Genomic DNA, 57,671 nt, shown 5'->3' with positions numbered 1-57,671 from the left:
CCTACACCTTGTCGCTGGGCGTCTATGCCAGTGCCTGGGCGTTCTACGGAACAGTCGGTCTGGCCTATCAGTACGGCTATGGATTCCTTTCCAGTTACCTCGGCGTTTCCGGGGCGTTTCTGCTGGCACCGGTGTTGCTGTATCCGATCCTGAAAATCACTCGCACCTATCAGCTTTCATCGCTGGCCGATCTGTTCGCGTTCCGCTTCCGCAGTACGTGGGCGGGCGCGCTGACCACTATTTTCATGCTGATCGGCGTACTGCCCCTGCTGGCGCTGCAAATCCAGGCGGTGGCCGACTCCATTGGCATTCTCACCCGCGAGCCGGTGCAGAACCGCGTTGCCCTCGCCTTCTGCGCGCTGATTACCCTGTTCACGATTTTCTTTGGCTCGCGCCACATCGCCACTCGGGAAAAACACGAAGGCCTGGTGTTCGCCATCGCCTTTGAGTCAGTGATCAAGCTCATCGCCATTGGCGGCATCGGCCTGTACGCGTTGTATGGCGTTTTTGATGGCCCGCAAGCGCTGGAACAATGGCTGTTGCAGAACCAGAGCGCTTTGGCGGCGCTGCATACGCCGCTGCAAGAAGGCCCATGGCGCACCTTGCTGCTGGTGTTCTTCGCCTCGGCCATCGTCATGCCGCACATGTATCACATGACATTTACCGAAAACCTCAGCCCGCGCTCGCTGGTCAGCGCCAGCTGGGGCCTGCCGCTGTTCCTGCTGTTGATGAGCCTGGCGGTGCCGTTGATTCTCTGGGCCGGGCTCAAGCTCGGCGCGACCACCAGCCCGGAATACTTCACGCTGGGCATCGGCATTGCGGTCAACAGCAAGGCGCTGGCCCTGCTCGCGTATGTGGGTGGGCTGTCGGCGGCCAGCGGCTTGATCATCGTCACCACGCTGGCGCTGTCGGGCATGGCCTTGAATCACCTGGTCCTGCCGCTTTATCAGCCGCCCGCCGAAGGCAATATCTACCGTTGGCTGAAATGGACCCGGCGCGGCCTGATCGTCGCGATCATCATGGCCGGCTACGGTTTCTATCTATTGCTCGGCGCGCAGCAGGATCTGGCCAATCTGGGCATCGTCGCGTTCGTGGCGACCCTGCAATTCCTGCCGGGCGTGCTGTCGGTCCTGTACTGGCCGGCCGCCAATCGTCGCGGCTTCATCGCCGGATTGCTGGCGGGCATCTCGGTGTGGATGGTCAGCATGCTGTTGCCGTTGATCGGCAACTTCCAGGGTTTTTATATCCCGCTGCTGAACATGATCTACGTGCTGGACGATACCAGCTGGCACATGGCGGCAATCGCCTCGCTGGCAGCCAACGTGTTGCTCTTCACCCTGATTTCCCTGTTCAGCAATCCCAGCCCGGAAGAAGCCAGCGCCGCCGAAGCCTGCGCGGTGGACAACGTGCGCCGCCCGCAACGTCGCGAATTGCACGCCGCTTCGCCGCAGGAATTCGCCACGCAACTGGCCAAGCCGCTGGGAGCCAAGGCCGCGCAGAAGGAAGTCGAACAGGCGTTGCGCGATCTTTACCTGCCGTTTGACGAGCGTCGTCCGTACGCGCTGCGACGTCTGCGCGACCGCATCGAAGCCAACCTGTCGGGATTGATGGGCCCCAGCGTGGCTCAGGACATGGTCGAGACGTTCCTGCCGTACAAATCCGGTGGCGAAAACTATGTCACCGAAGATATCCACTTTATTGAAAGCCGCCTTGAGGACTACCACTCGCGCCTGACCGGGCTGGCGGCGGAACTCGATGCCCTGCGCCGCTATCACCGGCAGACGTTGCAAGAGCTGCCCATGGGCGTGTGCTCGCTGGCCAAGGATCAAGAGATCCTGATGTGGAACAAGGCCATGGAAGAACTGACCGGCATCGGCGCCCAACGTGTAGTCGGCTCGCGACTTGAGACCATCACCGAACCCTGGAAAGAGTTGCTGCTCGGTTTTATCAATCTTCCCGACGAGCATCTGCACAAGCAGCGCTTGGCACTGGATGGCCAGACGCGCTGGCTGAACCTGCATAAAGCCGCCATCGACGAGCCCCTGGCCCCCGGCAACAGCGGCCTGGTATTGCTGGTCGAGGATTTGACCGAGACGCAGATGCTTGAAGACAAACTGGTCCACTCCGAGCGGCTGGCCAGCATCGGTCGTCTGGCGGCTGGCGTGGCCCACGAGATCGGCAACCCGATTACCGGCATCGCCTGCCTGGCGCAGAACCTGCGCGAAGAGCGCGAGGACGATGGCGAACTGACCGAAATCAGCAGCCAGATTCTGGAGCAGACCAAACGCGTTTCACGCATTGTGCAGTCGTTGATGAGCTTCGCCCATGCCGGCGGCCATCAACATACCGACGAAGCGGTGTGCCTGGCCGAGGTCGCACAGGATGCCATTGGTCTGCTGGCCCTGAACCGGCGCAACTTCGAAGTGCATTTCTATAACCTGTGCGATCCCGATCACTGGGTCGATGGCGACCCGCAACGGCTGGCCCAGGTGCTCATCAATCTGCTTTCCAATGCCCGCGACGCCTCGCCTGCGGGCAGTGCGGTGCGGGTGCGCAGCGAAGTTTCCGAACACACTGTCGACCTGATTGTGGAAGACGAAGGCAGTGGTATTCCGAAAGCAATCATGGATCGATTGTTCGAACCCTTCTTCACCACCAAGGATCCAGGTGAAGGTACCGGACTGGGCCTCGCACTGGTCTATTCCATCGTTGAAGAGCATTATGGACAGATCACCATCGACAGCCCGGCCGACCCCGAGCACCAGCGCGGTACCCGTATTCGGGTGACATTGCCGCGACATGTCGAAGCGACGTCCGCTGTGAACTGAGACCGTCGAGAGAACCGAATCAATGCCGCATATTCTGATCGTCGAAGACGAAACCATCATCCGCTCGGCCCTGCGTCGCCTGCTGGAACGTAACCAGTACCAGGTCAGCGAAGCGGGTTCGGTGCAGGAAGCCCAGGAACGATTCAGCATCCCGTCGTTTGATCTGATCGTCAGTGATTTGCGTTTGCCCGGTGCGCCCGGCACCGAGCTGATCAAGCTGGGTGAAGGCAAGCCCGTGCTGATCATGACCAGCTACGCCAGCCTGCGCTCGGCCGTGGACTCCATGAAAATGGGCGCCGTCGATTACATCGCCAAACCGTTCGACCACGATGAAATGCTCCAGGCCGTGGCGCGGATTCTGCGTGACCGTCAAACCGTGCAAAGCATGCAGGCCGACCGCAGTCTGGCCAAGGCCAACGCTTCGGACAAAGGCGTGGTCGACAACAGCAATGGCGAGATCGGCATCATCGGCTCTTGCGCGCCGATGCAGGACCTTTACAGCAAGATTCGCAAGGTCGCGCCGACCGATTCCAATGTCTTGATCCAGGGCGAATCGGGAACCGGTAAGGAATTGGTGGCGCGTGCGCTGCATAATCTTTCCCGCCGCGCCAAGGCGCCGATGATTTCGGTGAACTGCGCAGCGATCCCGGAAACCTTGATCGAGTCCGAACTGTTCGGCCACGAGAAAGGCGCCTTTACCGGAGCCAGCGCAGGCCGTGCCGGTCTGGTCGAAGCGGCCGACGGCGGCACCTTGTTCCTCGATGAGATTGGCGAGTTGCCCCTCGAAGCCCAGGCGCGATTGCTGCGCGTGCTTCAGGAAGGCGAAATTCGCCGGGTAGGTTCGGTCCAGTCGCAGAAAGTCGATGTGCGCCTGATTGCCGCGACGCACCGCGACCTGAAAAGCCTGGCCAAGGTCGGCCAGTTCCGCGAAGACCTTTATTACCGCCTGCACGTGATCGCGCTGAAGCTACCGGCCCTGCGTGAACGTGGCGCCGATGTGATCGACATCGCCCGCTCCTTTCTTGCCAGGCAAAGCGCCAAGGTCGGTCGCACCGACCTGAAGTTTGCCCCGGACGCCGAACAAGCGATTCGCCATTACACTTGGCCAGGCAATGTGCGCGAGCTGGAAAATGCCGTGGAACGCGCGGTCATTCTGTGCGAAAGCCCGGAAATTTCCGCCGAACTGCTGGGCATCGACATCGAACTGAGCGACCTGGACGACGAGGACTTCATCGGCCTGCCCGCGCAACATAATGCATCCAGTTCCACCAGCCACGAGCCCACCGAAGACTTGTCCCTTGAGGATTACTTCCAGCATTTCGTCCTGGAACATCAGGATCACATGACCGAAACCGAGCTGGCACGCAAACTGGGCGTCAGCCGCAAGTGTCTGTGGGAACGTCGTCAGCGCCTGGGCATCCCGCGCCGCAAAGGTGTGGCCAGCGAAACCTGATCGAGAAAGGCCGCGCAAGGCTCTAAACCCGAGCGTGCGCGCCTTGTGTCGAAGGTGTTACCTCAGCAATCCCAACGTAACAAAAGCCGGGTCTTACGGTAACGAAGTCCCGGCTTTTTTATGCCACCAGAAAGCCACCCCAACGCCAGAGCGCCCGGTTTTAAAGGGTTTCTAAAAGTTGGCACAGGTTCTGCAATATCTCTGGCACAAGAACAACAAAAACGCGCAGTAGCAAAACCCACAATAAAAACAATACGTATCGACTCACGCATAACAAGAACAAAACGGCGGAGGCGCAGCTAACTGATTCTTTTGGAGAGGAGTTGTATTTGGGGCTTGCCCCACGACCAGGCTGAGAACAATAAAAACTACCCCAAGGTAGCGCCTGAACTGGTTGGATCGAATGATCATTGCAACGCAGCGACCAAAGCAATCCGTTTGCTCTTGACTCCCGATTGGGAGGGTTCACAGACCAAAAGTCTCGTGAATGGGCACTTAACAAAAACAAAAAGCCCGAACAGACAATAAAAATAAAGAGCATAGACTTTGGGGGAGCTTCGGCTCCCCCAGTAGCTTGCGTAACAAAACCGTTCACCCCCTTCTTGCAAGCCTGTCGCGCAGCTTCCTACACCATCCCCCGACTAAATGCTAGAATCCCCGCCCATCGTGCGGTCACTCTTCGTATTTGGCCGAATATTCCTTCAAACAGTGCATCCCATGCTGAAGAAGCTGTTCCAGTCTCTCCGTTCCCCACTGCGTAAACCGCAGCAACACATCCGCAGCACACCTGAAGTGCTCAACAGCAGCCAACACTCGCTGCAACGCAGCCAGTTCAGCCGCTACGCGGTGAGCATTGTCGAGCGCCTGCAAAACGCTGGCTACCAGGCTTATCTGGTCGGTGGCTGCGTGCGGGACCTGATGCTGCATATCGAACCCAAGGATTTCGACGTCGCCACCAGCGCCACGCCGGAACAGGTTCGCGCTGAATTTCGTAACGCCCGAATCATCGGCCGGCGCTTCAAGCTGGTTCATATTCACTTCGGTCGTGAAATCATCGAAGTCGCCACCTTCCGCGCCAATCATCCGGTGGATGATGAGGACGAAGACAGCAACCAGTCGTCGCGCAACGAGAGCGGCCGGATTCTGCGCGACAACGTTTATGGCACGCTTGAAGAAGACGCCCAGCGTCGCGACTTCACGATCAATGCCCTGTATTACGACCCGGTTTCCGAGCGCGTGCTCGATTACGCCAATGGCGTACACGACATCCGCAATCGCCTGATCCGTCTGATCGGCGATCCGCAGCAGCGCTATAAAGAAGACCCGGTGCGCATGCTGCGCGCCGTGCGTTTCGCGGCCAAGCTGGATTTCGGCATCGAAAAACACAGCGCGACGCCGATCCGGCCGTTGGCACCGATGCTGCGCGATATTCCGTCGGCGCGTCTGTTCGAAGAAGTGCTCAAGTTGTTCATGTCCGGCTACGCCGCGTCGACCTTCGAAATGCTGGTCGATCTGGAACTGTTCGATCCGCTGTTCCCGGCCAGCTCCAAGGCCCTGGAATACAATCCGACCTACACCCATACGCTGATCAGCGAAGCCCTGACCAATACCGATCTGCGCATCAAACAGAACAAGCCGGTTACGCCGGCATTTCTGTTTGCGGCCCTGCTCTGGCCAGCCTTGCCCGCCAAAGTCCTGCGTCTGCAGGAACGCGGCATGCCGCCGATTCCGGCGATGAACGAAGCGGCGCAAGAGTTGATCATCGAGCAGTGCCAGCGCATCGCTATTCCGAAGCGCTTCACCATGCCGATCCGTGAAATCTGGGACATGCAGGAACGTCTGCCGCGTCGCTCCGGCAAGCGTGCCGACATGCTGCTCGACAACCCACGGTTCCGCGCCGGTTACGATTTCCTGCTGCTGCGCGAAAGCGCTGGCGAAGAAACCGATGGCCTGGGCGAATGGTGGACCGATTATCAGGAATGCAACGACAGCGAACGTCGCGAGATGATTCGCGACCTGAGCAGCAAGCCAGACGCCACAGGCGCACCGCCGCGCAAACGCCGCCGCACCAGCGGTGCCAAGCGCAAACGCGCTGCTGGCGACGCGCCGAATGCTTCCGGCGAATGATCCAGGGTTGCTGACATGGAACGCGTCTATATAGGCATGGGCAGCAACCTGGCCGATCCCGCCGAGCAATTGCGCAGTGCGATCAACGCCTTGACGCTGCTGCCGAACAGCCGGTTGATCGGCGTTTCAGCCTTGTACATCAGCGATTCCTTGCTGCCGGGCCAACCCCGTTTTACCAATGCGGTTGCCGCGCTGAATACCGGGTTGACGCCGCTGGAGCTGCTCGACAGGCTGCAAGCCATCGAGCTTGACCAGGGCCGCGAGCGTCACGAGCGCTGGGGGCCACGCACCCTGGACCTCGACATCCTGCTGTTCGGTGAGCGCCTCATCGACGAAGCGCGTCTCAAAGTGCCGCACTATCAGATGCACGCCAGGGCCTTCGTGCTCTATCCGCTGGCCGAGCTTGCCGCCGATTTGCAGCTGCCGGATGGCCGTTCCCTGAGTCAAATGCTCGCCGATTGTCCCTTCGAAGGACTTGAGCGCCTGCCGGCCCAAGCCTGACCCGGTAACAGGTCCGCTGTTACGGGTCGGCACGCGGTAACACCCGCAATTGACTTCACGTCCCCTCCTCACGAAGATAGGCGTCCCCGCCAGCCTGTTCGCTGGCCCATGGGCGCAAGCAGGACTCGGTAAACACCGCAAAAACGACGGTGTACCTGCTTTTCCAGGATGAATCTCACGCGTTGCTCGCCGTAGTGTTCACAGCGCCTGATCGAGGACTTTTTCCATGCCAGATATCACTGTTACGTCGTTGCTGGGCCTGAAACAAAAGGGTGAGAAAATCACCATGCTGACCTGCTACGACGCGACCTTTGCCCATGCTGCAAGCCAGGCCGGCGTCGAGGTGCTGCTGGTCGGCGATTCGCTGGGCATGGTCCTGCAAGGTCATGACAGCACGTTGCCGGTTACCACCGCCGAGATGGCCTATCACGTGGCCTGCGTCAAACGCGGCAATCAGGGCGCGCTGATCATGGCCGACCTGCCGTTCATGTCCTACGCAACCCTCGATCAGACCTTCGCCAACAGCGCCGCGCTGATGCAGGCCGGTGCGCACATGCTCAAGATCGAAGGCGCGGCCTGGCTGGCGGAATCGATTCGCCTGCTGGCCGACCGTGGCGTCCCGGTGTGCGCGCACATGGGCCTCACCCCGCAAGCGGTGAACGTGCTGGGCGGTTACAAGGTGCAAGGCCGAGTGGAAACCCAGGCGCGGCAAATGCGTGCCGATGCCATCACGCTTGAGCAGGCTGGCGCGGCGATGCTGCTGCTCGAATGCGTGCCCAGTGAGCTGGCGGAAGAAATCAGCCATGCCGTGAAGATTCCGGTCATCGGCATCGGCGCAGGCAGCGCGACTGATGGCCAGGTGCTGGTCCTGCACGACATGCTCGGGCTGGCCATCACCGGTCGCGTACCCAAGTTCGTGAAGAATTTCATGGTCGGTCAGCCCGACATTCAATCGGCATTGCAAGCCTATGTTGCGGCAGTCAAAGACGTCAGCTTCCCGGCAACTGAACACGGATTTTCAGCATGAACACAGTTAAAACCGTGCGCGAATTACGCGCGGCAGTCGCACGTGCGCGCAGTGAAGGCAAGCGGATCGGCCTGGCGCCCACCATGGGCAACCTGCACAGCGGTCATGCGGCGCTGATTACCAAGGCTGCGCAGCGCGCGGACTTCGTGGTTGCCACCATCTTCGTCAATCCGCTGCAGTTCGGGCCCAACGAAGACCTGGCCACTTACCCGCGCACTCTGGCCGCGGATCAGGAAAAACTGCTCCAGGCCGGCTGCCATCTGCTGTTCACGCCGACGGTCGAAGAAATGTATCCCCACGGCATGGCCGACCAGACCATCGTCAGCGTACCGAGCCTGTCCGAAGGACTGTGCGGCGCCAGTCGTCCGGGCCACTTCGATGGCGTCGCCACAGTAGTCAGCAAGCTGTTCAACATGGTCCAGCCGGATCTGGCCGTGTTCGGCGAGAAAGACTTTCAGCAACTGGCGGTGATCCGTGCGCTGGTGCGCGACCTGAACATGCCGATCCAGATCATCGGCGAGCCGACGGTTCGGGCGGCGGACGGTCTGGCGTTGTCCTCGCGCAATGGCTACCTCAGCGAAGAACAACGCGCCGTTGCGCCTGAGTTGTACCGCGTCATCTGCCAGATCGGCGACGCCATCAGCAAAGGCGAACAGGATTTCAACGCGCTGCTCGACCAGGGCAAGCAGCAGCTCGAAGCGGCCGGTTTGCGCATCGACTATCTTGAAGTTCGCGAAGCAACCAGCCTGCGCCCGGCGACTGCCGAAAACCGTGACCTGGTCATTCTGGCGGCGGTTTTCCTGGGCAAGACGCGCCTGATCGATAACCTGCACCTGAACCGGGAACCTGCATAACCATGCAAAGCATCATGTTGAAGGCCAAGCTGCACCGTGCCGAAGTCACTCACGCCGTGCTCGACTACGAAGGCTCGTGTGCGATTGATGGCGAGTGGCTGGATCTGTCCGGGATTCGCGAGTACGAACAAATCCAGATCTACAACCTGGACAATGGTGAACGTTTCACGACCTATGCCATTCGCGGCGAAGCCGGCTCGCGGATGATTTCGGTCAACGGCGCGGCCGCTCATAAGGCGAAAGTCGGTGATCGCGTGATCATCTGCGCCTATGCTCAGTACTCCGAAGCCGAGCTTGAGCATTTCAAGCCGCGAATGCTGTACATGGCTCCCGGTAATGAACTTAGCCACACCAGCAATGCCATACCGGTACAGGTGGTCTGACGAACCAGCACCGAACATGTTTAATGCCCGGACGATGTTGTGTGAAAAAGTACCGAGCCCAGGTAAAGCGAAGCGCAGACAAACAGGCGCACAGGTATTAGTCTCCAAGACCGTAAACCCTGTCTGATCCCGCTCGCTTTTAAGGTCCAAAGCCAGTTCCAAGTACAAGGAAACCCGCAGCGATGGCGTACTACCGCACCCCTTCCGACGTGACCAGCCTGCCCGCTTGGCAGGCACTCAATCAACACCGCGAAGCCATGCAGGATTTCAGCATGCGTGAAGCGTTCAACGAAAACCCGCAGCGTTTCAGCGAGTTCACCCTGAGCAGTTGTGGTCTGTTTCTCGATTACTCGAAAAACCTGATCACCAATGAAACCCGCGATTTGCTGGTGAGCCTGGCCAACGAAGTCGGCCTCAAGGAAGCCATCAAGGCGCAATACGACGGCGAGCTGGTCAATTCGTCAGAAGGCCGTCCGGCGCTGCATACCGCGCTGCGTCGTCCGGTTGGCGACAAGCTGCAGGTCAACGGCGTCAACGTGATGCCTGACGTTCACAAAGTCCTCAACCAGATGACTGATCTGGTCGGCCGCATTCACGACGGTCTGTGGCGCGGCTACACCGAGAAGCCCATCACCGACGTGGTGAACATCGGCATCGGTGGTTCGTTCCTCGGCCCTGAACTGGTGTCCGAGGCGCTGCTGTCCTACGCGCAGAAAGGCGTTCGCTGTCATTACCTGGCGAACATCGACGGCAGTGAGTTCCACGAGCTGACCTTGAAGCTGCGGGCTGAAACCACGCTGTTCATCGTCTCGTCGAAGACCTTCACCACCCTGGAAACCCTCAAGAACGCGACCGCTGCCCGTGCCTGGTATCTGGCGCAAGGCGGTTCCGAGGCCGAGCTGTATCGTCACTTCATCGCCGTGTCGAGCAACAATGCCGCTGCCGTGGCGTTCGGCATCCGCGAAGAAAACATTTTCCCGATGTGGGACTGGGTCGGCGGTCGTTATTCGCTGTGGTCGGCCATCGGCCTGCCCATCGCGCTGGCCATCGGCATGTCCAACTTCAAGGAATTGTTGTCCGGCGCATATTCGATGGATCAACACTTCCTGACCTCGTCCTTCGAACAGAACATGCCGGTGCTGCTGGCGTTGCTGGGGGTCTGGTACGGCAATTTCTGGGGCGCGCAAAGCCACGCGATCCTGCCGTACGACCATTACCTGCGCAACATCACCAAGCACTTGCAACAACTGGACATGGAATCCAATGGCAAGAGCGTACGCCAGGACGGCACGCCGGTTTCCACCGACACCGGCCCGGTCATCTGGGGCGGCGTAGGCGCCAACGGTCAGCATGCTTATCACCAGTTGCTGCACCAGGGCACGCAGATGATCCCGGCTGACTTCATCGTGCCGATTGTCAGCTTCAACCCGGTCGCCGATCACCACCAATGGCTGTACGCCAACTGCCTGTCGCAAAGCCAGGCCTTGATGATGGGCAAGACCCGCAGCGAAGCCGAAGCGGAACTGCGCGACAAGGGCATGGCCGAAGGCGACGTGCAAAAGCTTGCGCCGCACAAGGTCATCCCCGGCAACCGTCCGAGCAACACCCTTGTGCTCGAACGCATCAGCCCCCGTCGCCTCGGCGCACTGGTGGCGATGTACGAACACAAAGTCTTCGTGCAAAGCGTGATCTGGGGCACCAACGCCTTCGATCAGTGGGGCGTGGAGCTGGGCAAGGAAATGGGCAAGGCGGTTTACCAGCGCCTGACCGGCGGCACCGACGAGCCGGCTGACGACGCGTCGACCCAAGGCTTGATCAATTATTTCCGTGGTCGTCACCGCGGCTGATCAAGCGCTCAACGCAACATCCGAACCCGCCGTTCTCGCAAGAGACGGCGGGTTCTGCGTTTCTGGGCCTGGATTAAACCCACTCAGGCTCGACGCACTACACTGCCCTGTGACCTCCACAAGAATAAGGAACCGTCATGTTCGATATCAGCAGATATCCCCAAGCCGATGCCGTGCGCCAGGCGGCGCAGCTGAACGCCGCCGACTATCAGCGCATGTACCGCGAATCAGTGGAACAACCCGACCTGTTCTGGGCCGAACAGGCGAAAATCTTCCTCGACTGGTCAGCGCCGTGGAACGAAGTGCAGCGCACCGATCTCAATACCGGCGAAGCCCAGTGGTTTGCAGGCGGCAAACTCAATGTCAGCTACAACTGCATCGACCGTCATCTCCAGCAACGAGGCGAGCAGATAGCCATTATCTGGGAGGGTGACAATCCTTCTGAATCCGCTGAAATAACCTACAAAAAACTCCATCACAACGTCGCCCGCCTCGCCAACGTACTGAAAAGCCGTGGCGTTAAAAAAGGTGATCGGGTGTGCATCTACATGCCGATGATTCCTGAAGCCGCCTACGCCATGCTTGCCTGCACGCGGATCGGTGCGGTGCATTCGGTGGTCTTCGGTGGTTTTTCGCCGGATGCCCTGCGTGACCGGATTCTCGATGCCGACTGCCGCACGGTGATTACCGCTGACGAAGGCGTGCGCGGCGGCAAATATGTGGCGCTCAAACAGAATGTCGACAAGGCACTGCAAAGTTGCCCGAACGTCAGCACGGTGCTGGTGGTGCAACGCACGGAAGGCGATGTGGATTGGGTGCCGGACCGCGATATCTGGTATCACGAAGCCGTGCGCGGCATCAGCGATGACTGTCCGCCAGAACCGATGGACGCTGAAGACCCGCTGTTCATCCTCTACACCTCGGGCAGCACCGGTAAACCCAAGGGCGTCCTGCACACCACCGGTGGCTATTTGCTGCAGGTGGCGATGACCCACAAATACGTGTTCGATTACCGCGACGGCGAAGTCTTCTGGTGTACCGCGGATGTCGGCTGGGTGACCGGCCACAGTTACATCGTCTATGGCCCGCTGGCGAATGGCGCGACGACCCTGATGTTCGAAGGCGTGCCCAGCTACCCGGACAGCTCGCGTTTCTGGCAAGTGATCGACAAGCATCAGGTGAATATTTTCTACACGGCGCCCACTGCGTTGCGCGCTTTGATGCGTGAAGGGCTCGCCCCCTTGCAGGACTCCTCACGGGAAAGCCTGCGTTTACTTGGCAGCGTCGGTGAGCCGATCAACCCGGAAGCGTGGGAATGGTATTTCCATCACGTAGGCAAAGAGCGCTGCCCGATTGTCGATACCTGGTGGCAGACCGAAACCGGCGGCATTCTGCTAACCCCGCTGATCAGCGCCAGCCGGATCAAACCGGGCTGCGCCACGCAGCCGATGTTCGGCGTGCAACCGGTATTGCTCGACGACAAGGGTCAGGAAATCCACGGCGCGGCCAGCGGCCTGTTGGCGATCAAGGCCAGTTGGCCGGGCCAGATCCGCAGCGTCTATGGCGACAGGCAGCGCATGATCGATACCTATTTCAAGCCGTATCCCGGCTATTACTTCACCGGCGACGGCGCGCGTCGCGACGAGGACGGCGATTACTGGATCACCGGGCGCGTGGATGACGTCATCAATGTTTCCGGCCATCGGATCGGAACCGCCGAAATAGAAAGCGCCCTGGTGCTGCACGACAGTATTGCCGAGGCTGCCGTGGTGGGTTACCCACACGACGTCAAAGGCATGGGCATCTACGCCTTTGTCACGCCAATGAATGGCGTCGAACCCAGCGAGGAGTTGCGCAAGGAACTGCTGGCCCACGTCAGCTCGGAAATCGGCAGTTTCGCCAAACCCGAGCTGATCCAATGGGCGCCCGCACTGCCCAAGACCCGCTCGGGCAAAATCATGCGGCGCATTCTGCGCAAGATCGCCTGCAATGAACTGGACACCTTGGGCGACACTTCCACCCTCGCTGACCCGAGCGTGGTGGAAGGGCTGATCGACAAACGCTTGAATCGTTGAGCGAAGCGGGGCATGGTCCCGCACAGGTTCCGTAGGAGCGGCTTCAGCCGGGAGAGCAACCTCGCGGCGGAAGCCGCGCCTACGGGATTACGCGTCAATTCAAGTGGTTATGTTTTGTTCGATGAGAGCCCATGGAATTCATCAGAAGTCGTATCGAAACCCAAGTCATGAGCCTCACCGGGCTGTCACTCGGCCAGCTGGACCTGGAAAACCCCAAGGGCGATCCCGGTTTGTTCGGGCCGCAGGCCATCTGCTGGCAAGTTCACGGTGACTTTCCCAGCATGTTGATCGGCGGTATCAGCGCCCTGATGTTGCAGGCGCTGCATCCGCTCGCCCTGGCCGGTGTCTGGGATCACTCCAACTTTCGTCAGGACATGCTCGGCCGCTTGCGGCGCACCGGGCAGTTCATTTCCGGCACCACTTTTGGTTCCACTCAGGACGCCAACTGGCTGATCGACAAGGTGCGCACGATTCACCTGCAAGTGACCGGAACTGCGCCTGACGGCCGACCTTACGCCGCCAGCGACCCTGATTTGCTGACCTGGGTCCATGTCGCCGAAGTCAGCAATTTCCTCGCCGCGCATTTGCGCTACCTGAACCCGAACCTTTCTCTTGCGGATCAGGACAAGTACTACAACGAAACGGCGCTCATCGCTGAACGGCTCGGCGCGCGGAATGTGCCGCGTTCGTCGCAGGAAATCGCCGATTATCTGGCAGCCATACGTCCGCAGTTGCTGTGCGACGAGCGCAGTCGGGAAGTCTTGCGCCTGCTGCTGGCGGCCCCCGCGCCAAGCTGGATGGCCAAACCCATGGGTTCGCTGATGATGCAGGCGGGTATCGAATTGCTGCCTGACTGGGCCAGCGCAATGCTCGATCTGCATCAGTCCGCCTTGCAGCGCAAGATGATTCGCGCCGCCGTCAAACGCAGCGCTCCGGTACTGCGCTGGGCGGTGCGCAATGGCTCGATTCATCGTGCCCGGCGGCGCATGGGCCAGTCAGCGTAATCACAAGCCAAAACGGATACTGGTCGGTTCTGGAATGGAAGCGCCCGCCATTTGTGTGACAACATGGGCCTCTTCATCACAACGACTCGGGACCGCTGCATCAGTCCCGACGTAAAACCCTAACAAAAATGAGGATCCGCGCCATGCAAGACGTCGTTATCGTTGCCGCCACTCGTACCGCTGTCGGAAGTTTCCAGGGTTCCCTGGCAAATGTTTCCGCTGTCGATCTGGGCGCGGCCGTCATCCGCCAGTTGTTGGCGCAGACCGGCCTTGATGGCGCGCAAGTCGATGAGGTGATCATGGGCCAGGTTCTCACCGCCGGCGCCGGGCAAAACCCCGCGCGGCAGTCGGCAATCAAGGCGGGCCTGCCGTTTGCGGTTCCGGCCATGACCCTCAATAAAGTCTGCGGCTCGGGCCTCAAAGCGCTGCATCTGGCAACCCAGGCGATTCGTTGCGGCGATGCCGACGTGATCATCGCCGGCGGCCAGGAGAACATGAGCCTGTCCAACTACGTCATGCCGGGCGCACGCACCGGATTGCGCATGGGCCACAGCACGCTGGTGGACACCATGATCAGCGACGGCTTGTGGGATGCCTTCAACGATTACCACATGGGCATCACTGCCGAGAACCTCGCCGACCAATACGAAATCAGCCGCGAAGCGCAGGATGCCTTCGCTGCGCAATCCCAGCAGAAAGCCGTGGCCGCTATCGAAGGCGGGCGCTTCGTCGAGGAAATCACGCCGATCCTGATCCCTCAGCGCAAAGGCGACCCGATTGCGTTTGCCACTGACGAGCAGCCGCGCGCTGGAACGACCGCCGAGTCGCTGGGCAAGCTCAAGCCTGCCTTCAAGAAAGACGGCAGCGTCACAGCGGGCAACGCCTCGTCCCTCAATGACGGCGCCGCAGCCGTGATCCTGATGAGCGCCGCCAAGGCCGAACAGCTCGGCTTGCCGGTGCTGGCGCGGATCGCGGCCTATGCCAACGCGGGCGTCGACCCGGCGATCATGGGCATCGGCCCGGTCAGCGCCACCCGCCGCTGCCTGGACAAAGCCGGTTGGTCCATCGAGCAACTGGACCTGATCGAAGCCAACGAAGCCTTCGCGGCACAGTCTTTGTCGGTCGGCAAGGAACTGGGCTGGGACATGGCCAAGGTCAACGTCAACGGCGGCGCAATCGCCCTGGGCCACCCGATCGGCGCATCGGGCTGCCGCGTGCTGGTGACCCTGCTGCATGAAATGATCAAGCGCGACGCCAAAAAAGGTCTGGCGACCTTGTGCATTGGCGGCGGGCAAGGGGTTGCACTGGCGTTGGCGCGGTAAACATTAGCGCCAGTGCTCTTCCCGTAGGACCGGCTTTAGCCGGGAGAACGCTCTCCCGGCTAAACCGGTCCTACGGGATTGCGCCTTGTTCAGCGATCTCTCCCCACATCACTTACCTGATAAACTGCCGCGCCCATTCCAGCCCAAGGCGCTTTGCATGTCTTCCTTGATTCAGGCGCTAAGCGTCGCCCTCGATAACCGCCAATCCTTGCTGGCCCAACTGCATCAACAGAGCACGGACTGTTATCGGCTGTTCCACGGCAGCCAGGAAGGCGCCAGCGGCCTGACCATCGACCGCTACGGCCCGCAATTGCTGGTGCAAAGCTTTCACACCCGCCTTGAGCGTGACGCGCTGCTGGAACTGCACGCCACGATCAATACGCGCCTGAACCTCGACACACTGCTGGTCTACAACGACCGGTCACAAGGCAATTCCCGAATCGACCGGGACGACGCTGTCTACCAGGCTGAAGACGCAGCGCTGCAAGACCTGATCGGTCACGAATGGGGTCTGAATTACCGCGTACGCGGGCGTCATGCCGGGCAAGATCCGCTGCTGTTCCTCGACCTGCGCAACACGCGCGGCTGGGTCAAGCAGCACAGCGCAGGCAAAAGCGTGCTCAATCTGTTCGCCTATACCTGCGGCGTCGGTTTGAGCGCTGCAGCGGGCGGTGCAAGGGAAGTCTGCAATCTGGATTTTGCCGAGGGCAATCTTGCCGTCGGCCGTGAAAACGGCGCGCTCAACCCGCAGTTGCCGAAGATGGAATTCATCCAGTCCGATTATTTCCCCGCAATCCGGCAAATGGCCGGGCTGCCTATCGCTCAGCGCCGTGGGCACAAGCTGCCGGACTACGTGAAGCTGGATCAGCGCCAGTACGATCTGGTGTTGCTCGACCCGCCCGCCTGGGCGAAAAGCGCTTTCGGCACGGTCGATCTGCTGCGCGATTATCAAAGCCTGCTCAAGCCCGCGCTGCTGACCACGGCAGACAATGGCGTGCTGATCTGCTGCAACAATCTGGCAAAAGTCAGCATGGAAGACTGGCGTGAACAGGTGCTGCGCTGCGCGACCAAGACCGGTCGCCCGGTGCGTGAGTGGCAGATCATGCCGCCGGCCGAGGACTTCCCGTCCATGGACAATCAGCCGCCGCTCAAGACGTTGATCCTCCAGCTTTAAGCCACACAGCGTTCAGAGACTTCCTACAAGTACAAAAGGCGTCACCTTCGGAACCAGATTGGCGTGCCATACTCAAAGGACCTCCGATATAGAAAGACGACGCCTCACATGTACAAAGGATTGAAACGCGCGATTGGCGCCCTACTGGTGGTCTTCGGCCTCTATACCGTACTGGGCTTTCTCATTCTCCCCGGCGTTGCTTTGCGTATCGCCAACCAGCAACTGGCGAATTACGCCACTGTTCCGGCCCGCATTGAACGCCTGGAGCTGAATCCGTTCAGCCTGGAAGTGACGCTGTGGGGCCTGAATATCGGCGCGCCCGGTAAAGAACAGGTCGGTTTCGAAAAGCTGTATGCCAACCTGCAGATCGACAGCCTCTGGACCCGCGCCCTGCATTTGCAGGCCGTGGAGCTGCTCAAACCCAAGACCGAGCTGTTGTTCGACAAGCAGGGCAAGCTGAATCTGGCCCAGCTGTTCAAGCTGCCGCCCAGCGAACCGGTGCAAGATGAACCGCCCGGCAAGCCCTTCCCGCTGCGTATTGACCAGATCAAACTGGCGGACGGCTTTGTCCATTTCCAGGACCTGCGCCCCAGCGAACCCATCGAATTCCTCTACGACAAGCTCAACTTCGAGCTGAAGAACCTCAGCACCCTCCCGGAAGACAACGCCGACATGACCCTCGTCGCGGCGGGTCCCGAAGGCGGCCAGATCGATTGGGTCGGGCGGATCAGCCTGGTGCCGATCACGTCCGAAGGCACACTGAAAATCACCGACGGCAAGATGAAAGTCTGGTGGCCGTATGTGCGCGACGCCTTGCCGCTGGCGTTGCAGGACGGCGTGCTGAATTTCAGCACTGCCTACACACTGAATCTGTCCAAGGACACCGAGCTCAAGCTGACCGACCTGGCGCTGAGCGTGGCGCCGTTTGCGATCAATGCGCCTGACGGCCGCCCGCTGGTGCGCCTGCAGCGCCTGGATGTGAGCGAGACATCGGTGGATCTGGCCAAACAATTGGTCAGCGTCGGCAAAATCCGCAGCAGCAAGCTCGAAACCTGGGCCGCTCGCGAAGCCGACGGCCAGCTGGATTGGCAGAAACTGTTCGCCAGCCAGCCAGGCAAAGCGGCGCCACAGCCCGCCAAGGCCCCGGCGGTGGATGAAAAGGCCCCGGAACCGGGCGCGCCAGCCGTTGCGCAAGCGCAAGCCGAAGCCCAACCGGCAACGGCCTCCAAGCCATGGCAGGTGCTGCTCAAGGATGTGCAGTTGCGCGATTATCAAATCCACCTGGCCGACCGCGTGCCGAAAGAGCCGGTGGCCATTGATGTCGGCCCGCTGAATCTGGACGTGCAGAACTTCGACAGCCTGAATAAATCGCCCTTCACCCTCAAGCTGGATACCGGCGTCGGCAAGCAAGGCAATCTCACCGCGGCGGGCGACGTGAACCTGAACCCGGTCAGCGCGCGACTGCAAGTGACCACCAAGGACATCGACCTGCGCGTCGCCCAGGCTTACATCAGCCCGTTCATCCGCCTTGAATTGCGCAGCGGCATGCTCGGCAGCGACCTGGCGGTCAACCTGAAAAACACCGAGCCGCTGGCGTTCAGCATCGACGGCAAGGCGCAGGTGGACCAACTGCATACACTCGATACGCTGAAACAGCGGGACTTCCTCAAGTGGCAGCAGCTGACGCTTGAAGGGCTGAACTATGAGCACGGCGACAGCCTGAACATTGCCAAAGTGAACCTGGCGCAACCCTACGCGCGCTTCATGATCAACGATGACCGCACCACCAACGTTGATGATTTGCTGATCCCGCAGCCGGCGGATAAAACCCCGACAGCCAAGACCACGGCGAGTGCGAGCAAAGAAAAACCCCTGGGGATTCGTGTTGGCGAGGTCAACATCAATGACGGCTCGGCCAACTTTGCCGACTTCAGCCTGACCCCCAACTTCGCCACCGCCATCCAGCAGCTCAATGGCCAGATCGGCACGCTGGACAATCGCCAGTCCAAACCCGCCACGGTCAACATCAACGGCAAAGTGGATCGCTACGCGCCGGTGACCATCAAGGGCAGCCTCAATCCTTTCGACCCGATGGCCGCGCTGGATATCGCGACCAGTTTCAAGCGCGTCGAACTCACCACGCTGACGCCCTACTCCGGGAAATTTGCCGGCTATCGCATTCGCAAGGGTCGACTCAATCTTGACCTGCATTACAAGATCACCAAAGGCCAGCTGCAGGCGGAGAACAAGGTAGTGGTCGAGCAATTGCAGCTGGGGGAAAAGGTCGACAGCCCGGACGCGATGGACCTACCAATTCGCCTGGCGATCGCGCTGCTCAAGGATACCGAGGGCAAGATCTCCATTGAGCTGCCGGTTTCCGGTGACTTGAACAACCCGCAATTCAGCGTCATGCCGATTGTCTGGCAGACCCTGCGCAATCTGGTAGTGCGCGCCGCGACCGCGCCGTTCAAGTTCATTGGCGGGCTGGTCAGCGGCGGAGGCTCCGAGGACCTCGGTAGCGTGTCGTTCGCGCCAGGCGTCAGCGAGTTAAGTGGCGATGCACAAAAGGCCCTGGACAAGCTCTCAGCGGCGCTCAAGGAGCGTCCGGCCTTGCGTCTTGAGATCGAAGGCACCGCTGCGGCCAGCGCTGACGGTCCTTTGATTGCCCAGGCGCGCCTGGAACGCGAATATCAGTACACCTATTACAAGATCCTCCAGCGTCGGGGCGATAAAGTCCCCGCCCAGGCTTCGCTTGTGGAGGTGCCGGAAAGCGAAAAAGCCCCGATGCTCGAAGGCATCTACCGCGCCCGCCTGAAGAAACAGCCATTGGCGCAGTGGGTCGACCTGGGCAAGGAAGAGCGCTCCAAGGTCATGCGTGACGAGATTCTCAAGTTCTGGAGCGGCAGTGACACCTTGCTGCGCGAACTGGGCCAGGAACGGGCGAGCAGCATCAAGGATTATCTGGTCGACAAAGGCAAGCTGGCCGATGAGCGCGTGTATTTCGTCGACGCCTCCTTGGGCGAAGCGCAGAAGAATGGCACCGTGATCAGCCCACTGCATCTGGATAGCGAGTAAACCTTGACCACTTCTTTCACTCTACGCGTTCTACTCGGCGTGGGCCTGCTGTCGCTGACCTGCGCGGCGCAGGCTTCGTCGCTGCGTTGCGGCAGCCAGTTGATCAGTGTTGGCGACCGGGCGTTCGAGGGGCAGCAGAAGTGCGGCGTTCCGGTCAGTCAGGACGTCATCGGCAGCAAGGAAACCTTCAACAGCACGTACCGCAGATCTGAAGAGGTGCGAGTCGAAGAATGGATCTACGGCCCTGACCACGGCATGTACCAGTATTTACGCTTTGAAGGGGGTCGGCTGGTGAGGATCGAGAGTCAGCGGCAGCGGTGAACAAACACACCGCTGGAGGCTTTGTGGGACCGGCTTTGGCCGGGAGGGCAATTGAGTGGCTCGCGACTGAAGTCGCTCCTACGGTCGCTCCTACGGTCGCTTCTACAGTCGTTCCATGGTCGAATCGCGGGCAAGGCTCGCTCCAACGGGCTGTATTCCACAATAGAAAAGGCCCCGACGTAAACGCCGGGGCCTTTAATGACCACATCCTTGTGGTCGTCGCATGAACCTTCAATCAGTCAGTCATCGCCCTTGCGGACGGCGACTGCTTGTATAACGTTCAGCGCATGTCTGTTGCTTACTCAGCTTTCAGGCCGGCAGCCGAGACGTCTTTAACGCCTTTGATTTTCTTGGTGATCGCGACAGCAGTAGCTTTCTGAGCGTCGGTCACTTTAACCATGGAGGACAGGGAAACCACGCCTTTGTTGGTTTCAACCTTGATGTCCGAACCTGGGATGCCTTTTTCAGTCAGCAGGTCTGCTTTGACTTTGGTGGTGATCCAGGTATCAGAAGTGTCTTCTTTGACTTCTTGAGTCGTGGTGTTGGCTGCCAGGACCATCGGAGCTTGAGTCGTGGTCTGTGCGAAAGCAGCGTTAGCCATGGTCAGAGTCAGGGCAGTGGCGGTAGCAGCAGCGATAGCAAACTTCTTCATACGAGTAACTCCTGTTTTTCTCTAAATCTGCGCCAGCAAGTGGCAGCAGGGTTACGGTATATATCGCAATCGCTGTGCCAACCCTCGGCCAACCATAAACCCTATATAAATCAATACTTTATAAAAACGTCGATTTTCTGGAATCGTGCAGATTGCCCGTTCGTCATCTACAGCGCGTGCAAGTTGCATGTTTCCGACGGTCGCGGGCACGAATTCTCTAAGTCTTTAATTGCGTTCATAAAAAAAGGACCCCGAAGGGTCCCTCTTTCATCGTTCAGCTAATCCGCAGATTAGACGCCCGATGCTTTTGCTGCGGCAACGTCTTTGATCGACAGCTTGATACGGCCGCGGTTGTCCACGTCCAGCACCAGTACTTCGACTTCCTGACCTTCCTGCAACACGTCGGTGACTTTCTCTACGCGAGCGTCGCTCAGCATGGAGATGTGCACCAGGCCGTCTTTGCCCGGCAGGATGTTGACGAATGCGCCGAAATCGACGATGCGCTCAACCTTGCCGACGTAGATCTTGCCGATTTCCGCTTCTGCGGTGATACCCAGAACGCGCTGACGTGCTGCCTCAGCGGCTTCCTTGGTTTCGCCGAAGATCTTGATCGAGCCGTCGTCTTCGATGTCGATCGAAGCCTTGGTCTCTTCACAGATCGCACGGATGGTCGCGCCACCTTTACCGATAACGTCACGGATTTTGTCGGTGTCGATTTTCATCGCGATCATGGTCGGAGCATTTTCCGACAGCTCGGTACGCGACTGACCAATGATCTGGTTCATCTGGCCAAGGATATTCAGGCGCGCTTCCAGGGCTTGGCCCAGAGCGATCTCCATGATTTCTTCGGTGATGCCTTTGATCTTGATGTCCATCTGCAGCGCGGTAACACCTTTGGCGGTACCGGCTACCTTGAAGTCCATGTCGCCCAGGTGATCTTCGTCACCCAGGATGTCGGTCAGGATGGCGAATTTCTCGCCTTCTTTAACCAGGCCCATGGCGATACCGGCAACCGGCGCCTTCATCGGCACACCAGCGTCCATCAGTGCCAGGGAAGCACCGCAGACCGAAGCCATGGAGCTGGAACCGTTGGACTCGGTGATTTCCGAAACAATACGGATGGTGTACGGGAACACGTCGGCGGCAGGCAGCATCGCCTGAACCGAACGACGCGCCAGACGGCCGTGACCGATTTCACGACGACCAGCGCCGCCCATACGACCACACTCGCCCACCGAGAACGGCGGGAAGTTGTAGTGCAGCATGAACGGGTCTTTTTTCTCGCCTTCCAGGGTATCGAGCAGCTGTGCATCACGGGCAGTGCCCAGTGTTGCAACGACCAGAGCCTGGGTTTCGCCACGGGTGAACAAAGCCGAACCGTGGGTCTTTGGCAGAACGCCGACTTCGATGTTCAGCGGACGTACAGTGCGGGTGTCGCGACCGTCGATACGCGGCTTGCCGTTCACGATGTTCTCGCGCACGGTGCGGTATTCGATTTCGCCGAAAGCAGCTTTGACTTCGCTGGAAGTCGGCTGGCCTTCTTCGCCGGACAGCTTGGCAACGATCTGGTCTTTCAGTTCACCCAGGCGCGCATAACGGTCGGCCTTGACGGTGATGGTGTAAGCCTGGGAAATCGCGTCGCCGAACTCGGAACGGATAGCGGCCAGCAGCGCAGTGGCTTCAGGCTTGGCGACCCAGGCCCAGGTAGGCTTGGCAGCTTCGGCAGCCAGTTCCTTGATGGCGTTGATCACGACCTGGAACTCGTCATGAGCAAACAGCACGGCGCCCAGCATCTGGTCTTCGGTCAGCTCTTTGGCTTCGGATTCAACCATCAGCACCGCTTCGGAAGTACCGGCAACGACCATGTCCAGGCTCGACGCCTTGAGTTGCTCGTAAGTCGGGTTCAGCAGGTAGCCGGTGCTTTCGTGGAAAGCAACGCGCGCGGCACCGATAGGGCCGTCGAACGGGATACCGGAAATAGCCAGCGCAGCCGAAGTACCGATCATCGCAGCGACGTCCGGATCGGTTTTCTTGCTGGTCGAAACGACGGTGCAGACAACCTGCACTTCGTTCATGAAACCTTCTGGGAACAGCGGACGGATCGGACGGTCGATCAGTCGCGAAGTGAGGGTTTCTTTCTCGGAAGGACGGCCTTCACGCTTGAAGAAACCACCAGGGATTTTACCTGCAGCGTAGGTTTTTTCCTGGTAGTGCACGGAAAGTGGGAAGAAGCCTTTGCTTGGGTCTGCTGTCTTGGCGCCGACCACAGTCACGAGAACGGTGACGTCGTCGTCAACGGTGACCAATACAGCGCCCGAAGCTTGACGGGCAATACGGCCAGTCTCGAGGGTTACGGTCGATTGACCGAATTGAAATTTCTTGATTACCGGGTTCACGGTTTCCTACCTTCTTTGTGGCTCTTGGGGAACTGGTTTCTTGCGAATTCTTGGGCGGTGCGGGGAATCGGCCCCACGACAGTCCAGATACAACTAGAGGCTGGGAGCCTGCCCGACTCGCCGAAACAACCGACGAGCCCACGACAGACAACCAACCTCTATCCGAGTCGTTATTAGCGACGCAGACCCAGACGACCGATCAGGGCGCTGTAACGGCTAACGTCCTTACCTTTCAGGTAATCCAGCAGCTTGCGACGCTGGTTTACCATACGGATCAGACCACGACGCGAGTGGTGGTCCTTACCGTTGGCCTTGAAGTGGCCTTGCAGTTTGTTGATGTTGGCGGTCAGCAGTGCAACTTGCACTTCTGGCGAACCAGTATCACCAACAGCTTGCTGGTAGTCGGTTACGATCTGAGCTTTTTCTTCAACGCTGAGTGCCATGTGGGCAATCCTTTTATCAGGAAACCGTACCAGAGGTGCGGTTTCAACAGGCCGAGAGCAAACTCTCGTATTAAAAAGTGAGGACTGACCATGCCTGTTAACAGCCATCCTCATACCGTTGAAGCAGGAAACCCCGCTTCACCGGGTTCGGTCATTCTGACCGAATCAATCGACGCGGCGCGATCCGCCCGTCTTCGCTTACTTCACCGATACCGATGAAGCGACCTTCGTGATCTTGTACCCGAACCATGCCGAACTGCGGCGCGTCCGGTGCTCTTACCGGCTGACCATGCAACCAGTAAAACGAACTGTGCTCCGAGAATTGCAGCAGCGGCCAGTGTTGCAGACCGCTGTCCGATGGCATCAGGAAGCGATCAACCGCTTCATTGCCGCCATCGGCGTGCACTTGCTCCAACTCTTCCAGAGTGACCGTCTGGGCCAGGCTGAAAGGTCCGGCTTGTGTACGACGCAACTGCGCAACGTAGGCGCCACACCCGAGTGCTTCACCAATATCTTCAACCAGTGTGCGGATATAGGTGCCCTTGGTGCAGTCCACCGACAAGCGTGCAGTCTCGCCTTCGCTTTCCAGCAATTCCAGGCGCGCAATAGTAACAGAACGCGCCTCGCGCTCCACTACTTCCCCGGCCCGAGCCAGTTTGTAAAGGGGTTGGCCATCACGCTTGAGCGCTGAGTACATCGGCGGTATCTGACTGATTTGCCCACGAAAAGCAGGTAAAACAGCTTCGATATCCGCACGACCAACGGTCACCGGACGGGTCTGTAAAACGTCGCCTTCGGCGTCGGCCGTCGTCGTCGTCTTGCCCAGTTGCATGACTGTCTCGTAGGACTTGTCCGAATCGAGCAGGTATTGCGAGAACTTGGTAGCCTCGCCAAAGCACAAAGGCAGTACACCCGTGGCCAGAGGATCGAGACTGCCGGTGTGCCCGGCCTTTTCGGCGTTGAGCAACCAGCGCACTTTCTGCAAAGCCGCGTTGGAAGTGAAGCCCAGTGGTTTGTCGAGCAGGATGATCCCGCTGACGTTCCGGCGTATACGCTTGACCTGAGCCACTCTTTATTCCTCGGTGCTTTCTGGCTTCGCGTTCTGCGCCGCGCTTTCCGGATGCTGACCGTCTTCAGCCACTGCGCGCTCGATCAAAGCCGAGAGGTGCGCGCCACGCACGACGCTTTCGTCGTAGTGGAAGTGCAACTGGGGAACGCTGCGCAGCTTCATTTCGCGGGCCAATTGCATGCGCAGGAAACCTGCGGCGGAATTGAGCACCTTGATGGTCTGGGCGATTTCTTCAGCACTGTCCTGACCCATCACGGTCATGAAAATCTTCGCGTGACCCACATCACGGCTGACATCAACAGCCGTAATGGTGACCAGACCCACGCGCGGGTCTTTGATTTCGCGGCGGATCAGCTGGGCCAGCTCGCGCTGCATCTGATCGCCAATACGTTGGGTACGGCTATATTCTTTTGCCATGTTTTGCTACCTGGTACTGACCGGGGACTAAACCCTTGCGGTCTGAAAGCGGCAAACGCCCGGCCTGACGGAAGTCGGACCGGGCGTTGCGTTTAGAGCCCATGACCGGACGCGGGGCATTTGCATGCGGCGACCTGTCATGGCTCCGATAGCTCGCGACTTAGAGGCTGCGAGCCACTTGGACCTTCTCGAAGACTTCGATCTTGTCACCGACCTTGACGTCGTTGTAGCTCTTGACGCCAATACCGCATTCCATGCCGGCACGAACTTCGGCAGCGTCGTCCTTGAAGCGGCGCAGGGATTCCAGCTCGCCTTCAAAGATAACGATGTCTTCACGCAGTACACGGATTGGACGGTTACGGTGAACAACACCTTCAAGAACCATACAACCGGCGATTGCGCCGAATTTCGGAGAACGGAACACGTCACGCACTTCGGCGATACCCAGGATATTTTCCCGGACGTCGCTGCCAAGCATACCGGTGAGGGCTTTCTTGACGTCTTCGATGATGTCGTAGATCACGTTGTAGTAACGCATATCCAGACCTTCCTGCTCGACGATCTTGCGCGCACCAGCATCGGCACGCACGTTGAAGCCGAACAGAACAGCGTTGGAGGCCAGTGCCAGGTTGGCGTCGCTCTCGGTGATACCACCGACACCGCCACCGACTACGCGCACTTGCACTTCATCGTTACCCAGGCCGCCCAAGGCGCCCTGCAATGCTTCCAGCGAGCCACGGACATCGGATTTGAGGACGATGTTAAGCGTCTTCTTCTCTTCCTGACCCATGTTCTCGAAGATGTTTTCAAGCTTGCCAGCGTGAGCACGGGCCAGTTTGACTTCGCGGAACTTGCCCTGACGGAACATCGCGACTTCGCGCGCTTTCTTCTCGTCAGTCATCACGCTCATCTCGTCGCCAGCGTCCGGCGTGCCATCAAGACCCAGGATTTCGACCGGAATCGATGGACCTGCTTCCTTGATTGACTTGCCGTTCTCGTCGAGCATTGCACGGATGCGGCCGAAGTTCGAACCGACCAGAACCATGTCGCCTTGACGCAGCGTACCGTCCTGAACCAGAACAGTCGCGACAGGACCACGGCCCTTGTCCAGACGGGACTCGACCACAACACCACGGCCAGGAGCCGAAGGCGTTGCCTTGAGTTCCAGGACTTCGGCTTGCAGCAGAACAGCTTCCAGCAGCTCGTCTACACCAGTACCCACTTTCGCGGAGACCGAAACGAACGGCGTATCACCGCCCCACTCTTCGGAAGTCACGCCGTGAACCGACAACTCGCTACGGATGCGATCGAGATCAGCGCCCGGCTTGTCAATCTTGTTCACTGCAACGACCAATGGAACACCGGCAGCCTTGGCGTGCTGGACAGCTTCAATGGTCTGCGGCATCACGCCGTCGTCCGCTGCAACGACCAGAATCACGATATCCGTCGCCTTGGCACCACGAGCACGCATTGCGGTAAACGCGGCGTGACCCGGGGTGTCGAGGAAGGTAACCATGCCGCGTTCGGTTTCAACGTGGTAGGCACCGATGTGCTGGGTGATACCGCCGGCTTCGCCTGCAGCTACCTTGGCACGACGGATATAGTCGAGCAGGGAAGTCTTACCATGGTCGACGTGGCCCATTACGGTCACAACCGGAGCACGGGAGAACGACTCGCCTTCGAACTTCAGGGACTCGGCCAGGGAATCTTCCAGGGCGTTGTCGCTGACCAGGGTCACTTTGTGGCCCAGTTCTTCAGCAACCAGTTGGGCAGTTTCCTGATCCAGTACCTGGTTGATGGTGGCTGGAGTACCCAGCTTGAACATGAACTTGATGATTTCAGCAGCCTTGACCGACATCTGCTGGGCAAGATCGCCAACAGTGATGGTCTCGCCGATCTTCACTTCGCGCACGACAGGGCCGGTTGGGCTCTGGAAACCGTGGGCGTTGCGTTTCTTCAGCTTGGCCTTGCCGCGACCACCGCGACGGAAGCTGTCGCTTTCTTCGTCGGTCGTACGTGGCGCAACACGTGGCGCTGGCGCTTTCTCTTTAACAGAGGCGCGATGCGGAGCGTTCTTGCGATCGCCGTCGCCGCCACGAGCATTTCTGTCGTCGCTGCGTGGTTTGTCCGGACGACGCTGTTCGTCACGCTTGCGCGCATCGGCAGCAGGTGCCGGAGCAGGCGCGGCAGAAACAACCGGCGCTTGTGGCGCAGGCTCGGCAACCGGAGCTGGAGCCGAAGGCGCTGCAACAGCGTCGCTGGCTGCAGCAGACCCGGCAGGCTGGTTGCGTGCGTCTTCTTCGGCGCGGCGCTTGGCTTCTTCTTCAGTCTTTTGACGAGCAGCATTTTCTACTGCACGACGTTCGTCCATTTCGCGTTTGCGCTCGGCTTCGATTTCTTCCGGGCTGCGCTGAACGAATACTTTTTTCTTGCGAACTTCAACGCTGATGCTCTTGCTGCCAGCAACGCGCAGGGTGCTCGTGGTTTTGCGCTGCAAAGTGATCTTGCGCGGCTCTTCCACTTTAGCCTTGTGACCGCTTTTCAAATGCGTCAACAGGGCTTGCTTCTCGTTATCGGTCACAACTTGCTCGGCGGCGGTGTGCGGCAGACCTGCCTCACGCATCTGCTGTAACAGGCGCTCTACCGGTGTGTCGACCACTTTAGCCAGTTCTTTCACCGTGACTTGCGTCATGCACTTCTCTCCTCAGGCCGCGCCTACTTACTCGAACCAATGGGCTCGGGCGGCCATGATCAACTTGCCGGCACGAATATCGTCAATGCCGTCGATGTCGAGCAGGTCGTCAATAGACTGCTCGGCCAGGTCTTCGCGGGTAACAACGCCGCGCACCGCCAGTTCCATCGCCAAATCCTTGTCCATACCCTCAAGCGAGAGCAGGTCTTCGGCCGGATGGGCGTCTGCCAGCTTTTCCTCAGTAGCGATGGCTTTGGTCAACAAACGATCCTTGGCCCGAGCGCGAAGCTCGTTGACGGTATCTTCGTCAAAGCCGTCGATGTTGAGCATCTCCTCCACCGGTACATAGGCAATCTCTTCCAGGCTGGTGAAGCCTTCATCAACCAGTACCTGCGCGAGATCTTCGTCGACTTCCAGCTCTTCGATGAAGTTGCGCAGAATGTCGCCGGTCTCTGCTTGTTGCTTAGCCTGGATGTCCGATTCGGTCATCACGTTCAGGGTCCAGCCAGTCAACTGACTTGCCAGACGCACGTTTTGACCACCGCGACCAATGGCCTGCGCCAGGTTGTCCGCGCCAACGGCGATGTCCATTGCATGGGCATCTTCATCAACGATGATCGCCGCGACTTCAGCCGGGGACATCGCGTTGATGACGAACTGCGCCGGGTTATCGTCCCAAAGGACAATATCCACTCGCTCGCCGCCCAACTCGCCAGAAACAGCCTGAACGCGCGAACCACGCATGCCGATGCAGGCGCCTTGCGGATCGATTCGTTTGTCCTTGGAGCGAACAGCGATTTTTGCACGCGAACCCGGATCACGAGAGGCAGCCATCACCTCGATGAGACCTTCGGCGATTTCCGGAACTTCAATCCGGAAAAGCTCGATCAGCATCTCTGGCGCAGTACGCGACAGGATCAGCTGAGGACCACGGTTTTCAGTACGTATTTCTTTGAGCAATGCCCGAACGCGAACACCTACGCGGAAAGTCTCCCGCGAAATGATGTCTTCACGTGCCAGCAAGGCTTCAGCATTGTTGCCAAGATCAACGATGACATTGTCACGCGTCACTTTTTTAACAGTGCCGGAAATGATTTCGCCCAAACGCTCACGATAAGCGTCGACGACTTGTGCGCGCTCAGCCTCACGGACTTTCTGCACAATGACTTGCTTTGCAGTCTGAGCGGCGATGCGACCGAATTCGATGGAATCGATCTTCTCTTCAATCAGATCGCCCGCGACAGCACCAGGCTTTTTGGCTTGCGCCTGGTCGACAGCCAATTCGTAGGCCGGGTCGTCAAGATCTTCGTCTTCGACCACTGTCCAGCGACGAAAAGTCTCGTAGCCACCTGTCTGACGATTGATCTCTACACGCAGTTCAACTTCATCTTCAAAGCGCTTTTTGGTAGCGGTGGCAAGCGCCAGCTCCAGTGCTTCGAAAATCACTCCTGCCGGAACGCCCTTTTCATTGGACACCGACTCAACAACCAGCAGTACTTCTTTGCTCATCGTACGCCTCGCCTTTCGCAAGCCATTGGATCCGCGGGATCCGCAGTATCTGGCACGTCTCAGTCAAACGTGGGAATAATGTTGGCCTTGTCGATCAGATCGATCGGCAACAAGAATTCATGGTCTTCAACCTGCACCACGATGTCCTGCTCTTCTACACCACGCAGAAGGCCCTGAAAGTTGCGTCGCCCTTCAAAAGGCGAGCGCAGTTTGATCTTCACTTGGTCACCGGCAAATTTTGCGAACTGCTCAAGAGTGAACAGTGGGCGTTCCATGCCAGGCGAGGAAACTTCAAGGGTGTATTCAACGGCAATCGGATCTTCAACATCCAGAACACCGCTGATCTGACGGCTGACGATGGCACAATCGTCCACCAGCACGCCGCCCTCTTTATCGATATAAACGCGCAACATTGAGTGGCGACCCTGGGCCGAAAACTCAATACCCCAGCATTCATAGCCTAGGGCCACGACCACCGGGGCCAGCAAGGCCTGCAACTCTTCTAGCTTGCTCGACACCTGAACCCCCTCGTGCATGTATGTGCATGCTATGCAAAATAAAAAAATGGGCGAAACGCCCATCCTTGAAACGCCGCGGAACAGCGGCGCTGAAAGTGTCCAGTTAACAAAAAGCCCCTAAAAAGGGGCTCCGCTAAAACTGGTTGCGGGGGCTGGATTTGAACCAACGACCTTCGGGTTATGAGCCCGACGAGCTACCAGACTGCTCCACCCCGCGACAAAGCTGGGGCGGAAGTATACGGCTGATCCCTTTCAGGGTCAATCGAACATCCACCTACAAGAAAGCCCGCTAATGCGGGCTGCCCTGATAATTGGTACCGAGAAGGGGACTCGAACCCCTACACCCATTGGGCACAACCACCTCAAGGTTGCGTGTCTACCAATTCCACCACCTCGGCAATACAGCGTTGACAGCCTCAAACATCACTGCCTGTTGAAACCTTACTTCTTCTCGGGAGCTTGAGGTATGTCAGCTGGAACTACCGCTGGCTTTTGCCCTTCGAGAACCGGAACATCATCTGCTGCCGGTTTTTGCTTCACTTCCATCACCGCTGGATCTGGCAAACCTACTTGAGTCAGCCCTTGAGCTTTCTCTTTAGCAAAGTAACCTAACCCCAAGCTGGTTATGAAAAAAGCTGCGGCGAGTATAGCAGTAAACTTACTAAGAAAGGTAGAGGAACCTTGGCTTCCGAAGACAGTATTTGATGCACCTGCTCCGAATGACGCGCCTGCGTCCGCACCTTTACCCTGCTGCAGCAATACCAGGGCGACAACACCCAGAGCGCCCAACAGATGAAAAACGACTACGACTGTTTCCAGCATTTTTTCAGTTTCCCGCGGCGCGACAGATCGCACCGAACTCATCTGCATTCAGGGACGCTCCACCAATGAGCCCCCCATCGATATCCGGCATGCTGAACAGTTCGACCGCATTGGCCGCCTTCACGCTGCCGCCATAAAGAAGTCGCACGCCTTGTGCGACCTCAGCATTCTCTTTCGCCAGTTGCGCACGAATAGCGGCGTGCACATCCTGCGCCTGTTGAGGCGAAGCAGTCAGCCCGGTGCCAATGGCCCAGACCGGCTCGTAAGCAATTACCGCATTGACCAGAACTTCAATACCCAGCGCTTCGATGACACTGCCAAGCTGCTGCCCAACAACTGCAAGCGTTTCGCCAGCTTCGCGCTCTTCGCGGGTTTCGCCAATGCACAGCACGGGCGTAAGGCCACTTGCCTGAGCCGCAGCGAACTTGCGAATCAGAACCTCATTGCTTTCGCCCATAATCTGGCGACGCTCCGAATGCCCTACAAGTACCAGACTGCAACCTGCATCAGCCAGCTGACTCGGCGATACTTCACCGGTCAACGCACCCTGCCCTGCTTCATGGGCGCAATTCTGCGCACCAACAGGAATCGACTTGCCTTGCAAACCATCAATCACCAGATTGATGTGCAGGCTCGACGGAAATACCGCGACATCAACACCGCCAGGGAGAGCCTGTGCAGCAAGGCCCTCGATCAGCTCAGCGACGCTGGCGCGGGTACCGTGCATCTTCCAGTTACCAGCTACCATAGGGCGACGCATGCTGTACCTCGTCGGTCAAAGTGGGCGCAGATGTTACCCAACAGTTTCAACACTGGCAAGCCGAAATCAGGCGCAAACTTCTGCGACCAGCTTTGCAAGCTCGTCGGCATAGGCACGAACCTGAGCTTCATCCTCACCTTCAACCATCACGCGAACCAGCGGCTCGGTGCCAGACTTGCGCAGCAGCACGCGACCACGGCCAGCCATCGCGTCAGTTACACGCTGGCAAGCTTCCTTGACCGCCGGATGCTCTACCGGGTCCACGCCGCCTTCAAAGCGTACGTTGAGCAGCACTTGCGGACATTTGCGCAATGCCTGGCGAGCCTCGGCCAGACTCTGATTACTGCGACGCAGGGCCAGAAGCACTTGCAACGCAGCGATAATTGCATCGCCGGTCGTCGTGTGCTGGAAGCAGACGATGTGACCGGAGTTTTCACCACCTACTTGCCAGTTACGCTCTTGCAGCTCGGCGATGACGTAACGATCGCCGACGTTCGCCCGCACGAACGGGATGTTCAGCTCACCCAGGGCCAACTCAAGCCCCAGGTTGCTCATCAGAGTGCCAACCACGCCACCCTGAAGGCGACCGCGCTCGTGCAGATCACGGGCAATAATGAACAGCAAATCATCGCCATCGACGATGGCACCGGTGTGATCAACCATCAGGACACGGTCGCCGTCACCGTCAAAACCGATCCCCAGATCAGCATGCTCAGCGAGCACCGCAGCCTGAAGCGCACCCATATGGGTAGAACCGCAATCCTTGTTGATATTCAGCCCGTCAGGCTGTGCCGACAGAACGGTCACCTGGGCGCCCAGCTCGCGAAACACATTGGGCGCAACTTTATAGGTTGCGCCGTGGGCACAATCGATAACCAGCTTGAGCCCGGCAAAGTCGGTGCTTGAGGGCACGCTGCTTTTGCAAAATTCGATGTAGCGACCCGCAGCGTCATTGATACGCGACACCTTGCCGAGCTTCTCCGACTCGACGACAGTCATGGGCGTATCCAGCAACTCTTCGATCATCATCTCGATCTCGTCAGGCAGCTTGGTGCCTTGGCCCGAGAAAAACTTGATGCCGTTGTCGTAATGCGGATTATGCGAGGCGCTGATCACGATACCCGCTTCAGCGTGAAAGGTACGCGTCAGATAGGCGATCGCTGGCGTAGGCATTGGCCCAAGCAGCATTACATCTGCGCCAGCAGCCGAAAGGCCCGCTTCCAGCGCCGATTCAAACATGTAACCGGAAATTCTGGTGTCTTTGCCAACCAGGATTCGACAGGCGCCAAGGCGGCGAAACGCCATACCGGCAGCCCAACCCAGTCGCAGCATGAAATCGGGGGTAATCGGAAACTGCCCCACCCGGCCACGAATGCCGTCCGTTCCAAAATATTTCTTGGTAGTCATTGCCGCTCCATCATTCTTATTCGGCCGCTTCTACAGCGGCGATCATGCGCACAACATCTACCGTCTCGGCGACATCATGCACACGTAAAATTCTTGCGCCTTTGGTCATGGCCAACGCTGCCAGCGCCAGACCACCGAAAAGCCGCTCACCCACAGGCCGAGCCAGCGCACCGCCTATCATGCTCTTGCGTGAGACACCAACCAACAGCGGACGTCCCAACGCATGCAGCTCTTGCATGTGTTTAAAGAGACTCAGGTTGTGGTCGAGGCTTTTCGCGAAGCCGAAGCCCGGATCAAGAATGATGCGCTCGTTCGGTATGCCGACAGATACGCACTGGGCCATACGCTCCAGCAGGAACGCACTGACCTCACCCACCAGATCGTCATAATGCGGATTGTCCTGCATGTCGCCGGGCTCGCCGCGCATATGCATCAGACAAACGGGAAGGCCGGTCGCAGCGGCAGCATCAAGCGCTCCCTCGCGACGCAACGAACGCACATCATTGATAAGTCCTGCACCGAGGCGCGCCGTCTCGCGGATTACCGCAGGCGTGGACGTGTCTACGGAAATAATGACATCCAGCTCGCGATGCAGCGCCTCGACGACCGGAGCGACCCGCTCAAGCTCTTCAAGGGGAGACACGGAGCGTGCGCCGGGCCGCGTAGACTCGCCGCCGACGTCGATAAGTGTCGCGCCAGCCGCAACCATTGCCTCGGCATGACGTAATGCGGCGTCCAGACGGTTGTAGCGACCGCCGTCCGAAAACGAATCAGGGGTAGCGTTCAGGATTCCCATCACATGCGTATGGGCCAAATCAAGAACCCGGTTGCCACAAGGCAACCGGGTCGGGTACAGCACAGAAGTCATGTCAGACCTTAGTGTTCAGCAGCTGGACCGCCGATTGGAGTTTCCGGACGGATGTCCGGAGGCGTTACCGGCGCACTTGGCGTACCCGAACCACCTTCCCAATCGCGCGGCTCGCGTGGAGCGCGGCCAGCCATGATGTCGTCGATTTGCTCGGCATCAATCGTTTCGTACTTCATCAATGCATCAGCCATCGCATCCAGCTTGTCGCGATTATCCGTAAGGATCTGCTTGGCCGTGCCGTAGCACTGGTCAATGATGCTGCGCACTTCGGAGTCGATCAAACGAGCGGTTTCAGCCGACAAACCACTGCTTGGACCACCACCCCCGCGACCCAGGTAACCTTCGTTCTCGTCTTCGCCGTACAGCAGCGGACCGAGTTTTTCCGAAAGACCCCACTTGGTCACCATGTTCCGGGCAATCTGGCTTGCACGCATGATGTCGTTGGAAGCGCCGGTGGTCACACCGTCAAAACCCAGCGTCATCTCTTCAGCGATACGACCGCCATACAACGAACAGATCTGGCTGATCAAGGCGCGCTTGGACAGGCTGTAACGATCTTCCTCAGGAAGGAACATGGTTACACCCAGCGCACGACCACGCGGAATGATCGAAACCTTGTAGACCGGATCGTGCTCAGGCACTACTCGACCGACAATAGCGTGACCGGCTTCGTGATAAGCGGTGTTCTGCTTCTCTTTCTCGGACATGACCATGGATTTGCGCTCGGCGCCCATCATGATCTTGTCTTTGGCCAGTTCGAATTCCTTCATCTCGACAATGCGCTTACCGGTACGGGCAGCGAACAACGAAGCCTCGTTGACCAGGTTGGCAAGATCGGCACCGGAGAAGCCAGGCGTACCACGAGCGATTACGCCCGGGTTAACGTCTTCGCCCATTGGCACTTTACGCATGTGGACTTTGAGGATTTGCTCGCGACCACGGATATCCGGCAAACCGACCACAACCTGACGGTCGAAACGACCCGGACGCAGCAAGGCTGGATCGAGTACGTCAGGACGGTTGGTAGCAGCAATGACGATGATGCCATCGTTCATTTCGAAGCCGTCCATCTCCACCAGCAACTGGTTGAGTGTCTGCTCACGCTCGTCGTGACCACCACCCATGCCGGCGCCACGATGGCGACCCACGGCATCGATTTCGTCGATGAAGATGATGCAAGGTGCGTGCTTCTTGGCCTGCTCGAACATGTCACGGACGCGGCTTGCACCAACACCCACGAACATCTCGACAAAGTCGGAACCGGAAATAGTGAAGAACGGCACTTTCGCTTCGCCGGCAATCGCCTTGGCAAGCAGGGTTTTACCGGTACCTGGCGGGCCCACCATCAGCACGCCGCGTGGAATGCGGCCGCCAAGACGCTGGAATTTACCCGGATCACGGAGAAACTCGACCAGTTCACCGACTTCTTCCTTGGCTTCGTCGCAACCTGCGACATCGGCCAGGGTCGTCTTGACCTGATCTTCAGACAGCAGACGCGCCTTGCTCTTGCCGAAACTCATCGGCCCGCCCTTGCCTCCCGCGCCACCTTGCATCTGGCGCATGAAGAACATGAACACGGCGATGATCACGAGGATCGGGAAGCTGGCAACCAGAAGCTGAGTCCAGATGCTCTGCTGCTCAGGCTGCTTGCCTTCGATAACCACGTTGTTGTCGACCAGATCACCGATCAGACCGTTGTCCTGAATGGCCGGACGAATAGTCTTGAAGGTATCGCCGTCGCTGCGCTTGCCGGTGATGACGTAACCATCAACGGCAACCTTCTCAACCTTGCCATCCTTGACCTGCTGGATGAACTCGGAATAGTTGAGGGTCTGCGGCTCGTTCGGGCTGGAGAAGTTGTTCATCACCGTCACAAGGACAGCCGCGATGATCAACCACAGGATCAAATTCTTTGCCATATCGTTCAATTAGCTACCCTCTGAAGCAAGCTCCACGCAGGAGCGTGCCTCGCATGATATTCACCGGCCTAACTTACTACAGAACCTACAGATGTGGCAGGCGCCGTCTGTAACCCTTTGTGAAACTTTGACTACCGCATGTTCGTTTATGCTTCAACCGCAGGGCCATTTGAAAAAAACTATCGGCCCGTCTCAATTGCGCTCGATGCTTTCCGAGCCTTCAATGCCGCGAAAGCCTCGACCCAGCAAGTACTGCTCGCGAGAGCGGTCACGTGATGATTCCGGCTTGCGCATCTGGACCTTGTCGAACAGCTTGCGGATGTCCTTGTGGTACTTGTCGAAGCCTTCACCCTGGAAGACCTTGATCAAAAAATCACCACCTGGCCGCAAAACCCGCCCTGCGAGATCCAGTGCCAATTCGCACAGGAACATGGCGCGAGGCATATCGACAGCGCTCAATCCACTCATATTGGGGGCCATATCGGAAATCACAAGGTCTACCTGCGTTTTACCGACAGCTTCCAGGATTTGTGCAAGCACGGCGTCCTCGGTGAAATCGCCCTGAATAAAGGTCACATCAGGGATGCTGTCCATTTCCAGAATGTCGGACGCGATCAGGCGACCTTGACCGCCAATCAGACGACTGGTCACTTGCGACCACCCGCCCGGCGCGGCGCCGAGATCGATCACGGTCATGCCGGGCCGGATGATTTTGTCCTTTTCCTGGATCTCCAGGAGCTTGTAGCTGGCGCGAGAACGATAGCCGTCCTTCTGCGCCATTTTGACGTATTTGTCGTCGAAGTGTTCTTTGAGCCAGTTATGGCTTGTCTTGGAACGGGCCACGGGGCACCTCAAAAATAAACGAGTCGTGATTAACTGGGCGGTCCCGGACTCGCTCGGGTAAACTGGCCGCCGCTTTTTACAAGATCAGACGCAGGGGTCAGATTATGCCGCTCACTCAGGAGCAGAAGAAACAGTACAAATCCATTGGCCACCATCTGAAACCGGTATTGACTGTGGCCGACAATGGTTTGACTGAAGGTGTGTTAGCAGAGCTTGAACGCGCATTGGGCGATCACGAGCTGATTAAAATCAAACTCAACATCCTCGAACGCGAAAGCCGTCTTCAGGCCATTGCAGAACTGTGCAAGGCTGGTAAAGCGGATCTCGTACAGGTCATCGGCAAGATGGCACTGATTTATCGCAAGAATCCAAAGGTAAACAAGCTGCTGTCGAACGTCCACCGCGCCGTTTGATGTAACAAAGCCAGGGCCGCACTAGCGCGCCCTGTTGCTCCTTCCCGGCACTGGTTGCAAGACCAGCAGCAAGCCAGACAAGCCCAACACCAGATAACTCATCAACTGCAGGTGCAACGCATCGGGCAGCCAGTAACGCAATGCAAAATAGCTGGCCGAGGCCAACAGTGCGATCAGCAAAAGCTGGCCACGCAGGTCAGACCACGCACTCGAAACACCTTCCGCACTGACCAGAACCGCCATCTGAAGCATCGCGCAGACTGCCGCGAAACCCACCAGTACCGCTCCGGAAAAATTGGCGAATTCATGAATCAATAACGGTGCCAGACCGGTCTGGTCCAACACCGTCAACAACGCCAGGTGCAGCAACACCAGGCCGCCCACCCACAAGGTCTGGGCGAGCTGCCAGATGATCGCGCCCATTGCGAATGGGCGCCCCAGGTCAAATGTGCCTGACTTCAACAATCTCGTACTCGATAACGCCGCCAGGCGTCTTGACGGCAACGACGTCACCTTCTTCCTTGGCGATCAGGGCACGAGCAATGGGCGACCCCACTGAAATCTTGCCCTTCTTGATATCGGCTTCATCTTCGCCAACGATCTGGTAGGTCACACGATCGTCAGTTTCGACGTTGGCGATTTCCACGGTCGTGCCGAAAATCACCTTGCCGGTGCGCTCGATGGTCGTGACGTCGATAACCACCGCGTTCTGCATGCGGCCTTCGATATCGCGGATACGCGCCTCGACCATGCCCTGCTGTTCGCGAGCGGCATGGTATTCAGCGTTTTCCTTGAGGTCGCCCAGTTCACGTGCAGTGCCAATGTCCGAGCTGAGCTTGGGACGAACGACCTTGGTGAGATGTGCGTGTTCTTCTTCCAGGGCTTTCGCGCCCTGGACGGTCATTGGATATTTGATCATGCCTTCAACCCTGCATGTAGATCCTGCAAGCGACGCACGGTCTTTTCCGGACCGAACTTGAGCGCTTCACAGATGGCCTCGCCTGCAGCAATGGTGGTGGTGCAGTAAATCTTGTGCTGCAAGGCGTTGCGGCGAATGGAGTAGGAATCAGCGATCGACTGGCGCCCTTCCGTGGTGTTGATGATCAGCGTGACTTCGTCATTCTTGATCATGTCGACCACATGCGGACGGCCTTCGGTCACCTTGTTGACGCGGCGGACTTTCAGGCCCGCAGCTTCGATAAGCTTGGCGGTACCGGCCGTTGCGACGATCTGGAAGCCCAGGCTGATCAGGTCGCGAGCGACACCGGCCACCAATGGCTTGTCGTCATCACGCACGCTGATGAACGCAGTACCACCGGTCGGCAGGACTTCGCTGGCGCCCATCTGGGCCTTGGCAAAAGCCTCGCCGAAGGTGTCGCCGACACCCATCACTTCACCGGTGGACTTCATCTCAGGGCCAAGGATCGGGTCAACGCCCGGGAACTTGGCGAACGGGAATACCGCTTCTTTCACGCTGTAGAAGTTCGGGATGATTTCTTTGGTGAAGTTCAGTTCTTTCAGGGTTTTGCCGGCCATGACGCGTGCTGCGATCATCGCCAGGGAAACACCGATGCACTTGGAAACGAACGGCACGGTACGCGAGGCACGTGGATTCACTTCGATCACGTAGATGTCTTCACCCTGCAACGCCAGCTGCACGTTCATCAAGCCGACAACGCCCAGTTCCAGGGCCATTTTCTTGACCTGTTCGCGCATCTCGTCCTGGATATGCCCAGGCAGCGAGTACGGCGGCAGCGAACATGCCGAGTCGCCGGAGTGAACACCCGCCTGCTCGATGTGCTGCATGATTGCGCCAATCACCACGTCAGTGCCGTCGCAGACCGCGTCGACGTCCATTTCGATGGCGCAGTTCAGGAAGTGGTCGAGCAGCACCGGGCTGTCGTTGGACACTTTCACGGCATCACGCAGGTAGCGCTTGAGTTCATCTTCTTCGTAGACGATTTCCATCGCCCGGCCGCCCAACACGTAGGAAGGACGCACCACCAGCGGATAACCAATCTTGCCCGCAGCACGAATCGCTTCGTCTTCGCTGCGCACCGTCGCGTTTGGCGGCTGACGCAGGTTAAGGCGCTCGACCATCTGCTGGAAGCGCTCACGGTCTTCTGCACGGTCGATCGCGTCAGGGCTGGTGCCGATGATCGGCACGCCAGCTTCTTCAAGAGCACGCGCCAGTTTCAACGGGGTTTGCCCGCCGTACTGGACGATCACGCCTTTTGGCTTCTCGACGCGGACGATTTCCAGCACGTCTTCCAGGGTTACGGGTTCGAAGTACAGGCGATCCGAGGTGTCGTAATCGGTGGACACGGTTTCCGGGTTGCAGTTGACCATGATGGTCTCGTACCCGTCTTCGCGCAGGGCGAGTGCCGCGTGCACACAGCAATAATCGAACTCGATGCCCTGGCCGATGCGGTTAGGACCGCCACCCAGGATCATGATCTTGTCGCGAGTCGTCGGATTGGCTTCGCACTCTTCCTCGTAGGTCGAATACATGTAGGCCGTATCGGTGGAGAACTCGGCAGCGCAGGTGTCAACGCGCTTGTAGACCGGATACACCTCAAGCTTGTGACGATGGCGACGCAGGTTTTTCTCGGTAACGCCCAGCAGCTTGGCCAGACGCGCATCGGAGAAGCCTTTGCGCTTGAGGCGATACATCAGGTCGCGGTCGATAGTCGCCAGACCGAGGGTCTTGATCTTCTCTTCGTCCTTGATCAGGTCTTCGATCTGCACCAGGAACCACGGATCGATCATGTTCATAGCGAAGATTTCTTCGACAGTCATGCCAGCACGGAACGCATCCGCGACGTACCAGATACGCTCGGCGCCCGGCACGGTCAGCTCGCGCTTGAGCACGCCCATGCTTTCCGGGTTGCTCAGGTCCAGCTTCGGATCCAGACCGCTCACGCCGACTTCAAGGCCGCGCAGGGCTTTCTGCAAGGATTCCTGGAAAGTCCGGCCGATGGCCATGACTTCGCCAACCGACTTCATCTGGGTCGTCAGGCGTGCATCGGCTTTCGGGAATTTCTCGAAGGCGAAGCGCGGCAGCTTGGTGACCACATAGTCGATGGACGGCTCGAAGGACGCCGGAGTCTTGCCGCCGGTGATTTCGTTCTGCAGTTCGTCGAGGGTGTAACCGATGGCCAGCTTGGCGGCGACGCGAGCAATCGGGAAACCGGTCGCTTTCGAAGCCAGTGCCGAGGAACGCGATACACGCGGGTTCATCTCGATCACGACCATACGGCCCGTGTCCGGGCAGATGCCGAACTGGACGTTGGAGCCGCCGGTTTCAACGCCGATCTCACGCAGTACCGCCAGCGAGGCGTTACGCATGATCTGGTATTCCTTGTCGGTCAGCGTCTGGGCTGGCGCAACAGTGATGGAGTCGCCGGTGTGGACGCCCATCGGATCGAAGTTTTCGATGGAGCAGACGATGATGCAGTTGTCCTTTTTGTCGCGGACCACTTCCATCTCGTATTCTTTCCAGCCGATCAGCGATTCGTCGATCAGCAGCTCTTTAGTCGGCGACAGGTCCAGACCACGGGTGCAGATTTCTTCGAATTCTTCACGGTTGTAAGCGATGCCGCCACCGGTGCCGCCCATGGTGAACGACGGACGGATGATGCACGGGAAGCCGAGCTTTTCCAGAACCGCGTAGGACTCTTCCATGGTGTGGGCGATGCCGGAACGCGGGCAGTCCAGGCCGATGGACTTCATGGCCTTGTCGAAACGCGAACGGTCTTCAGCCTTGTCGATGGTGTCGGCATTGGCGCCGATCATCTCAACGTTGTACTTCTCCAGAACGCCTTCGCGCTCCAGATCCAGTGCGCAGTTCAGTGCGGTCTGGCCGCCCATGGTTGGCAGCAGCGCGTCCGGACGCTCTTTTTCGATGATCTTGGCAACGGTCTGCCACTTGATCGGCTCGATGTACGTTGCGTCGGCCATCGACGGGTCGGTCATGATCGTCGCCGGGTTGGAGTTCACCAGGATGACGCGGTAACCCTCTTCGCGCAGGGCTTTGCAGGCCTGGGCGCCGGAGTAGTCGAATTCACAGGCCTGGCCGATCACGATGGGGCCGGCGCCAAGAATCAGGATGCTTTTAATGTCTGTACGTTTTGGCATGGGTTGTCACTCGAATACGTAGGTCTGCTTCTCTGCGATGGCTGGGCGGCCATTTACCGGACGACGTGTCGTTCGGGGCCTGCCCAGTCACCTGCGCGTTACATTCTCAAGGCAACCGGTCAGCGTCGCTTGGCCATCGCTTCGATGAAGCGATCAAACAGTGGCGCAACGTCGGTCGGACCCGGGCTCGCTTCAGGGTGACCCTGGAAGCTGAACGCATCCTTGTCGGTGCGCTCGATGCCTTGCAGGCTGCCGTCGAACAGCGATTTGTGAATCGCGCGAAGGTTGCCCGGCAGGGTCGCTTCGTCCACCGCAAAACCGTGGTTCTGGCTGGTGATCATGACCACGCCGGTATCCAGATCCTGAACCGGGTGGTTCGCACCATGGTGACCCAGGGCCATCTTGATGGTCTTCGCGCCCGAGGCCAGAGCCAGCAATTGGTGACCCAGGCAGATGCCGAACACCGGAATGTCGGTTTCCAGCACATCCTTGATCGCCTGAATCGCGTAGTCGCACGGCTCAGGATCGCCAGGACCGTTGGACAGGAACACGCCATCCGGATTCATCGCCAACACATCGCCGGCCGGAGTTTGCGCAGGCACAACAGTGACCCGGCAGCCGCGCTCGACCAGCATGCGCAGAATGTTCAGCTTGACGCCGTAATCGTAGGCCACGACGTGATACTTCAAGTCGCTGGCGGCGATTTCAGGGCTGCTGTCGGTCTTCAAGGCCCAGACGCTGGTGCGCCATTCGTAGCTTTCCTTGACGCTGACGACTTTCGCCAGGTCCATGCCCTTGAGGCCTGGGAAGCCACGCGCGGCGGCGATAGCCGCTTCGTCGGAGATGTTGTCGCCGGCGAGGATGCAGCCGTTCTGTGCGCCTTTCTCACGCAGGATGCGGGTCAGGCGGCGCGTGTCGATACCGGCAATGGCAACGACGCCGTTGGCTTTGAGGTAGTCGCCAAGGGACATCTTGTTGCGCCAGTTGCTGGCTACCAGCGGCAGGTCACGAATGACCAGGCCTGCAGACCAGACGCGATCCGATTCGGCGTCTTCCGGCGTAGTGCCGGTGTTGCCGATGTGCGGATACGTCAGCGTGACGATTTGTTGGGCATAGGAAGGATCGGTAAGGATTTCCTGATAGCCGGTCATGGCAGTGTTAAACACTACCTCACCAACGGTTTGACCGTCGGCTCCAATGGCTTCGCCGCGAAAAATGCTGCCATCAGCAAGGGCGAGTATGGCTGGCTTAGTCAAGAAGACCTCCCGTAAGTAAAGCCTGAAAGGGCGTTCGCAGTTTGCAAAAAAGCGGAATGACGTATAGACACGTCACCCCGCTTTCTTATCGAATCATCTGCGCGCTTTTAGTGGACACACTAAAGCTGTAGCTTACAGAAAAGCCCTGTTTTGGTCTACCGGCAATGAGGCGAAAAGACGGGGGAATGCGACAGAAGTTCAATCGGCGGGGGTAAAACAGGGTCAAAACTCACGCTTATGGCGAATTCTGACCCTCGATTGCGTGATCAGAACGATCAACGCAGGTCCAGCACGTCCTGCATGTCGTACAAGCCAGGCTCGCGCCCCTCAAGCCACAGAGCAGCCCGAACAGCGCCTTTGGCGAAAGTCATGCGGCTCGATGCCTTGTGGGTGATCTCGACACGCTCACCATCGGCGGCGAACAGCACGGTGTGATCACCGACTATATCGCCGGCACGAATGGTTGCGAAACCGATGCTTTGCCGATCCCGCGCACCGGTCTGCCCTTCCCGTCCGTAGACCGCGACCTTTTGCAGGTCGCGACCCAAGGCATTGGCGACCACTTCACCCATGCGCAGCGCCGTACCGGACGGCGCATCGACCTTGTGCCGGTGATGCGCTTCGGTGATTTCGATATCGACATCATCACCCAGCACGCGAGCAGCCGTGTCGAGCAGTTTCAGGCACAGGTTCACACCCACGCTGAAATTGGCGGCGAACACGATCGGGATATCCTTGCCCGCCTCCGCCAGACGCAGCTTTTCTTCAGCACTGAAACCCGTGGTGCCGATGATCATGGCCTTGCCAGCCTTGCGGCAGAACGCCAGGTTTTTCAGCGTCACGGACGGATGCGTGAAATCGATCAGTACGTCGAATTCATCGACGACCTTGGCCAGATCTCCCGACAACGGCACGCCAATTCGACCCAGTGCAGCCAACTCGCCCGCATCAGCACCTACCAGCGTGCTGTCAGGACGATCGATTGCGGCTGTCAAACCGGCACCGGGTGCCTGCTGAACGGCTTCGATCAGAATCTTGCCCATGCGCCCGGCGGCGCCCATCACAGCTATACGTCGCATGCCTTGCTCCCGTTGAATGCGCTTACAAATCGCCGAAGAAACGTTTCACACCGTCGAACCAACCGGTGGCTTTCGGCGAATGCGAGCTGTCACCTTCCAGCGTTGCACGGAACTCTTCGAGCAATTCGCGCTGACGACGACCGAGGTTGACCGGAGTCTCCACAGCGACCCGGCACATCAAGTCGCCTGCACCACCGCCACGTACCGGAGCAACGCCCTTGCCACGCAGGCGGAACTGTTTGCCGGTTTGCGTACCTTCAGGAATCTTCAGCTTGACCCGACCATCCAGCGTCGGCACTTCCAGCTCACCGCCCAATGCAGCGTCGGTGAAGCTGATCGGCACTTCGCAGTACAGATGCTTGCCATCGCGCTGGAATATCGCGTGCTCGCGCACATTGATCACGACATACAGGTCGCCGGTCGGACCGCCTTGAGCGCCCGCCTCACCTTCGCCAGACAGACGAATGCGATCACCGGTATCAACGCCTGGCGGTACTTTCACGGACAGGGTCTTGTATTCCTCGACCCGACCTTCGCCATGACAGGAATCGCACGGATCGGAAATCACCTTGCCATGACCATGGCAGCGCGGGCAGGTCTGCTGCACGGAGAAAAACCCCTGCTGCATACGCACCTGACCAATACCACCACACGTCGGGCACGTCACCGGCGAAGAGCCTTTCTTCGCGCCCGAACCATCACACGGCTTGCAGTTGACCAGTGTCGGCACACGGATATTCACCGTGGTACCGCGCACCGCTTCTTCAAGGTTCAGTTCGAGGGTATAACGCAGGTCGCTGCCGCGCTGAGCGCCGCCACGTCCGCCGCCACCGCCACGACCGCCGCCGAAGAAGTCGCTGAAGACATCGCCGAATATATCGGAGAAATTCGCGCCGCCCGCGCCGCCACCAAAACCGCCGCCGCCCATGCTTGGGTCAACGCCGGCATGGCCATACTGATCGTAGGACGCGCGTTTGCTTGCATCGGACAGCACTTCATAGGCCTCGTTGGCCTCTTTGAACATGTCTTCCGACGCTTTGTCGTCAGGGTTGCGATCCGGGTGATGCTTCATCGCCAGACGACGATAAGCCTTTTTCAGATCCGCTTCGCTGGAGCCTCGCTCCACCCCCAATACTTCGTAATAGTCACGCTTTGCCATAATTCTTCCGCACTCTTGAGGACGTTCGGCGAAACCCTCCTGAGCTTCGCCAAACTCGTTGAGCCCCATACAGGCCCGGACCCAACTCACGTCAATTCAACGATCCTGGTCTTCGTTCAACAGCCAGTCACCTGACCGAGAAAGCGGCAGAACAAGCCACCATGCAGGAGCATCGCGACCTCGCCACAGGGCTCGCGCAGTCACGCCGCAAGCCATTAAAAAATTCGTCTATTCCAGACACGCCAACGCGGGAGCAAGCTCCCGCGCGGCGACATCCTACCAGTGACCACTCGCAAGCGGTCAACTGGCGCTCAAGTGAGCCTGCGCTTACTTGTGGTCTTTTACTTCTTCAAACTCTGCATCAACAACGTCGTCAGCAGGCTTGCCTTCTTCCTTCGCGGCCTGAGCACCGGCTTCTGGCTGCTCAGCCTGATCGGCGTACATTTTCTGCGCAACGGGAGCCGAAACCTTGGACAGCTCTTCGACCTTGGCGTCGATGACAGACTTGTCGTCGCCCTTGATGGCCGCTTCCAGAGCAACCAGCGCCGCTTCGATCGCAGTTTTTTCTTCTGCGGTCACTTTCTCGCCAGCGTCGGAGATCATCTTGCGAGTCGAGTGAACCAGTGCGTCGCCCTGGTTACGCGCGGCTGCCAGCTCTTCGAACTTGCGGTCTTCTTCAGCGTTGACTTCAGCATCACGAACCATCTGCTGAATTTCTTCCTCGGACAGGCCGGAGTTGGCCTTGATCACGATGGACTGAGTCTTGCCAGTCGCCTTGTCTTTCGCGCCGACGTGCAGAATGCCGTTGGCATCGATGTCGAAGGTTACTTCGATTTGCGGGACGCCACGTGGAGCAGGTGGAATCTCGGCCAGGTCAAACTTGCCCAGCGACTTGTTCTGGCCGGCTTGCTTACGCTCGCCCTGCAGAACGTGAATGGTCACTGCGCCCTGGTTGTCATCGGCCGTCGAGAACACCTGGGATTTCTTGGTAGGAATCGTGGTGTTTTTCTCGATCAGCGCAGTCATCACGCCGCCCATGGTTTCGATACCCAGCGTCAGCGGGCTTACGTCCAGCAGCAGAACGTCTTTGACGTCGCCAGCCAGAACCGCACCCTGGATAGCAGCACCCATGGCAACGGCTTCGTCCGGGTTGACATCTTTACGTGCTTCTTTACCGAAGAACTCGGTAACCAGCTTCTGAACCAGCGGCATACGCGTCTGACCACCGACCAGAATCACGTCGTTGATCGCGTTGATTTCGATACCGGCATCTTTCAAGGCAATGCGGCAAGGTTCGATGGTGCGCTGAACCAGGTCTTCAACCAGCGATTCCAGCTTCGAACGGGAGATCTTCACGTTCAAGTGCTTGGGACCGGTCGCATCTGCAGTGATGTACGGCAGGTTGACGTCGGTCTGCATGCTCGAAGACAGCTCGATCTTGGCTTTTTCAGCGGCTTCTTTCAGGCGCTGCATCGCCAGCGGGTCACCCTTGAGGTTCATGCCGCTTTCTTTCTTGAATTCGTCTACGAGGTAGTCGATCAAGCGGATGTCGAAGTCTTCACCACCGAGGAACGTGTCACCGTTGGTTGCCAGAACTTCGAACTGATGCTCGCCATCGACTTCAGCGATTTCAATGACCGAAACGTCGAAAGTACCGCCACCCAGGTCATAAACGATGACAGTGTGGTCGCCTTTCGCTTTGTCCATGCCGTAAGCCAGAGCGGCTGCGGTCGGTTCGTTGATGATGCGTTTTACGTCCAGGCCCGCGATACGGCCGGCGTCCTTGGTCGCTTGACGCTGGCTGTCGTTGAAGTAGGCCGGAACAGTGATGACCGCTTCAGTCACAGCTTCGCCGAGATAGTCTTCGGCGGTTTTCTTCATCTTTTTCAGGATTTCAGCAGAGATCTGCGGCGGAGCCATTTTCTGGCCGTTGACTTCGACCCATGCGTCGCCGTTGTCAGCCTTGACGATCTTGTAAGGGACCATCTGGATGTCTTTCTGAACCACTTCTTCGTCAAAACGACGACCGATCAAACGCTTCACCGCGTACAGGGTGTTGTGCGGATTGGTCACTGCCTGACGCTTGGCCGACTGACCGACGAGGATTTCGCCGTCGTTGGCGTAAGCAATGATCGAAGGCGTGGTGCGAGTGCCTTCGGCGTTCTCGATAACCTTGACGTTACCGTTTTCCAGAATGGAGACGCAGGAGTTGGTGGTCCCCAGGTCGATACCGATAATTCTGCCCATCTTTTGACTCTCCCGAAACTTTGATTGGGTTGCCGCAACTGCGTTTACACATTGCGGTAGCTCTTAAACGCTTGGCCTATAAATGGGGGCCGGACAGCTGATTTCAAGCCTGCTCGTCAATTGACGGCTGAACAGGCGATGGTGCCTTGCTGACCACGACCATAGCCGGGCGCAGCAGGCGACCATTAAGCTGGTAACCCTTCTGAAACACTTTCAGAACGCTGTTTGGTTCGACATCCGCGCTTTCCTGCATGGCCATTGCCTGATGATGCTCGGCATTGAATGGCTGGCCGTGCGGCTCGATGGCTTCCAGCTGATAACGCTTGAGAGTGTCGTGGAACATCTTCAAGGTCAGCTCGATGCCTTCACGCATTGGCCGAATGCTTTCGTCGTTCGCATCGGACAGCTCAAGGCCACGCTCAAGGCTGTCGACGATAGGCAACAAGTCGCCAGCGAATTTTTCGAGAGCGAATTTGTGCGCCTTTTCGACATCCTGTTCTGCACGGCGGCGGACATTCTGCAGATCCGCAGCCACTCGCAGGGACTGGTCCTGTGCCGCAGCCAACTGCTCTTCAAGCACTTGCACACGCGTTACCAATTCTTCACCGGAAGCTGCATCGGCAGCCTGGTCCTGGGTCTGCGGATCCAGATTCTGTTCGTCAGCCATAGATTTCTCCTTTCAAAAACATCCGCGAGCTCAACTCGCGCTTCTGTCCCCCTATATGGGAGCGGATTTTTCAGCTTCAAGGGCTAGTGAGACGAGATCGAGCAATACCCTTACGAAATTTCTGACATAGCCCAAGTCCCTATGGCGCTTGAAAAAATGTGCCTATGGGCTAAAAAAATCTGTGCAGCAACTGAATCACGCCGAAAAACGCCGTTGTCACCGGCAAATAAAACACTGTATAAATAACCAGACAAATCGCCTGGGAGCCACTCCATGCTGGTGCACCTTTCCGTACACAACTACGCCATCGTTGAACATCTCGATCTCGAGCTGGACCGAGGCATGAGCGTAATCACCGGCGAAACCGGTGCTGGCAAATCGATCATGCTCGATGCACTGGGCCTGACCCTCGGGGATCGCGCCGACAGCGGAGTCGTGCGTCCCGGCGCGGACAAGGCCGACATCCTGGCCACCTTCGATCTGGCTGACATTCCCGAGGCCAGCGTCTGGCTTCAAGAGCGCGACCTGGACAATGACGGCCCGTGCATCCTGCGCCGGGTCATCACTGCCGAAGGGCGCTCGCGGTCCTACATCAACGGCACGCCCTGCCCGCAAGGTGACTTGAAAGCCCTTGGCGAGCTGCTGATTGATATCCACAGCCAACATGAGCATCAGTCGCTGCTCAAAGCCGAGACTCATCGCCGCTTGCTGGACGAATACGCTGGCGCAACCGAGCTGGCACGTCAGGTTCAACTGGCGGCACAACGCTGGCGGCAAACGCGCCAGGAGCTGGACCGCCTGTCAAACTCCGGCGACGAGCAACGCTCGCGCCACCAACTGCTGAGCTACCAACTTGAAGAACTGGAAAGCCTGAGCCTGGGCGAAAACGAGCTGGAACAGCTGGAGCAGGAACACAAGAACCTGACCAACGCCGAAAGCCTGCTGAGCATTTGCCGGCAAGTGGTCGAGCAGTGCAGCGAAAATGATTCCGGCAACGTGCTCAATGCGTTGACCGCCAGCCTGCACCGCCTGAGCAGCGTCAACGATTCGCCCACAGCGCTGAGTGAAGCCACCAATCTGCTTTCCAGCGCACAGATCCAGGTCGAGGAAGCCGTCGGTGAGCTGAACCGCTTCCTCGACCACTTCGACGCTGATCCTGCACGCCTGCAACAACTGGAAGAGCGGCTAGACGCGATCTATACCCTGGCGCGCAAACATCGCATCCAGCCCACTGAAGTCGCCACGCTGCAACAGAAGCTGCTCGATGAAATCGAAACACTGAACGCCAACGACGAAGCCATCGAACGCCTGGAACACGAACTGGCCGCCTTTGCGCGACATTATAAGGAGAGGGCCAGAGAGCTAAGTGACCTGCGTCATCGGTCCGCCCCTACGCTCGCGCATGCGGTCGAGCAGGAAATCCAGCGCCTCGGCATGCCCGGCGGGCGTTTCAACATTGAACTGCGGGTCAACTCCGAGAAAGAATTGCTGCCCAACGGCCTGGAGCTGGTGGAATTTCTGGTCAGCGCCAACCCGGGTCAACCGCTCAAGGCGTTGGCCAAAGTGGCTTCCGGTGGCGAGCTGTCACGCATCAGTCTGGCGATTCAGGTTATTACTGCGCAAACGTCGCGGGTGCCGACGCTGGTGTTCGATGAAGTCGATGTGGGCATTGGCGGACCGACGGCCGAAATCGTCGGCCAACTGTTGCGACGCCTGGGTGATCGCGGCCAGGTCATGACCGTGACCCATTTGCCTCAAGTCGCAGCGCAAGGCCACCAGCATCTGTTCGTGCACAAAGTCCGCGACAGCGATGTCACGCGCACCGCTGTTTCAAAGCTGAGCAAGACCGAGCGCATCGAAGAAGTCGCACGAATGCTGGGCGGTATTGACCTGACCAAAGAGTCGTTGGCACATGCCAGGAAAATGGTGGTGACAGCCAAGAGCTGAGCGAACGCAGGGCCTCGCTCCAATGAAGACTACCCAAACGCACAAAGGCGACCCTAGGGTCGCCTTTGCTGCTGCATCAAAAAAGGTTTACACCTTTTTCTTGCGCACGTAGAGCACCAAGTTGTGATCCACCAACTCGTAACCGTGCTTCTCGACAATCGCCTTCTGAAGCTTCTCGATTTCTTCGTCGAAGAATTCGATGACTTCGCCGGATTCCACGTTGACCATATGGTCATGGTGGCCGCCGTCAGCCAATTCGAATACCGCATGGCCGCCGTCGAAATTGTGGCGAACCACTAATCCGGCAGCTTCGAATTGCGTCAGTACACGGTAAACCGTGGCCAGACCGACGTCCTCGCTAGCCTCCATGAGAGCCTTGTAAACATCCTCGGCGCTCATGTGACGCTGCTCGGCGGAATCGAGCATCTGTAGAATTTTGACCCGTGGCAGGGTCACCTTTAGTCCGGCTTTTCGTAGTTCGCTATTTTCAACCATGGTCAGCTTTCTCACAGACGCTGCTTCGCAGCTTCTCTTAATGCAGGTATGATCGGGGTTTACGTTGTCCCAGCCAAGATAGTGGAAGTCGCCCACCGATGCAAAACACCAAGCTCCTGCTAACCAGTTTCACCCTTGTGGGACTGCTCGCACTCGCCGGTTGTTCATTCCCCGGGGTTTACAAAATCGACATCCAACAGGGCAATGTCGTCACGCAAGACATGATAGACCAGTTACGGCCCGGAATGACCCGACGGCAAGTACGGTTTATCATGGGCAACCCTTTGCTGACTGACACATTCCATGCAGATCGCTGGGATTACCTGTACAGCCTGCAGCCTGGAGGTGGTGAACGCCAGCAAGAGCGCGTCAGCGTTATCTTCAATGGCAATGACCAGCTCGTGAGCCTGTCCGGTGACTTCATGCCCGGCGTGAGCCGCGATGAAGCGATCCTGGGCCGCGATAGCGGCACTACGGCGCCTGCCGGCAACGTCGAGCAGCCAAAAGCCGAAGAGCCGGCCAAGCCTGGCTCACTGCTTGAGCAGATCCAGCAGGATGTGGATAAAGTCGAAACCGTACCGGTACCGACCCAGGAACCACTGGAAACATCGCCGCAGTAATCTTCATGACGGCGACACTAAAAAGCCCGGCGTGCCGGGCTTTTTAGTGTCTGCGGATCAGTGAATCGCTAATTCTGTTCCCGATCCTGACGTGCCTTGGCGGCTTTAGCCGCACGCAAACGCCGCACCTCTTTCGGATCGGCCAGCAACGGGCGATAGATTTCGATCCGCTCGCCCTCTTTCAGCGTGCGTAATTCAGCATTCGCCACCACTTTTCCGAAAATACCTACAGTGCATTTCGCCAGATCCAGCTCTGGAAACTCTACTCCAATGTCGGACAAGAGCAGCGCCTGACGCACCGTGGAGCCCGCAGGCACGTTGACGCTAAGCATCAGTTGCCGGTCGACAGCGGCGTAAACCACCTCGACCGTGATACCGGCCTCAGCCATGCAGTTCTTTCGCCCGCTGGCAGAACGCATCCACCAACGTATTGGCAGCCTGGTTGAACAATGGCCCAAGGGTGGCGCGAACGATGGGACCGGCATAGTCGAACGATAGATCCAGGCTGATCTTGCAGGCTTTTTCGCCCAGCGCCTTGAACGTCCAGACGCCGTGCAACTGGTTGAACGGCCCTTCAACCAGATCCATCACGATCGACTGGCCCGGCACCAGCGTGTTTTGCGTTACAAAATGTTGGCTGAGCCCGCCTTTGGCGATTTCCAGGCTGGCACGCATGCGTTCGTCGCTTGCCTCCAGCACCTTCGCCGAAGAACACCACGGCAGAAACTCGGAATAGCGAGCCACGTCATTTACCAGGTCGTACAGCGCTTGAGCCGGATAAGGCAAAAGGGCGGAGCGTTGAATATGCGTAGTCATGTCAGCGTCACTTCCAAAGCTGAGCGGCAAACACAACAAGAATGCCGAACGGCGCCACATAGCGCATCAAAAAGAACGTCAAGGCGAACAGCATCGGGCTGCAGATCGACAGTTCGTCACGCACTGCCTCGCGGCCCATCACCCAACCTGCGAATACTACGAAACACAAACCACCCAGCGGCAACATGATCCGCGAGGTGAAGAAATCGATGACTCCGAAGAAGTCCAGGCCCCCGGCCGCGCCCCATTGATAGAGATGGAATGCGCCGCCATCGTTCACGAAAAATTTGGCCTGCTGCCAGATGTTGAACGAGAACACAGTCCCAAGCCCAACGAACCAGCAACTGAATGCCAACCAGAACGTGACCCAGGCGCGGCGGATTTTAGTCCGCTCCACCAGATAGGCAACCATTGGCTCAAGCAGGGAGATCGCCGAACTCCAGGCCGCGACCGCCACCAGGACGAAGAACACTACGCCCATCAACTGACCGAACGCTACATTGCCGAAGGCGAATGGCAAGGTCACGAACATCAGGCCAGGACCTTCGCTCGGGTTCAGGCCAGCGGCAAACACGATGGGAAATAATGCCAGCCCAGCCAGCAGCGACACAAAGGTATCCAGCAAGGCAACGCCAACGATGGTCCCGGAAATCGACGAGTTCTTCGGCATGTACGCGCCGTAGATCATGATCGAACCGACACCGACGCTCAGGGAAAAGAACGCGTGGCCCATGGCAGGCAGCAACCCGTCGAGCAGCCGGGACGGGTTGAAGTCGAACATGAAATGCACGCCTTCCATGAAATGCCCGGTGGTCAGGCTGTAGCCCAGCAAAATAACCATCAGGATAAACAGCAGCGGCATCATGATCCGCAGGCTGCGCTCAAGTCCGGCGACCACGCCTTTGGCGATGACTACCGCAGAAAGCAGCATGAAGATCGTGTGCCAGAGCACCAGACGCCACGGATCGGCGATCACGTTACCGAAATAAGCGCCAACCTGATCCGCCGTGACGCCCTGGAAATCCCCGCGCCCCATGTCGATGATGTAATCCAGCGACCAGCCGCCCACCACACTATAGAAAGACAGAATCAGCAGCGCGGTGATCATTCCGGCAAAAGCGCCCCAGGACCAGCGCGCCGAATGCCCGGCCTCGATCGCCAACACCTTCAAGGCGTTGGCCGGGCTCAGGCGCGAGCGACGGCCGATCAACGTCTCGGCGAGCATGACTGGCACGCCGATCAACGCGATACAGGCCAGAAACACCAGCACGAACGCGCCGCCGCCATAGACGCCGACCATGTAGGGGAATTTCCAGATACTGCCCAGGCCCACGGCCGAACCGGTCGCTGCCAGAATGAACACCCAGCGGCTTGCCCAGCCGCCATGGACCGAAACCTTGTCCGTCGACATCGTAGACACGTCCAACCAAAAAAGAGACGCATTGTCCGGGATTCAATCAACCTGCTCAAGCACGCAGCTTCCCCATAGCCGATATCGAAGCGAGTCCCTATAATGCGTCGCCTATGGCTAAGCTCAAGAAACATCCCACAGGGACCATCGCGCAAAATAAAAAGGCGCGTCACGATTACTTCATCGAACACAAGTTCGAGGCCGGTCTGGTCCTGGCTGGCTGGGAAGTAAAAAGCCTGCGTGCCAACAAGGTACAGCTGGTCGACAGTTATGTGCTGCTCAAAGATGGCGAGGCGTGGCTGATGGGTAGCCATATCTCACCGTTGACGACTGCGAGCACACACGTCATCGCTGACCCGACACGCACCCGTAAACTCCTTCTGAACCAGCGTGAGATTGAAAAGCTCATCACCTCGGTGCAGCAGAAAGGCTATGCCTGCGTAGCCCTTTCCATTTACTGGAAGGCGCACCTGGTCAAGTGCGAAATCGCGCTGGGCAAAGGCAAGAAGGAATACGACAAGCGCCACACCGAGCGGGAACGCGACTCTGATCGCGAACTGCAACGGGCCGTGCGCAGCAAGGGCAAGGATGATTAGGTTGGCTGGGTAAGCAACGCTCTACAGATCAACTACATCTGTTAGAGCGAGGCTTGCCCGCTCCAACAGTGATTGTTCACATCCCGTTGCGCCGCTCTGCCCGAGCGGTGCGCTGTACTTGTTGACGCACTTCCTCCAACACCTCCTGCACATACAGCAAATGCCGGCTGGACACCTCCCGCGCGTCTTCGCCACGGCCTTCGATGATCGCCAGATACAGCTCGCGATGCTGACTGATCAGCATGTCCCGGGTTTCCGTGCGCTGTTTGTACATCCCGCCGATATTGATCAAGACGTTGCGTTTGAGCAGATCGAACAACCCGCGAATCGTATGCAGTAACACGGCGTTGTGGCTGGCTTCGGCAATCGCCAGGTGAAAGCTGGCATCGGCCGCGCTTTCTTCAACACGACTGACTTCGCCCTCTCTTGAGTAGCAATCCTGAAGCGCTTCGAACGCCATCCGCAAGCGTTCGCGATCCACGTCGGTGGCGCGAATCGCAGCGTAATACGCACAGGACGCTTCCAGGGTGTGCCGGAACTCCAGTAAATCGCGCTGGGCATCCGGGCTGCTTTCCAGCAGATGCAGCAAAGGATCACTGAAGGTCGACCCCAGATTTTCCACCACGTAATTGCCGCCGCCCTGGCGGCTGATCAACAGCCCCTTGGCCGTGAGCTTCTGGATCGCCTCGCGCAATGAGGGGCGGGACACACCAAATTGTTCAGCAAGCGCACGCTCGGCGGGCAGACGCCCTCCGGATTTCAACGTGCCTTCAAGAATCATTCTTTCCAGCTGCTCGACAATATCGTCGGACAAACGGCGCTGACGCACCTGATCAAAGCCCATAAATCCTCGCTTCACCGCCCCGAGCACATGCCGGGGCCGCCTATTCTGGCTGATTACCGTCGACTCGACACCTGCCAGATGCAGCTGGAATAACCCCATCAGGGCTGTTTTTCCAGCCGCATCCGACCAAAGTCGTAGTACGGCAAATTGACACACCACGGCCAAGGCTTTTACCCTAGCGCTTAGTCATTGTAAATTGGTATTACCAATTAGCCAATGCCAGCGTTTTGACGAGTAAGCTCTTCAGCGCTGCAAGACCTTTCGCGCGAAAGGCTTGAGCTGGTTGTCCCTGTGATTCGTTCGTCACTGTCGACAAGACGTTGCTGGAATAACGTCTAATCGAAGCCGCGTACGTGGACATGGAACGCCAGGCCTAACCAAAAATAATTAGGGGCCACCCACATGCAGACCTGGCAACAACTCTATAACCCTCTGGGCAGCCTCGGCCTTTCCGCCGCCGCCGCACTCATCCCGATCGTGTTCTTCTTTCTGGCCTTGGCGGTGTTTCGCCTCAAAGGTCATATCGCGGGCAGTATCACGCTGGCGTTGTCAGTGCTTGTGGCGATTTTCGCTTTCCAGATGCCAGCTGACATGGCCCTCGCGGCCGCCGGATATGGCTTCGCGTATGGCTTGTGGCCCATTGCCTGGATCATTGTGGCAGCGGTTTTTCTCTACAAACTGACCGTCAAGAGCGGCCAGTTCGAGATCATCCGCAGCTCGGTCATGTCCATTACCGATGACCAACGTCTGCAAGTGCTGCTGATCGGCTTCTGCTTCGGTGCGTTCCTGGAAGGTGCAGCCGGTTTCGGCGCACCTGTGGCCATTACCGCTGCGCTGCTGGTCGGCCTGGGGCTGAATCCGCTGTACGCGGCCGGCTTGTGCCTGATCGCCAACACCGCACCGGTTGCGTTCGGCGCGCTGGGTATTCCGATCATCGTTGCCGGTCAGGTCTCCGGGATCGATCCTTTCAAGATCGGCGCCATGGCCGGTCGGCAACTGCCGCTGCTGTCGCTGTTCGTACCGTTCTGGCTGATGTTCATGATGGACGGCCTGCGCGGCGTCAAGGAAACCTGGCCAGCTGCGCTGGTGGCAGGCTTGAGCTTCGCGATCACTCAGTACCTGACGTCCAACTATATCGGCCCTGAACTGCCGGACATCACCTCGGCACTCGTTAGCCTGGTTTCCCTGACCCTGTTCCTCAAGGTCTGGCAGCCACAGCGCGCAGCCGATTCCGAGTTTGTGGTCGCCACCGCTGGCGGCGCGGCAATGCTGGGCAATCCGGGCGGTTTCGGTCAGCCACGCTCTTCGGTCAAATCCCCGTACACCTTGGGGCAGATCCTCAAAGCCTGGTCGCCGTTCCTGATCCTGACGGTCATGGTCACTATCTGGACCCTCAAACCGTTCAAGGCCATGTTCGCCGCCGGTGGCGCGATGCAGGCCTGGACCATGAACTTCGCCATTCCGCACCTTGACCAACTGGTGATGAAAGGCGCACCGATTGTTGCCAAGGCGACAGCGATGCCAGCCGTCTACAAGTTCGATCTGATTGCAGCGTCCGGTACGGCCATTCTGTTCTCGGCGATCCTGTCGATGATCGTGCTGAAGATCAGCGCCGGCACTGGTCTGACCACTTTCAAGGAAACCTTGAAGGAACTGCGCTGGGCCATCGTGTCCATCGGCATGGTGCTGGCCTTCGCCTTCGTCATGAACTACTCGGGCATGTCGTCCACCTTGGCGCTGGTATTGGCCGGGACTGGCGCGGCCTTCCCGTTCTTCTCGCCGTTCCTCGGCTGGCTGGGCGTATTCCTGACCGGTTCCGACACGTCCGCGAACGCGCTGTTCGGTTCGTTGCAGGCCACGACTGCGCACCAGATCGGTGTCAGTGATGTGCTGATGGTTGCGGCCAACTCCAGCGGTGGCGTGACCGGCAAGATGATCTCGCCGCAATCCATTGCAGTGGCGTGCGCAGCCACCGGGCTGGTGGGCAAGGAATCGGACCTGTTCCGGTTTACTCTCAAACACAGCTTGTTCTTCGCCACCATCGTCGGCTGCATTACCTACGCCCAGGCCTACTGGTTCACCGGCATGCTGGTGCACTAAATAAGACGAGCGCCGGGTGCGCCAATGCGCGCCTGGCCGCTACTTACCAGGCTATTTACAAGAGATTGCGAGAGCCCATGATCATTTCCGCCTCTACTGATTATCGTGCCGCAGCGCAACGCAAGCTGCCGCCGTTCCTGTTTCACTACGCTGACGGTGGCGCTTACGCCGAACACACCCTGCGCCACAACGTGTCGGACCTGGCCAGCATTGCCCTGCGCCAGCGCGTCCTGAAGAACATGTCAGAGCTGAGCCTACAAACCACGTTGTTCGGCGAAAGCATGAGCATGCCGGTTGCGCTGGCGCCCATCGGACTGTGCGGGATGTACGCCCGACGCGGTGAAGTGCAGGCCGCCCGTGCGGCGGCGGCCAAGGGCATTCCATTCACCTTGTCCACCGTCTCGGTCTGCCCCATCGAAGAAGTCGCGCCGGCCATCGACCGTCCCATCTGGTTTCAGCTCTACGTGCTCAAAGACCGCGGCTTCATGCGCAATGCGCTGGAGCGAGCCAAGGCCGCCGGCGTCAAGACGCTGGTGTTCACCGTCGACATGCCGGTGCCGGGTGCCCGTTACCGCGACGCCCATCACGGCATGAGCGGCGCGAACGGCCCGCAGCGGCGGATTCTGCAAGCCATGGCTCACCCACAGTGGGCCTGGGACGTTGGCATCAAAGGTCGCCCGCATGACCTGGGCAACATCTCGGCCTACCTCGGCGCGCCTACGGGCCTGGCCGACTATATCGGCTGGCTGGGGGCGAATTTCGATTCGTCGATTTCATGGAAGGATCTGGAGTGGATCCGCGAAACCTGGGACGGACCGATGCTCATCAAAGGCATCCTGGACCCCGAAGACGCTCGGGACGCAGTGAGATTTGGCGCTGACGGCATTATTGTTTCCAACCATGGCGGCCGCCAGCTCGACGGCGTGCTGTCCAGTGCCCGCGCCTTGCCGGCGATTGCCGACGCCGTGAAGGGCGACCTGAAGATCCTCGCCGATTCCGGCATTCGCAGCGGCCTGGATGTCGTGCGAATGATCGCTATGGGTGCCGATGCCGTGCTGATCGGACGCGCGTTCCTTTATGCCTTGGCGACCCATGGCGAGGCAGGAGTGAAGAATCTGCTCGACCTGTTTGAAAAGGAAATGCGCGTGGCCATGGTGCTGACCGGGGCCAAATCCATCAGCGAGATATCTCGCGACTCACTCGTCCGTGAACTGGGCGCCTGAGCCCTGCACCCACGCACGCGGCTCGCCAGAAGCCGCGGCGCCCGAACCTGACTTCCTGAGGAAGACCGCATGAGCCTGCCCGCCTCCTTCCTGACCGACGTTCATCGACTGATCCCCGCCGCACGCCGCTTCGACGATCCGCTGTCGACACTCGCCTTCGGCACCGACGCCAGCTTCTACCGCCTGATCCCGAAACTGGTGATCCGCGTCGAATCCGAAGATGAAGTCGTGGCCCTGCTCAAACTGGCGCAACAGGAAAAAGTCCCGGTGACCTTTCGCGCGGCGGGCACCAGCCTGTCAGGCCAGGCCATCAGTGATTCGGTGTTGCTGGTGCTCGGCGACAACTGGAACGGCC

General features: G+C 58.6%; 48 protein-coding genes and 2 tRNA genes (2 of these 50 running past the window's edge). 21 read left to right on the top strand and 29 right to left on the bottom strand.

All coding sequences use genetic code 11. The features are described from left to right. The 14 genes from CFII64_RS22820 to CFII64_RS22755 all read left to right on the top strand — a co-directional run. Positions 1–2,828: the 3' portion of a sensor histidine kinase gene (locus CFII64_RS22820; protein ID WP_177325441.1), read on the top strand. It extends 127 nt beyond the left edge of the window; the window shows 2,828 of its 2,955 coding nt (coding positions 128–2,955); its start codon lies beyond the left edge, outside the window; it ends in the stop codon at positions 2,826–2,828. 22 nt (positions 2,829–2,850) lie between these two features. Next, positions 2,851–4,281, top strand: a complete 1,431-nt coding sequence (locus tag CFII64_RS22815; RefSeq protein ID WP_020293216.1) for a sigma-54 dependent transcriptional regulator — start codon at positions 2,851–2,853, stop codon at positions 4,279–4,281. Between the two features lie 717 nt (positions 4,282–4,998). Next, positions 4,999–6,408 carry a polynucleotide adenylyltransferase PcnB gene (locus tag CFII64_RS22810; RefSeq protein WP_020293215.1) on the top strand — a complete coding sequence of 470 codons (1,410 nt, stop codon included), beginning with the start codon at positions 4,999–5,001 and terminating at the stop codon, positions 6,406–6,408. Positions 6,409–6,423: 15 nt separating this feature from the next. Further along, on the top strand, positions 6,424–6,909 hold the full coding sequence (gene folK / locus CFII64_RS22805) for a 2-amino-4-hydroxy-6-hydroxymethyldihydropteridine diphosphokinase (RefSeq protein WP_044901624.1): 486 nt from the start codon (positions 6,424–6,426) through the stop codon (positions 6,907–6,909). Positions 6,910–7,135: 226 nt separating this feature from the next. Beyond that, positions 7,136–7,936: a 3-methyl-2-oxobutanoate hydroxymethyltransferase gene (gene panB / locus CFII64_RS22800; protein ID WP_020293213.1), complete on the top strand. Its 801-nt coding sequence runs from the start codon at positions 7,136–7,138 to the stop codon at positions 7,934–7,936. Then, positions 7,933–8,790, top strand: a complete 858-nt coding sequence (gene panC / locus CFII64_RS22795; RefSeq protein ID WP_020293212.1) for a pantoate--beta-alanine ligase — start codon at positions 7,933–7,935, stop codon at positions 8,788–8,790. The genes panB and panC overlap by 4 nt, the downstream gene beginning before the upstream one ends. A 2-nt stretch (positions 8,791–8,792) precedes the next feature. Continuing rightward, positions 8,793–9,173 carry an aspartate 1-decarboxylase gene (panD, locus tag CFII64_RS22790; protein ID WP_020293211.1) on the top strand — a complete coding sequence of 127 codons (381 nt, stop codon included), beginning with the start codon at positions 8,793–8,795 and terminating at the stop codon, positions 9,171–9,173. 182 nt (positions 9,174–9,355) lie between these two features. After that, positions 9,356–11,020, top strand: coding sequence for a glucose-6-phosphate isomerase (gene pgi, locus CFII64_RS22785; RefSeq protein ID WP_020293210.1), 1,665 nt, complete (start codon positions 9,356–9,358; stop codon positions 11,018–11,020). A 137-nt stretch (positions 11,021–11,157) separates the two neighbouring features. Continuing rightward, complete coding sequence (gene acs, locus CFII64_RS22780) at positions 11,158–13,095, top strand: acetate--CoA ligase (RefSeq protein ID WP_020293209.1); 1,938 nt, start codon at positions 11,158–11,160, stop codon at positions 13,093–13,095. Between the two features lie 131 nt (positions 13,096–13,226). Continuing rightward, positions 13,227–14,099, top strand: a complete 873-nt coding sequence (locus CFII64_RS22775; RefSeq protein ID WP_020293208.1) for an oxygenase MpaB family protein — start codon at positions 13,227–13,229, stop codon at positions 14,097–14,099. 143 nt (positions 14,100–14,242) lie between these two features. After that, a complete protein-coding gene (locus tag CFII64_RS22770) occupies positions 14,243–15,421 on the top strand; it encodes an acetyl-CoA C-acetyltransferase (RefSeq protein ID WP_020293207.1) in 1,179 nt (392 codons plus the stop codon). A gap of 157 nt (positions 15,422–15,578) precedes the next feature. Further along, positions 15,579–16,595, top strand: a complete 1,017-nt coding sequence (locus CFII64_RS22765) for a class I SAM-dependent rRNA methyltransferase (protein ID WP_020293206.1) — start codon at positions 15,579–15,581, stop codon at positions 16,593–16,595. A 108-nt stretch (positions 16,596–16,703) separates the two neighbouring features. Further along, the gene (locus tag CFII64_RS22760; RefSeq protein ID WP_020293205.1) at positions 16,704–19,670 is read left to right on the top strand and encodes a DUF748 domain-containing protein; all 2,967 of its coding nucleotides are present in this window, start codon (positions 16,704–16,706) and stop codon (positions 19,668–19,670) included. A 39-nt stretch (positions 19,671–19,709) separates the two neighbouring features. Next, positions 19,710–19,991, top strand: coding sequence for a DUF2845 domain-containing protein (locus CFII64_RS22755; RefSeq protein ID WP_020293204.1), 282 nt, complete (start codon positions 19,710–19,712; stop codon positions 19,989–19,991). 298 nt (positions 19,992–20,289) lie between these two features. Here CFII64_RS22755 and CFII64_RS22750 read toward each other — a convergent pair whose 3' ends face one another. From CFII64_RS22750 to rlmE, 16 genes are all read right to left on the bottom strand, one after another. Then, a complete protein-coding gene (locus CFII64_RS22750; protein ID WP_020293203.1) occupies positions 20,290–20,643 on the bottom strand; it encodes a BON domain-containing protein in 354 nt (117 codons plus the stop codon). Between the two features lie 290 nt (positions 20,644–20,933). Further along, positions 20,934–23,039: a polyribonucleotide nucleotidyltransferase gene (pnp, locus tag CFII64_RS22745; protein ID WP_020293202.1), complete on the bottom strand. Its 2,106-nt coding sequence runs from the start codon at positions 23,037–23,039 to the stop codon at positions 20,934–20,936. A gap of 173 nt (positions 23,040–23,212) precedes the next feature. Beyond that, complete coding sequence (gene rpsO, locus CFII64_RS22740) at positions 23,213–23,482, bottom strand: 30S ribosomal protein S15 (RefSeq protein ID WP_002555121.1); 270 nt, start codon at positions 23,480–23,482, stop codon at positions 23,213–23,215. 151 nt (positions 23,483–23,633) lie between these two features. Then, a complete protein-coding gene (gene truB, locus CFII64_RS22735; RefSeq protein ID WP_020293201.1) occupies positions 23,634–24,551 on the bottom strand; it encodes a tRNA pseudouridine(55) synthase TruB in 918 nt (305 codons plus the stop codon). A gap of 3 nt (positions 24,552–24,554) precedes the next feature. Then, positions 24,555–24,968: a 30S ribosome-binding factor RbfA gene (gene rbfA, locus CFII64_RS22730; RefSeq protein ID WP_020293200.1), complete on the bottom strand. Its 414-nt coding sequence runs from the start codon at positions 24,966–24,968 to the stop codon at positions 24,555–24,557. A 160-nt stretch (positions 24,969–25,128) separates the two neighbouring features. Beyond that, the gene (gene infB, locus CFII64_RS22725; RefSeq protein ID WP_020293199.1) at positions 25,129–27,660 is read right to left on the bottom strand and encodes a translation initiation factor IF-2; all 2,532 of its coding nucleotides are present in this window, start codon (positions 27,658–27,660) and stop codon (positions 25,129–25,131) included. A 27-nt stretch (positions 27,661–27,687) separates the two neighbouring features. Further along, positions 27,688–29,169 (bottom strand): transcription termination factor NusA, encoded by a 1,482-nt coding sequence (gene nusA / locus CFII64_RS22720; RefSeq protein ID WP_020293198.1) that lies wholly within the window; start codon positions 29,167–29,169, stop codon positions 27,688–27,690. 59 nt (positions 29,170–29,228) lie between these two features. Further along, a complete protein-coding gene (gene rimP / locus CFII64_RS22715) occupies positions 29,229–29,687 on the bottom strand; it encodes a ribosome maturation factor RimP (protein ID WP_020293197.1) in 459 nt (152 codons plus the stop codon). A 140-nt stretch (positions 29,688–29,827) separates the two neighbouring features. Then, a tRNA-Met gene (locus CFII64_RS22710) sits at positions 29,828–29,904 on the bottom strand. Positions 29,905–29,999: 95 nt separating this feature from the next. Continuing rightward, positions 30,000–30,085, bottom strand: a tRNA-Leu gene (locus CFII64_RS22705). Between the two features lie 43 nt (positions 30,086–30,128). After that, positions 30,129–30,509, bottom strand: coding sequence for a preprotein translocase subunit SecG (gene secG / locus CFII64_RS22700; RefSeq protein ID WP_020293196.1), 381 nt, complete (start codon positions 30,507–30,509; stop codon positions 30,129–30,131). Positions 30,510–30,513: 4 nt separating this feature from the next. Then, entirely contained in the window at positions 30,514–31,269 is a 756-nt protein-coding gene (gene tpiA / locus CFII64_RS22695; protein WP_020293195.1) for a triose-phosphate isomerase, read from the bottom strand. Between the two features lie 66 nt (positions 31,270–31,335). After that, entirely contained in the window at positions 31,336–32,676 is a 1,341-nt protein-coding gene (glmM, locus tag CFII64_RS22690) for a phosphoglucosamine mutase (protein WP_020293194.1), read from the bottom strand. 16 nt (positions 32,677–32,692) lie between these two features. Beyond that, positions 32,693–33,544 carry a dihydropteroate synthase gene (gene folP / locus CFII64_RS22685; RefSeq protein ID WP_020293193.1) on the bottom strand — a complete coding sequence of 284 codons (852 nt, stop codon included), beginning with the start codon at positions 33,542–33,544 and terminating at the stop codon, positions 32,693–32,695. Between the two features lie 8 nt (positions 33,545–33,552). Then, positions 33,553–35,463 carry an ATP-dependent zinc metalloprotease FtsH gene (gene ftsH / locus CFII64_RS22680; protein WP_020293192.1) on the bottom strand — a complete coding sequence of 637 codons (1,911 nt, stop codon included), beginning with the start codon at positions 35,461–35,463 and terminating at the stop codon, positions 33,553–33,555. 192 nt (positions 35,464–35,655) lie between these two features. Next, positions 35,656–36,306 carry a 23S rRNA (uridine(2552)-2'-O)-methyltransferase RlmE gene (rlmE, locus tag CFII64_RS22675; protein ID WP_020293191.1) on the bottom strand — a complete coding sequence of 217 codons (651 nt, stop codon included), beginning with the start codon at positions 36,304–36,306 and terminating at the stop codon, positions 35,656–35,658. Positions 36,307–36,410: 104 nt separating this feature from the next. Here rlmE and CFII64_RS22670 point away from each other — a divergent pair, with 104 nt between their 5' ends. After that, on the top strand, positions 36,411–36,719 hold the full coding sequence (locus CFII64_RS22670) for a YhbY family RNA-binding protein (RefSeq protein WP_020293190.1): 309 nt from the start codon (positions 36,411–36,413) through the stop codon (positions 36,717–36,719). A gap of 21 nt (positions 36,720–36,740) precedes the next feature. Here the strand turns inward: CFII64_RS22670 and CFII64_RS22665 are convergent, their stop codons facing one another. The 8 genes from CFII64_RS22665 to grpE form a co-directional block, all read right to left on the bottom strand. Next, complete coding sequence (locus CFII64_RS22665) at positions 36,741–37,133, bottom strand: hypothetical protein (protein ID WP_044901636.1); 393 nt, start codon at positions 37,131–37,133, stop codon at positions 36,741–36,743. A gap of 28 nt (positions 37,134–37,161) precedes the next feature. Next, positions 37,162–37,638: a transcription elongation factor GreA gene (gene greA, locus CFII64_RS22660; protein ID WP_020293188.1), complete on the bottom strand. Its 477-nt coding sequence runs from the start codon at positions 37,636–37,638 to the stop codon at positions 37,162–37,164. Then, positions 37,635–40,856, bottom strand: a complete 3,222-nt coding sequence (gene carB, locus CFII64_RS22655) for a carbamoyl-phosphate synthase large subunit (RefSeq protein ID WP_020293187.1) — start codon at positions 40,854–40,856, stop codon at positions 37,635–37,637. Before carB ends, greA begins: the two co-directional genes overlap by 4 nt. A gap of 119 nt (positions 40,857–40,975) precedes the next feature. Further along, positions 40,976–42,112 (bottom strand): glutamine-hydrolyzing carbamoyl-phosphate synthase small subunit, encoded by a 1,137-nt coding sequence (carA, locus tag CFII64_RS22650; protein ID WP_020293186.1) that lies wholly within the window; start codon positions 42,110–42,112, stop codon positions 40,976–40,978. Positions 42,113–42,387: 275 nt separating this feature from the next. Next, a complete protein-coding gene (dapB, locus tag CFII64_RS22645; protein ID WP_020293185.1) occupies positions 42,388–43,191 on the bottom strand; it encodes a 4-hydroxy-tetrahydrodipicolinate reductase in 804 nt (267 codons plus the stop codon). Between the two features lie 22 nt (positions 43,192–43,213). Further along, positions 43,214–44,350, bottom strand: a complete 1,137-nt coding sequence (gene dnaJ / locus CFII64_RS22640) for a molecular chaperone DnaJ (RefSeq protein ID WP_020293184.1) — start codon at positions 44,348–44,350, stop codon at positions 43,214–43,216. Positions 44,351–44,677: 327 nt separating this feature from the next. Further along, positions 44,678–46,597: a molecular chaperone DnaK gene (gene dnaK / locus CFII64_RS22635; protein WP_020293183.1), complete on the bottom strand. Its 1,920-nt coding sequence runs from the start codon at positions 46,595–46,597 to the stop codon at positions 44,678–44,680. A gap of 103 nt (positions 46,598–46,700) precedes the next feature. Beyond that, positions 46,701–47,264, bottom strand: a complete 564-nt coding sequence (gene grpE / locus CFII64_RS22630; RefSeq protein ID WP_020293182.1) for a nucleotide exchange factor GrpE — start codon at positions 47,262–47,264, stop codon at positions 46,701–46,703. A 273-nt stretch (positions 47,265–47,537) separates the two neighbouring features. Between grpE and recN the strand changes: the two genes are divergently transcribed. Beyond that, positions 47,538–49,211: a DNA repair protein RecN gene (gene recN / locus CFII64_RS22625; RefSeq protein ID WP_020293181.1), complete on the top strand. Its 1,674-nt coding sequence runs from the start codon at positions 47,538–47,540 to the stop codon at positions 49,209–49,211. Positions 49,212–49,298: 87 nt separating this feature from the next. Here the strand turns inward: recN and fur are convergent, their stop codons facing one another. Next, positions 49,299–49,706 (bottom strand): ferric iron uptake transcriptional regulator, encoded by a 408-nt coding sequence (gene fur, locus CFII64_RS22620; protein ID WP_020293180.1) that lies wholly within the window; start codon positions 49,704–49,706, stop codon positions 49,299–49,301. 98 nt (positions 49,707–49,804) lie between these two features. Between fur and CFII64_RS22615 the strand changes: the two genes are divergently transcribed. After that, positions 49,805–50,326, top strand: a complete 522-nt coding sequence (locus tag CFII64_RS22615) for an outer membrane protein assembly factor BamE (protein WP_020293179.1) — start codon at positions 49,805–49,807, stop codon at positions 50,324–50,326. 68 nt (positions 50,327–50,394) lie between these two features. Here the strand turns inward: CFII64_RS22615 and CFII64_RS22610 are convergent, their stop codons facing one another. Genes CFII64_RS22610 through CFII64_RS22600 form a run of 3 tightly spaced genes read right to left on the bottom strand, consistent with a single transcriptional unit; the run spans position 50,395 to position 52,553 of the window. After that, positions 50,395–50,715, bottom strand: a complete 321-nt coding sequence (locus CFII64_RS22610) for an RnfH family protein (protein WP_020293178.1) — start codon at positions 50,713–50,715, stop codon at positions 50,395–50,397. Continuing rightward, on the bottom strand, positions 50,708–51,142 hold the full coding sequence (locus CFII64_RS22605) for a type II toxin-antitoxin system RatA family toxin (protein ID WP_020293177.1): 435 nt from the start codon (positions 51,140–51,142) through the stop codon (positions 50,708–50,710). The genes CFII64_RS22610 and CFII64_RS22605 overlap by 8 nt, the downstream gene beginning before the upstream one ends. A gap of 7 nt (positions 51,143–51,149) precedes the next feature. Further along, positions 51,150–52,553, bottom strand: coding sequence for a sodium-dependent transporter (locus CFII64_RS22600; RefSeq protein WP_020293176.1), 1,404 nt, complete (start codon positions 52,551–52,553; stop codon positions 51,150–51,152). 113 nt (positions 52,554–52,666) lie between these two features. Between CFII64_RS22600 and smpB the strand changes: the two genes are divergently transcribed. Then, positions 52,667–53,149, top strand: a complete 483-nt coding sequence (gene smpB / locus CFII64_RS22595) for an SsrA-binding protein SmpB (protein WP_020293175.1) — start codon at positions 52,667–52,669, stop codon at positions 53,147–53,149. 76 nt (positions 53,150–53,225) lie between these two features. On the opposite strand, the gene CFII64_RS22590 is transcribed toward smpB, so the two are convergent. Beyond that, positions 53,226–53,993, bottom strand: a complete 768-nt coding sequence (locus CFII64_RS22590; RefSeq protein WP_020293174.1) for a GntR family transcriptional regulator — start codon at positions 53,991–53,993, stop codon at positions 53,226–53,228. A 402-nt stretch (positions 53,994–54,395) separates the two neighbouring features. Here CFII64_RS22590 and CFII64_RS22585 point away from each other — a divergent pair, with 402 nt between their 5' ends. The 3 genes from CFII64_RS22585 to CFII64_RS22575 all read left to right on the top strand — a co-directional run. After that, positions 54,396–56,093, top strand: coding sequence for a lactate permease LctP family transporter (locus tag CFII64_RS22585; RefSeq protein ID WP_020293173.1), 1,698 nt, complete (start codon positions 54,396–54,398; stop codon positions 56,091–56,093). A gap of 77 nt (positions 56,094–56,170) precedes the next feature. Beyond that, positions 56,171–57,316 (top strand): FMN-dependent L-lactate dehydrogenase LldD, encoded by a 1,146-nt coding sequence (gene lldD / locus CFII64_RS22580; RefSeq protein ID WP_020293172.1) that lies wholly within the window; start codon positions 56,171–56,173, stop codon positions 57,314–57,316. Between the two features lie 69 nt (positions 57,317–57,385). Further along, positions 57,386–57,671, top strand: the 5' portion of a protein-coding gene (locus CFII64_RS22575) for an FAD-binding and (Fe-S)-binding domain-containing protein (protein WP_020293171.1). It continues 2,525 nt past the right edge of the window; only the first 286 of its 2,811 coding nucleotides appear in the window; the start codon lies at positions 57,386–57,388; the stop codon falls past the right edge of the window.

The sequence above is a fragment of the Pseudomonas sp. CFII64 genome, from assembly GCF_000416235.1.
Classification (GTDB): domain Bacteria; phylum Pseudomonadota; class Gammaproteobacteria; order Pseudomonadales; family Pseudomonadaceae; genus Aquipseudomonas.
Note: the sequence above shows the minus strand (reverse complement) of the source record. Positions and strands in the feature narration are given on the sequence as shown.

Coding starts and splice junctions, on each gene's coding strand:
- CFII64_RS22750 (WP_020293203.1), bottom strand. CDS start 20,643: ATGAAGAAGTTTGCTATCGCTGCTGCTACCGCCACTGCCCTGACTCTG.
- CFII64_RS22585 (WP_020293173.1), top strand. CDS start 54,396: ATGCAGACCTGGCAACAACTCTATAACCCTCTGGGCAGCCTCGGCCTT.
- fur (WP_020293180.1), bottom strand. CDS start 49,706: ATGGTTGAAAATAGCGAACTACGAAAAGCCGGACTAAAGGTGACCCTG.
- CFII64_RS22610 (WP_020293178.1), bottom strand. CDS start 50,715: ATGGCTGAGGCCGGTATCACGGTCGAGGTGGTTTACGCCGCTGTCGAC.
- folK (WP_044901624.1), top strand. CDS start 6,424: ATGGAACGCGTCTATATAGGCATGGGCAGCAACCTGGCCGATCCCGCC.
- acs (WP_020293209.1), top strand. CDS start 11,158: ATGTTCGATATCAGCAGATATCCCCAAGCCGATGCCGTGCGCCAGGCG.
- smpB (WP_020293175.1), top strand. CDS start 52,667: ATGGCTAAGCTCAAGAAACATCCCACAGGGACCATCGCGCAAAATAAA.
- dnaK (WP_020293183.1), bottom strand. CDS start 46,597: ATGGGCAGAATTATCGGTATCGACCTGGGGACCACCAACTCCTGCGTC.
- tpiA (WP_020293195.1), bottom strand. CDS start 31,269: ATGCGTCGCCCTATGGTAGCTGGTAACTGGAAGATGCACGGTACCCGC.
- panB (WP_020293213.1), top strand. CDS start 7,136: ATGCCAGATATCACTGTTACGTCGTTGCTGGGCCTGAAACAAAAGGGT.
- ftsH (WP_020293192.1), bottom strand. CDS start 35,463: ATGGCAAAGAATTTGATCCTGTGGTTGATCATCGCGGCTGTCCTTGTG.
- infB (WP_020293199.1), bottom strand. CDS start 27,660: ATGACGCAAGTCACGGTGAAAGAACTGGCTAAAGTGGTCGACACACCG.
- nusA (WP_020293198.1), bottom strand. CDS start 29,169: ATGAGCAAAGAAGTACTGCTGGTTGTTGAGTCGGTGTCCAATGAAAAG.
- CFII64_RS22810 (WP_020293215.1), top strand. CDS start 4,999: ATGCTGAAGAAGCTGTTCCAGTCTCTCCGTTCCCCACTGCGTAAACCG.
- panC (WP_020293212.1), top strand. CDS start 7,933: ATGAACACAGTTAAAACCGTGCGCGAATTACGCGCGGCAGTCGCACGT.
- recN (WP_020293181.1), top strand. CDS start 47,538: ATGCTGGTGCACCTTTCCGTACACAACTACGCCATCGTTGAACATCTC.
- dnaJ (WP_020293184.1), bottom strand. CDS start 44,350: ATGGCAAAGCGTGACTATTACGAAGTATTGGGGGTGGAGCGAGGCTCC.
- greA (WP_020293188.1), bottom strand. CDS start 37,638: ATGATCAAATATCCAATGACCGTCCAGGGCGCGAAAGCCCTGGAAGAA.
- CFII64_RS22615 (WP_020293179.1), top strand. CDS start 49,805: ATGCAAAACACCAAGCTCCTGCTAACCAGTTTCACCCTTGTGGGACTG.
- CFII64_RS22770 (WP_020293207.1), top strand. CDS start 14,243: ATGCAAGACGTCGTTATCGTTGCCGCCACTCGTACCGCTGTCGGAAGT.
- CFII64_RS22815 (WP_020293216.1), top strand. CDS start 2,851: ATGCCGCATATTCTGATCGTCGAAGACGAAACCATCATCCGCTCGGCC.
- CFII64_RS22760 (WP_020293205.1), top strand. CDS start 16,704: ATGTACAAAGGATTGAAACGCGCGATTGGCGCCCTACTGGTGGTCTTC.
- grpE (WP_020293182.1), bottom strand. CDS start 47,264: ATGGCTGACGAACAGAATCTGGATCCGCAGACCCAGGACCAGGCTGCC.
- panD (WP_020293211.1), top strand. CDS start 8,793: ATGCAAAGCATCATGTTGAAGGCCAAGCTGCACCGTGCCGAAGTCACT.
- CFII64_RS22605 (WP_020293177.1), bottom strand. CDS start 51,142: ATGACTACGCATATTCAACGCTCCGCCCTTTTGCCTTATCCGGCTCAA.
- CFII64_RS22765 (WP_020293206.1), top strand. CDS start 15,579: ATGTCTTCCTTGATTCAGGCGCTAAGCGTCGCCCTCGATAACCGCCAA.
- CFII64_RS22590 (WP_020293174.1), bottom strand. CDS start 53,993: ATGGGCTTTGATCAGGTGCGTCAGCGCCGTTTGTCCGACGATATTGTC.
- secG (WP_020293196.1), bottom strand. CDS start 30,509: ATGCTGGAAACAGTCGTAGTCGTTTTTCATCTGTTGGGCGCTCTGGGT.
- rbfA (WP_020293200.1), bottom strand. CDS start 24,968: ATGGCAAAAGAATATAGCCGTACCCAACGTATTGGCGATCAGATGCAG.
- carB (WP_020293187.1), bottom strand. CDS start 40,856: ATGCCAAAACGTACAGACATTAAAAGCATCCTGATTCTTGGCGCCGGC.
- dapB (WP_020293185.1), bottom strand. CDS start 43,191: ATGCGACGTATAGCTGTGATGGGCGCCGCCGGGCGCATGGGCAAGATT.
- folP (WP_020293193.1), bottom strand. CDS start 33,544: ATGACTTCTGTGCTGTACCCGACCCGGTTGCCTTGTGGCAACCGGGTT.
- CFII64_RS22670 (WP_020293190.1), top strand. CDS start 36,411: ATGCCGCTCACTCAGGAGCAGAAGAAACAGTACAAATCCATTGGCCAC.
- pgi (WP_020293210.1), top strand. CDS start 9,356: ATGGCGTACTACCGCACCCCTTCCGACGTGACCAGCCTGCCCGCTTGG.
- CFII64_RS22775 (WP_020293208.1), top strand. CDS start 13,227: ATGGAATTCATCAGAAGTCGTATCGAAACCCAAGTCATGAGCCTCACC.
- lldD (WP_020293172.1), top strand. CDS start 56,171: ATGATCATTTCCGCCTCTACTGATTATCGTGCCGCAGCGCAACGCAAG.
- glmM (WP_020293194.1), bottom strand. CDS start 32,676: ATGACTACCAAGAAATATTTTGGAACGGACGGCATTCGTGGCCGGGTG.
- rpsO (WP_002555121.1), bottom strand. CDS start 23,482: ATGGCACTCAGCGTTGAAGAAAAAGCTCAGATCGTAACCGACTACCAG.
- CFII64_RS22600 (WP_020293176.1), bottom strand. CDS start 52,553: ATGTCGACGGACAAGGTTTCGGTCCATGGCGGCTGGGCAAGCCGCTGG.